The organism is Nocardia sp. NPDC004604, assembly GCF_040609795.1.
Taxonomy (GTDB): Bacteria; Actinomycetota; Actinomycetes; order Mycobacteriales; family Mycobacteriaceae; genus Nocardia.
On sequence record NZ_JBEXLC010000055.1, the window covers coordinates 1 to 53,991 of the forward strand.

Below are 53,991 nucleotides of genomic sequence, written 5' to 3' on the forward strand. Positions count from 1 at the left end.
CCATTCCGCTCTAGATTGTTCAAATCCTTTTTCTTTTGTTAATTCAATCGCTTCTTGTAAGGTATCTTTAAAGCTCGCCATTATTTAGTTCTTTCGCATCCCGCGACGTCAAGAACAACACCGGCACCTGGTTGCCGGACTCCCGCAGCCGCCGTGCCACCACATAGCCGTCCAGATCCGGCAGCATTACATCCAGCACCACGATGTCCGGTGGCCGCTGCGCCGCCACGGCCAATGCCTCGAGCCCACTGGCCGCGGTGTACACGTCGAATCCGCTCATCCGCAGCGCGGCGGAGAGCAGGTCGAGAATATTCGGCTCATCGTCGACGACCAGCACGCTCGCGGCCGGTGACGCGTCACGGTCGGGCACGGCTACACAATATGCCGCACCGCATGCCCCGATGCCGCCCAGAATCGGCAAGGGCCGATGACTCACAGCAAGCCGACAGATTCACCACAGCTGAGCATCGATTCGAATCTCCCGCCCGATCCCCTCGGACCTCAGCTACCGCCCCGCATCGCCACAGCAGACTATCCGGCAACACTTCGGCGGCCACCGACCAACGCTTCGACGCTACCGGGCATGATCGTGCGGACGTGCCCCGGTTACGCACCGTCCTGATCGACGCCCAGGGCCGCCAGGATGCGGTCCAACTTCGAACCGACATCAGAGAACCGGCCATCCAGTACCGAGAGCCGGTCATCGACAGCAGACAGCCGGTCGTCGATCACCGAGAACCGATCGTCGATCACGGAGAGCTTGTCGTCAACGGCAGAGAACCGACGGCAGCCGAAGGTCCGGAAATGCCGATCACGGAACATTCCGTGACACGGAGCCGCCTGAGACGTCCCTGATCCGGGTTACCAAGGCTCGCACGAAGGGTTCTCGGGGAGGGTTCACCCTTGCCAGTCCCAGTGCGCATAGATCTTCCCGGTGAGGTTCGACTCCCGCACGCCGGGGGTCTCGTCGCGAAAGGGGCTGCGGGTGTTGAGGGAATGAGCGAGGGCGTCGAAGAATTCGAGCAGCGTGTTGGCCCACAAAGTGCCTTCGAAAGCGCCCGAGCCGATACCCAATTCGATGACGTGACCGTAGGTCGGTCCGGGGCGGTGCTCGACGAACAAGATACCGGCATCGATGGAGTGAGCAATCGGAACCCATTGGTGGGCATGACCGTAGAGGGTCTCCTCACCCAAGCCCGATGCTCGATTCTCGGCGCTGAAGGTGGTTCGCCATTCGTGACCGGCGAGGATCCGGTCGATCGAGTCGAGCATGTACCCCATCGGCAGGAAGTTGGCGCCTTCGTCGGCACCCCCGTATTCGGCGTACACGGTGCCGTTGTGATGTTCGAGCAGTGCCCGGACGTCGGGGTGCAGCGCGAAACCCTGGACAGCTTCCAGGTGAGCGATCTGCTCGGCGGTGGCTCCGGGTTGCAGGGTCGCGACGGAGGCGGGCGAGTACATGCCGAGCAGATGGAGGAAACGAGTCCATACCTGGTCGAACGGAGCGGGGTGGGTCATGCGGTGACCATAGCGACGGGCAGTGACACCGCCCGGTGGGCAAATGTTCGCAAGGCTCCTGCTCGCCCACGACTGGCAACGTGGTGGTCCCTAACGGTGGCAAACGACATAGGCAGTGAACATGCCGAAGCGGCGGATAGGCGATCTATCCGCAAAGAACGGCCGTGCAATCTACGTGCAACAGACACCGGCCAAAATCGGTCATTCAAGGGAGCCAGGAGCGAACCGCCCCGATTGCCGGAACATCACGGCATGGTCCTGACCTGGGCCGGAACACTCGAACTCTTGTCGGGGTGACAGGATTTGAACCTGCGACCCTCCGCTCCCAAAGCGGATGCGCTACCAAGCTGCGCTACACCCCGTGACCTCGCGGCGAAAGAGAGCGCCGACGAGGATGAATCCTGCGTGGAGCGGGTGACGGGAATCGAACCCGCACCATCAGCTTGGAAGGCTGAGGTTCTACCATTGAACTACACCCGCAGGCATACGACACCGATGGGATCGCCACGATGTCGTGTGCGCACCGACTGTACCGAATGCAGCGCCGGAAACGCTAATCCGCCCCCGCCGAACGACTGTGAACAGTTGCCGGACGCGAGGCCACGACCCGGCCGGCAATAATAGCTTGCAGCTATCACTAATCGCTTCGAGCCACTCGGCCGTTCTCGCCGAGACATGAACGGGCCGGTAGCCACCCGATTTCAGCCCCGTTCGGCGCGCCGTCGGCGTGTCGGTCCGCGACTTTCCGGCGAACAGAATTCATGTGTAACGCCGGAGGCGCGGCAGCGATCACATACCCGATCGCCATTCGCCAGGGATCGAGAACTCGTTGTAAAACAGCGTTTTTCGGTGCCGAGTGGCTTGCTAGGATCCTTTTTGCCGGACGGGGGTATCTGGAAAGGGGGCGGTGAGCGTGCACCGAGCGAGGTGGACACAACCGCGTAGCAGTGGGAACGATCGGGGTGAAACCGGCACCTGCGTGGGAACAGGGCACCCGGGTACCGACATCACCCGCGGTGGGTGAGTGCGATGTCTGCGGATATCGAACCACCCGTAGCGCAGAAGGCTGGCGCGTGGGCGCGTGCGGTCTGCGCGGAACCGGGATCACACGCGTCACCAGAACAGCTGCAACCGGTGCTGGCCGAGATCATCGAGCAGCTACTGAAACTGGCCAGGTCCGAGCCCTTTCCGGTGCCCGAGGCGCGGATGTTGGGGGCACGGCTGGTCGAGGCGCCGTTCGAACGGACCAGAATGCTGGCCCAGGCCACCCGCTGGCTGCTCGGCTTCCCGGCGGGGGCGCCCGGGTCGCTGGTCGCCACGCGCTGGCCGCTGGTCGCCAGCCAGGCCATCGACAGCTATGCCCAGGCGCTGCAGGAACGGGCACTGGCCCAACAGGAACAGAACCTTTCGGCGGCGGTGTCATTGCGGGTACAGGAGATCGCCGCATTGCAGCATCGGCTGCGGCACGAGGCCACCCACGACGCGCTCACCGACCTCGCCAACCGCACGCTGCTACAGGACAAGGTGCGGCTGATGGCGGCCGACCCGAACCGAGGCGTCGGCCTGCTGCTGATCGATCTGGACCGGTTCAAGCAGATCAACGACAACTACGGCCATGCCGTCGGCGACGAGGTGCTCGTCGAACTGGCCCGCAGGCTGCGCGAGATCTGTCCGCCGGAAACCGTCATCTGCCGTTACGGCGGTGACGAATTCGTGCTCGCCACCAACCCGCACCACAACACCCTCGGCGATATCGCGCACCGCATCGTGGCGGCACTGCGTGATCCGGTGTGGTCGACGGCCGGTCCGGTACCGGTCTCGGCGAGTGTCGGCACCGCCTACTCACCGCCGGGCGAATCCTGCGATTTCACCGATCTGCTGCGCCGCGCCGATCGCGCGATGTACTCGGCGAAGACCGCCGGCGGTCGCCGCTTCGCCCTCGCCGAAACCGATAAACCCGACATCAAAGCCGTTGCGGGCTGATCCGCCACCACACGGTTCGGCTACCACCGAGGCCCGTTGATCACCGATGAGGTCATCAGCGGGCCTGGTAATCGTTCAGCTGGCTTGACAGCTGGGGCACCAGAACAGGTTTCGGCCCTCCAGCACGCTGTGCGCGATGGGGGTGCCGCAGATGCGGCATGGGGCGCCGGGGCGGCGGTACACGTAGGTGCGTGGGCGGTCGGCCGCATAAGACGGTTCACCGTGGTCGTGCTCGGGGCGGACGACGACCATCTTGCCGACCCGCACCCCGACCCGCATCAGCGCAACCAGATCGGTCCACATCGCGTCCCACTCCTCGGCGCTCAGCGACGTGCCTGGACGCTGCGGCGAAATGCCGTGCCGGAAGAGCAGTTCCGCGCGGTACACATTGCCGACACCGGCAAGCACCTGCTGGTCCATCAGCAGTGCGCCGATCGGCCTGCGCGAGCGGTGCATGCGCCGCCAGGCCCGTTCGGGATCGGCGCCGCGCCGCAGCGGGTCCGGGCCGAGCCGATCGGTCAGCGCCGTCAGTTCTGCGCGGGTGTACACCTCACAGGCGGTTGGGCCGCGTAGATCGGTACCGTACAGGCGATCATCGGCCGATGCGTCGCCGACGATCCGCATCCGCACCTGCCCGACCGGCTCCCCCATCGGCAACGCCACCTCGGTGAACACCCCGTACAGGCCGAGGTGCACATGCACGATGAGACCCGACTCGTAGTGGTGCAGTAGATGTTTGCCGTACGCCTCGGCCCGCGTGAGCACCTGCCCGTCGACCCGGGCGGCACCGGCGGCGAACTTGCCCTGCGGACTGGATACCCGCACCACTCCCCCGGCGAAGCGCCGTTGATGCAGTCGCGCCAGTCGGTGCAGCGTATGGCCCTCAGGCATCCGAGCCCGGCATCCTCTCTGCTCCACCACAGAGACGACCCGGGACACCGGGTCGCCTTGCGGGACGGCGTATTACGCGCTCAGTAGGCCGGAACAGCCGGGGGCACACCGGTCTTCTCGTACTCGGCCAGGATGTCGATGCGGCGCTGGTGGCGCGGCTCCTCGGACCACTTGGTCGAGATGAATGCGTCCACGATCGCCAGCGCCTCCTCGGTGGAGTGCATGCGGCCGCCGATGCCGATCAGCTGCGCGTTGTTGTGCTCACGGGCCAGCTGGGCGGTCTCCACGCTCCAGGCCAGGGCGCAGCGGGCGCCGGGCACCTTGTTCGCGGCGATCTGCTCACCATTGCCGCTGCCACCGAAGACCAGGCCGAGACTGCCCGGGTCGGCGACGGTGCGGCGGGCCGCCTCGATGCAGAAGGCGGGGTAGTCGTCGAGCGCGTCGTACTCGAGGGCGCCGCAGTCGACGACCTCATGGCCCGCCTGCTCCAGATGGGCCTTGACGTGATTCTTCAGTTCGAAACCGGCATGGTCGGCACCCAGGTATACGCGCATGGCTGCGATTGTGTCAGGCGTGTTCGGGCGTGCCGCGAGGGGGACATGCGTCACCGCGCCAGCGGGATCAACACCGGTAGCGGCCGCGGCGAATCGACCGGTATGCCACCCGTGTTCGCGGCCACTGGTACCGACCGCGCGACAACGGTTTCGAACGTCGTCTCCGGCAAGTGAATAGAGTTCTCTGTATGCAGCCGCCCGAATCCAAGCCGCCCCAGCAGGCGGGCCATCCCGCCGACCCCTATCCCGCATTGAGCGGATGGGCGCAGGCTCAGGACGCGACCGCCACATCGAGCGGGCATGTTTCCGACCAACAGGATTCGCCCCAGTACCCCTCGATGCCTCAATACCCCTCGACACCCCAGCCCTACCCCGGGTTGCCGTACCCGACGCCCCACTACGGTCCGGCGCCGTACACCCCAGGTCCCCACGGTGTGGTCCCGGCACCGCCCGGGACACCGCCGCAGCGCCAGCCGCGCGGTCTGTCGCCGTACGGTATGCCCGCGCGGCATCCGTGGGAGATTCCGCTGCTCGTGGTCGTATGTGTGATCACCACGCTCGCGTTGCTGCTGGCATTGCTGGTGTTCGTCGACCTCATCCTGGGCGGGAAGCTGCCGAGTCTGTACGTGGCGATCCTGGTCTTCGCGCCGATCGTGGTCTGGTTCCTGCGCGGTATGGGCTACGCGGCCCAGCGGGTCAACGCCGTCAAGATGTCACCGACGCAGTTCCCCGAGGGCTATCAGCTGGTGGTCGAGGCGGCGGCACGATTCGGGTTGGCCAAGGTTCCCGACGCCTACGTGGTACTCGGCAATGGGCAGATCAATGCCTTCGCCTCCGGGCACGGGTTCCGGCGCTATGTCGCGGTCTACAGCGATCTGTTCGAAATCGGCGGCGCCGCACGCGAACCCGATGCGCTCGCCTTCATCATCGGGCACGAGGTGGGGCATATCGCGGCCGGGCATACCTCGTACTGGCGCCAGCTCGGCATGTTCGTCGCGCCGTCGCTGCCGATCATCGGCAGCTCACTGATCCGGTCCCAGGAGTACACCGCCGACAACCACGGCTACTGCAACCGACATGTGGGGGCACCGGCCGCCATGGGCACCCTGGCCGCGGGCAAGTACCTGAACAAACTGGTCGGCTTCGACGAGATGGCCGACCGGGCCGCGGTGGAGAAGGGCTTCTTCGTCTGGGTCATCAATGCCATGGCCTCGCATCCGGTGCTGACCTGGCGAATGTGGGCGCTGCGCGACCGCAGCAGGCACGGCCGTCTGTTCTGGCGTCCGAGCCGTCCGGCCAGTGCGCCCCCGGCCGGTCCGTATCCGAGCAGCTACGGCGAGGTTCCGGCGCTGCCGCCGAAACCCGTGCCGTAGCGCACCGCACTCAGTCGAAGACCGGATCCTCGGTCCTGGTCCGCTTCAGCTCGAAGAAATGCGGGTAGTCGGCCAGGGTGACCGCGGCGTCCCACAGCTTCCCGGCCTCCTCGCCGCGCGGGATCCGCGAGAGCACCGGACCGAAGAACGCCTTGCCATTGATGTGGATGGTCGGCGTGCCGACATCGGGTCCGACCTTGTCCATGCCCTCGTGATGGCTCTTGCGCAGCGCCTCGTCGAATTCCGCGCTCTCGGCGGCCGCGGCGAGTTCGGCGGGCAGGCCGACCTCGGCGAGCGAATCCGCGATCACCGCGGCGAGGGTCTCCTTGCGGGAATCGCGCGCGTACTCCTCGCGCCGGTTGTGGATGCGGGTGCCCATGGCCGTGTACAGCGGGGAAAGCACCTTGTCACCGTGCTCCTGCGCGGCGGCAATGGCGACCCGGACCGGCCCCCAGCCGGTGGCGAGCAGCTCCTCGTACTGCGGCGGCAGCCCCTCCTTGCCCTCATTGAGCACCGACAGGCTCATCACGTGGAAGCGGGTCTCGATATCGCGGACCTGCTCGACCTCCAGGATCCAGCGGGAGGTGATCCAGCACCACGGGCACAGCGGGTCGAACCAGAAATCGGCGACATTCTTGGTGGTCGTCTCGCTCATGACCTGTTCCTCTCCATCGCATGCAGTTGGCGCGGTGGGCTCGGCACACCGCTATCCGTGGCCAACCACGAAACCGTGCGATTCGTTCCCGTGCCGGTCGCCGATTTCCCGAAAGGCGGCATCGGGTCCCAGTAGGGTTGACACGCAGGCATCCGGTTCCCTCCCGAAAAGGAGTCCGCAATGACCTCTGATCAGCGTTTCGTCATCGTCGGTGGCGGTCTGGCCGCGGCCAAACTGGCGGAGGCACTGCGCGACAATGATTTCGCCGGAGCCGTGACGCTGATCTGCGCCGAGGACTATCTGCCCTACGAGCGCCCACCGCTGTCGAAGGAACATCTGGCGGGCAAGAAATCGCTCGAGGAATTCACCGTGGATCCGGGCCAGTGGTACCGCGATCACCACATCGACGTGCGACTCGGCACCGAGGTCGGTGCGATCGATCGGACCGCGAAAACCGTGACGCTGCCGGATGGTTCGACGCTGGGCTACGACAAGCTCGCGCTCGCGACCGGTTCGACACCGCGTCGGCTGCCGATTCCAGGTATGGACGCCCGCGGCGTGTACACCCTGCGCACCATTGGCGATTCCGACACCCTGATCGAACTGTTCGGCACCGCCCGCCGCCTCGTCATCATCGGAGCGGGCTGGATCGGGCTCGAGGTCGCTTCGGCCGCGCGCGCCGCCCAGGTCGAGGTCACCATTGTCGAATCCGCCGAATTGCCGCTGCTGGCGGCGCTCGGGCCGGAAATGGCCCGGGTCTTCGCGCAGCTGCATCGCGACCACGGCGTCGACTTCCGATTCGGCGCGCAGGTCAGCGAGATCACCACTCATACCGTGGAGACGGATCTGGCGACCGGCGTCCGGCTCGCCGATGGCACCGTCATCGAGGGCGATGCGGTGCTGGTCGCGATCGGCGCGCGTCCGAATATCGAACTGGCTGCGGACGCCGGGCTCGCGACCAATGGCGGCGTGCTCGTCGATGCCGGCCTGGCCACCAGCGACCCGGATATCGTCGCAGTCGGCGACATCGCCGAGGAGCAGCATCCGGTGCTCGGCCGGCCGATTCGGGTAGAGCACTGGGCCAATGCGCTCAACCAGCCCGCCGTTGCGGCCCGGACCATGCTGGGCAAGTCCGCGTCCTATGAGCGGCTGCCCTACTTCTTCACCGACCAATACGACCTGGGCATGGAGTACACCGGCTATGCCGCGCCCGGCGAGTACGCGCGGGTGGTGGTGCGCGGCGATGAGGCCAAGCGCGAATTCGTCGCGTTCTGGCTCGACGCCGACAACCGGGTACTGGCGGGAATGAACGTGAACATCTGGGATGTCACCGACCGGATCAGGGAGTTGATCGGCCAACAGGTCGATCCGGACCGGCTCGCCGATCCCGCGACGCCCCTGTGATGCGGATCTCGGTCGACTATTCGAGAATGTGTCGAATCGGCGCGACGCGCTCCGACCGCATCGCGAGCGCGCCAGACGGGCGCACCAAAGGCCAGGGAGACCGGATATGAAGTACATGCTGATCAAGACCTACGGACCCGCCGCCAACTGCGACACCCCGATCACCGAGTGGACGCCGGAAGAGATCCAGGCGCATCTGGATTTCCAGCGGGCGCTGGGTGCGGAGCTGGCCGAGAACGGTGAGCTGGTCGACGCCCAGGGACTGGCCGGACCGGAGGATGCGCGGCTGGTGAGTTCGGACGGGCGCTCGGCACCGGTGATCACCGACGGGCCGTTTCCGGAGACCAAGGAATTCCTCGCCGGATATTGGATCGTCGATGTGGAGAGCCCGGAGCGCGCGCTGCAGATCGCCGCGCAGGCGTCGGCGGCACCGGGGCCGGGCGGACAGCCGATCGGTGAGCGCATCGAGGTGCGCGCGGTGATGGGTGTTCCGGCGACCGACCAATAGTCCGCGATGAGCACGACATTGCCCGCGGGCATCGAGGACCTGTTGCGCGAACTCGCGCCACAGGTCCTCGGCACCTTGGTGCGCCGGTTCGGTGATTTCGACACCGCCGAGGATGCGCTGCAGGAGGCCATGCTCGCGGCGGCGACCCAATGGGCCGCCGACGGTCTGCCGGACAATCCGCGCGGGTGGCTGATCCAGGTCGCGCACCGGCGGATGGCCGATGCGGTGCGTGCCGAAGTGGCTCGGCGGCGCAGGGAGACGACGGTCTTCGAACGCGATGTGCTCGATGCCGAGGCCATCGATCGGGATGACACGCTCGCCATGTTCTTCCTGTGCTGCCATCCGGCACTGTCGTCCGCGAGTGCCATCGCGCTGACATTGCGCGCGGTCGGCGGACTCGGCACAGCGGAGATCGCCAACGCCTTCCTGTTACCCGAAGCGACCATGGCGCAACGGATTACGCGTGCCAAGAAGAAGCTGGCCACCCTCGACCGGCCGTTCGCCCGACCCGGTGACGCGCAATGGCACGAGCGGCTCGGTTCGGTACTGCACGTGCTGTATCTGATCTTCAACGAGGGGCACACCAGCACCTCCGGGCCCGACCTGCAGCGGACAGATCTCGCCGCCGAGGCCATCCGCCTGACCAGATCCATGCACCTGCTGCTCCCCGACGACACCGAGGTGGCCGGACTGCTCGCGCTCATGCTGCTCACCGACTCCCGCCGGGCCGCGCGCACCGGGCCCCATGGTGAGTTGATTCCGCTCGCCGAGCAGAACCGCGCTCTGTGGGATCGCGCACTGATCACCGAGGGCACCACGCTGACGACCGGCACCCTCGCATCGGGCCTCACTGGCCCCTACCAAATCCAGGCTGCGATCGCGGTGCTGCACGCGCAGGCCCGACGTGCCGAGGACACCGATTGGACGCGAATCCTGGCGCTGTACAACATGATCGAGCGCATCTCGAAGAACCCGATGGTGACCCTCAACCGCGCCGTCGCCACCGCCATGGTCCACGGCCCCGCCGCTGGCCTCGAACTCGCCGCCACCCTCGACGATCAACTGGCGGGCAACCACCGCCTCGACGCGGTCCGCGGCCACCTACACGAAATGGCGGGCGATTTCGACGCCGCCATCACCCACTACACCGCCGCCGCCCACCACACCACCAGCTCCCCCGAACGCAACTACCTAACCCTGCGCGCCGCCCACCTCCACCACCACCCCTGACCCCACCACACCCGCCCTCCCCGCCGCCTCGATCGGGGTCGAGGGTTGAGAACGGCGACAGGCTGCCGGAGTCGCACGTCGGGCCAGCCCGGCGCGCACGGAGGCCCTGCCAGATCTGATAGCGGCGGCGGGGTCGCTGCGGTGGGGCCGTGTCGCGTGCGCGTCTAGTTGCGGTAGGCGGCAGACTGCTAGGTGTGGCTGGGAAATTCAGTGCTGGGATTCTGTTGTTCCGCCGGAGTTCCGGTGATGTCGAGGTCCTGATCGGGCATATGGGTGGACCGTTCTGGACGCATAAGGATGCGGGCGCCTGGTCGATTCCGAAGGGCGAATACGACCCGGAGGACGAAAGCCCCGAGGACGCCGCGGCCCGCGAGTTCACCGAGGAACTCGGCCTACCGGTGCCCGAGGGCGAGCGGGTGCCGCTCGGCGAGGTTCGTTACGGCAGTGGCAAATCCACCAAGAATCTCACCGTCTGGGCCGTCGAGGCCGACTTGGACCCGGCCGAAGTGGTGCCCGGCACCTTCGATATGGAATGGCCGCCCAAATCCGGCCGCACCGCCACCTTCCCGGAAATCGACCGCGCCGCCTGGTTCGACCTCCGCACCGCCCACGAAAAGCTCGGAAACGGCCAACGCCCCTACCTGGACCGCCTCGCTCAACACCTCAGCTGACCGCTTCCGCACCGCCCGAGACCCCGCCCAGCGGTCAGCGGGTTGCGCCGCCCCAGGCCTGCCCGGTGATGAGTTCGTAGGCTTCCATGTACTTCTGGCGGGTGGCTTCGACGATATCGGCGGGGATCTCCGGGCCGGGATATTCCTTGTTCCAGCCGGTGGAGGTGGACCAGTCGCGGACGAACTGCTTGTCGAAGGAGCGCTGGGGGCGGCCGGGCTCCCATTCGGCGGCGGGCCAGAAGCGCGAGGAGTCCGAGGTCAGCACCTCATCGCCCAGGGTGAGAGTGTCACCGTCCCAACCGAATTCGACCTTGGTGTCGGCGACGATGACACCGTGCTGCGCGGCGTGCGCGGCGCCTCGGGTGTAGATCCGCAATGTCAGATCGCGCAATTGCTCGGCGACCTCGCGGCCCTCCTGGTTCACCACGTCCGCGAAGGTGATGGGCTCGTCGTGGCCCTCGGATGCCTTACTGGACGGGGTGAAAATCGGTTCGGGCAGTTTGTCGCCATCGCGCAGCCCCGGCGGCAGTGCGACACCGGAGACCGTGCCGCTTTGCTCGTACTCCTTGAGCCCCGATCCGGTCAGGTAGCCGCGCGCGATGCACTCGACCTGCAGCATCTTCAGCGGCTTGACCCGAATGCCGCGACCGGCGAATTCCGCGGGCACATCGGTCGCCGAGACCACATGGTTGGGCACGTCGGTGAAGTACTCGAACCACCAGTTCGACAGCTGGGTCAGCAGCGCGCCCTTATCCGGGATCGGCGTCGGCAGCACCACGTCATAGACCGACACCCGATCCGACGCAACGAGCAGCAGCGTTTCGCCGTCCTCGTAGAGGTCGCGCACCTTTCCGGCGTGGATGTGCTTCACGTCGCGCTCCGATCCTGATCGATAGGGTTTATGGGAAAAACTTCCGCGCGGGCAACCTTACCGAGGTGGCATTGTGGTGAGTGCTGTGCCCGCCGGGCGGCCCGCCCGCACATGTTCTTCGACCAACGAAGGAGTCCCATGTCCGCACCGAACCTGACTCGCGACCAGGCAATCGAACGCGCCTCGACAGTGCAGGTCGAGAACTATCGCATCGACCTCGACCTGACCGACGGGGCGGGGAAGCCGGGCGAGCAGACCTTCTTCTCCCGCAGCACGGTCACATTCACCGCGACTGCGGGCGCGAGCACCTTCATCGATATCGTCGCCCGCGGGGTCCGCTCGGCCGTGCTCAACGGCACCGCGATCGATATCGCCGACTACGACGAGTCAACGGGCATCACACTCACCGGTCTGGCCGAGCGCAACGAACTGGTCGTCGAGGCCGACTGCGAATACTCCAATACCGGTGAGGGCCTGCACCGCTTCGTCGATCCCACCGATGATGCGGTCTACCTGTACTCGCAGTTCGAAACCGCCGACGCCAAGCGCATGTTCGCCTGCTTCGACCAGCCGGACCTCAAGGCCACCTTCGATATCAGCGTGACCGCCGCGCCGAACTGGAAGGTCATCTCCAACGGGGCCGCGGTCGATACGCTGCTCGCCGATCCCGGTAAGCACCTGTTTCGCACCACCCCGAAGATGAGCACCTACCTGGTCGCGCTCATCGCGGGCCCGTACGCGGAATGGACCGACGCCTACACCGACGACCATGGCACCATCCCGCTCGGCATCTACTGCCGCGCCTCGCTCGCCGAGCACATGGATGCCGACCGGCTGTTCACCGAGACCAAACAGGGCTTCGGCTTCTACCACAAGAACTTCGGTGTGCCCTACGCGTTCGGCAAGTACGACCAGCTGTTCGTCCCGGAATTCAACGCGGGCGCGATGGAGAACGCCGGTGCCGTCACCTTCCTGGAGGACTACGTCTTCCGGTCCAAGGTGACCCGCGCATCCTATGAGCGGCGCGCCGAGACGGTGCTGCACGAGATGGCGCATATGTGGTTCGGCGATCTGGTCACCATGAAGTGGTGGGACGACCTGTGGTTGAACGAATCGTTCGCGACCTTCGCCTCGGTGCTGTGCCAGTCCGAGGCGACCGAGTACACCAGTGCCTGGACCACTTTCGCGAATGTGGAGAAGTCCTGGGCATACCGGCAGGATCAGCTGCCGTCCACACATCCGATCGCCGCCGATATTCCGGATCTGCACGCGGTCGAGGTCAACTTCGACGGAATCACCTACGCCAAGGGCGCTTCCGTGCTCAAGCAGCTGGTGGCCTATGTCGGGCTGGCACCGTTCCTCGCCGGACTGCGCGCCTACTTCACCGAACACGCCTACAGCAACGCCACTTTCGACGATCTGCTCTCGGCACTGGAGAAGTCCTCCGGCCGCGATCTGTCCGACTGGGGCACGCAGTGGCTCAAGACCACCGGACTGAATATCCTGCGTCCGGATTTCGAGGTCGATCCCGGCGGCCGTTTCACCAGGTTCGCGGTCGTCCAGGAGGGTGCGGAGCCGGGCGCGGGTGAGCGGCGCGTGCATCGCCTTGCGATCGGTGTGTACGGCGAACGGGACGGAAAGCTGGTCCGCACCAACCGCATCGAACTCGACCTCGACGCGGCCGAGCGCACCGAAGTGCCCGAACTCGTCGGCGTGGAACGCGGCCAGCTGGTGCTGATCAACGATGACGATCTCACCTACTGCTCGGTTCGCCTCGATCCCGATTCGCTCGATGTGGTGCTGCACCGCATCCACGAAATCGTCGAACCACTGCCGCGCACGCTGTGCTGGTCGGCCGCGTGGGAGATGACCAGGCAGGCCGAGATGCGCGCACGCGACTTCGTCGCCCTGGTGCAGCGCGGAATCGGCACCGAGAGCGAAATCGGTGTGGTGCAGCGACTTCTGATGCAGGCCAATACCGCGATCGGCAGCTACGCCGATCCGGAGTGGGCGAATGCCACCGGCTGGACCGAATACGCCAACCGGCTGCTGGAACTGGCCCGTGAGGCCGCGGCGGGCTCGGATCATCAGCTCGCCTTTGTCAATGCGCTCACCGGCGCGCGGCTGCAGGCCTGGCACACCGAGGTGCTGCGCGAACTGCTCGACGGCGATCCGGCCACCGTCGGTCTGCCCGGTCTGGTGGTCGACACCGATCTGCGCTGGCGGCTGGTCACCGCGCTGGCGGCGGCGGGCGAGATCGATGCCGAGGGCCTCGACACTCCGGTCATCGACCAGGAATTGGCCAACGACCCCACCGCCGCCGGTAAGCGCCAAGCTGCGGCGGCGGCGACGGCGCGGCCGATCGCCGAAGTGAAGGAGCAGGCCTGGAACACGGTGATGACCGACGATTCGGTGCCGAATATCACCGCCCGCTCGATCGTCGGCGGGTTCGCACCGGCGGGCCAGGGCGAGCTGCTCGCACCCTATGTCGACCGCTATTTCGCCGAGGTGCCCGGGGTCTGGGAGCGCCGCTCCAGCGAGGTTGCGCAAACCGTCGTCGTCGGCCTCTACCCTGTCTGGGCGATCAGCGAGGACGCCGTGGCAACGGCGGACAAGTTCCTCGCCGGTGATCACCCGCCCGCCCTGCGCCGCCTGGTGACCGAGGGCAAGGCGGGCATCGAACGCTCACTTCGCGCCCGCGCCTTCGACGCCCGGGGCTGAACGAGCCGACGGCACCTCAGCCGGATCGAAACGGGGCGTGCAGATCATTGCGATGAGCACGCCCCGTTCGCATCTCTCCCGAGACACTGCAGGCCGCCGCTCGATGTTCCGTGCGGCACAACGCAAACGGCGCGTCCACCTTCGCAGGTGAACGCGCCGCGGTGAAACCGGTGGATCAGCGCCCGATGGCGGCGGCCATCACGCGGACCGCGGAAATCAGACCGTCGATGAGCTGGCCCTGGCGGAAGGAGCTCAGGGCGGCGGTGACGCCGAGCTGGCAGACGCGGTCATTGGCCCGGTCGGCGATCTCGCTGCCCGACCGGACCTCTACGGCCTTGTCGTTGGGCGAGACGGCGATGAGCACCGAACGTGCCGCCTCGGGGGTCGCCGGGAAGACCGCGTCCGCACCGGCGGCCGGATCCGCACCCAGATCGCCGATGAAGATGTTGAAGCGCACCTTGGTCGCGCGGGTCGCCTCGGTGAGCACGTTGTCCATGGCCAGCCGCTCGTCATCGCTGAACGGGGCTTCCTTGAACACCGCGCCGGCCTCGTGCACACCGGAGACGCGGCCGCTGCTGGTGATCACCGAACCGTGCGGCAGTTCGGATTCGAGTACCGCGGGCCAATTAGAATTTGCCACTTGCCCGGCCTCCGATCAGCTCCACCGCGGTGGACTCGATTGCCGCATGTCCATGCGACGACTCAGCAGTGTGGTGACCCGATCCGGTCACTTCGTCGGTAGCACTCCACAGCACGGGAGGCTGGGTCCACTTCTGACCGAGGTCGTAGTGGACCGGCTTCTCGCCGGGCAGTGGCTTGCCGAGAAACGACAATCCGGCGATCGCGCCGTAGATCACCAGCGGGATGCCGAGGAAGATCAGCACTGTCTCGAGAATGCTCACGACTGCACCTCGCTGGCGCTCGCCTTCGTCGTCCGCATGGCGCGCTGGCACATGGTTCGCTCGCTTCGCTCACTCACAGGCCTAACGGTAGACGATGCCGTGTAGTAGTTCGCGTTCTGGTCGAGCTCGTGTTGTCCGGTCACACCAGCCAGGCGGCGGCATTGGCGGCCAGCTGACCGTTCTCCGACGGGGCGCTGGCGAGCAGTACGTCACCGGGCGGCAAGGCGATCGGCACGGGCGAGGCGTTCAGCACACAGACCAGTCCACCGGGCCGACGGAAGGCGAGGCAACCGGCCGGGCTGCCGTACCACTCGACCCGCGGGCCCGCGAATTCCGGTCGGACACCACGCAATTCGATCGCCATGCGATACAGCGACAGGGTGGAGCCCAACGCCTCCAGCTGCGCCTCGACCGTCGACGCCGCCCACTCCGGCGGCATCGGCAACCAGGACTCGCCCGTGCTGAATCCGAACGGCGGCGCTGCCCCCTCCCATGGAATCGGCACCCGGCAGCCGTCGCGTCCGCGCTCGGTATGTCCGGAACGTTCCCAGACCGGATCCCGCAGCGCCGCCTCGGGCAGATCGTCGACATTGGGGAGCCCGAGTTCGGCGCCGTTGTAGATGAACACCGCGCCGGGCAATGCCAGCTCCACCATCATCATGGCGCGGGCCCGCGCCACGCCGACGGGACCGCCGCCGTACCGGGTGACCTCACGCGCGATGTCGTGATTGGACAGCGTCCAGGTGGGGACCGCGCCCACCGGCGCGACGGCCGCGAGCGAATTGTCGATGGCCGCGCGCACCGCGTCGGCATCGAACGGGGTCTCGGCGAGGCGGAAGTTGAAGGCCAGGTGCAGTTCGTCCGGCCGGACGTACTCGCCGAAGCGGGTGTTGTCGTCCACCCAGACCTCGCCGATCGAGACCGCGTCCGGATATTCGTCGAGCACCTTGCGGATGCGGCGGTGGATCTCGTGTACGGCGGGATTGTTGAAACGCGGATCGTCGTCGTCGTGCACCAGCATCTTGGTTTCGACGCGTTCCATATCGGGCAGGCCGTCCGGTTTGGCCATACCGTGCGCGACATCGAGGCGGAACCCGTCGACGCCCCGATCCAGCCAGAAGCGCAGCGTCTGCTCGAAATCGGCGGCGATCTCGGGATTTGCCCAGTTCAGATCCGGTTGTTCCGGCGCGAATATGTGCAGGTACCACTGGCCGGGCCTGCCATCGGGCTCGATAACGCGGGTCCAGGCGGGCCCGCCGAAGATGCTCGGCCAGTTGTTCGGCGGCGTCGCGCCGTCGGGTCCGCGGCCGTCGCGGAAGATGTAGCGCTCGCGTTCCCGACTGCCCGGTGCAGCGGCCAGCGCCGCCGCGAACCACGGATGCTGATCGCTGGTGTGGTTCGGCACCAGATCCATGGTCACCTTGAGACCGCGGTCGTGCGCCTCGGCGATCAGCTCGACCATTGCCGCCATACCGCCGAAGAGCGGGTCGATATCGCGCGGGTCGGCGACGTCGTAGCCGCCGTCGGCCATGGGAGAGCGCATCACCGGACAGATCCAGAGTGCGTCGACCCCGAGTAGTTCCAGGTAGCCGAGCTTGTCGCGAATCCCGCGGAGATCGCCGATCCCGTCACCGTCGGAGTCCGCGAAGGATCTCGGATAGATCTGGTAGAACATGGCCGACCGCCACCAAGGTTGGGCGGTGCGATCCACCGGCGCCGGGATGGCAGGTGTATCAGTCACATCCGTAATAGTGCCAAAGATTTTCGGCAAATTCGCTCAGGCTCAGCCATGTTCGATGATATCTGGCAAATATTCAGCATTCGATATGCGAGTCGAAAACCTTGGGACTATGCGGGAGCTCGACCAAAACGATCTCACCAGGCAGCATTCACCAGCGAATTTGCCGCCATCTCGAGGTAATCGAGCAATGCCTTGCGATGCTCATCATCCAGAATTTCCGGTTCGATCTCTGCCACGCCGATCCGCATACAGCGCAGCCACGCGTCGCGCTCCATCGGACCGATCTTGAACGGCATATGCCGCATTCGCAGCCGCGGATGTCCGCGCTCATCGGAGTAGGTGCGCGGTCCACCCCAGTACTGCTCCAGGAACATGCGCAGCCGCCGCTCCGCCGGTCCGAGGTCCTGCTCCGGGTACAGCGGGCGCAATACCTCGTCGGCCGCCACCTCTCGATAGAACGCCGCGATGATCCGGTGGAACGTCGCCGCCCCGCCGATCGCGTCGTAGAACGACGTCGCTGTCTGCTCGCCGGAAGTCATCAGGTCCTCTCGATCGGTCCGCACTGATCGTTTCGAGCGACCCGCAAGCGATCGCTACGGGCCGCACTCCATTGTGCCCGCGTCACGAACGGGCAGCCCTTCAACCACAGTTCATCCGACATTGTGCGAAATCACCGTGCAATAGTGCGCATTCCATGGTCAACTGGGTGGCAGTCTCTGCCGAGATACCACATGATCTTGATAACTATGAAACCGGGGTCCCCATGAAGCAGCGGCACGGCCGATCACACGAGGCCAGGACGCACCGACAACTCCAGCCCGCCGACGTCCACAATCGTGGGTCGGGGGCTACTCCGCTGCACATCTTGTCCGATCACTATCCGGGTGCACATCGCACCGGTGAGCCTGCTCACCACAATCCGCACCTCACGCCGGTCCAGAACGAGACCGCCAATTGGCTGAAGCGCCGGGTGTTGCTTCTCAATGCCACCTTCGAGCCGCTCACCGCGCTGTCCGCACGCCGCGCCGTGGTGCTCCTGATCTGCGATAAAGCCGATACCGTCCACCATGATCCGGAGGGATCGGTGGTGCATTCCGCCGAATCCGCCGTCACGATTCCGTCGGTCATCCGGCTGCGCAGCTACGTTCATGTGCCCTATCGGGCGCGCGTCCCGATGACCCGCGCCGCCCTCATGCATCGCGACCGCTACCGCTGTGGGTATTGCGGTGGTAAGGCAGAGACCATCGATCACGTCATCCCGCGCAGTCGCGGCGGCGAGCATTCCTGGGAGAACTGCGTCGCGAGTTGCGCCCCGTGTAACCACCGCAAGGCGGACAAACTGCTCAGCGAGTTGGGCTGGTCGTTGCCTTCGCCACTGGTCTCGCCGAAGGGACCGCACTGGCGGCTGTTGTCGACCACCGCGGAGTTGGATCCGGTGTGGTTGCAGTATCTCGGCGAGGGTGCCGCCTAGCCCTGGCTCCCGACCAGACCGGTTCCGCCGGGCCTGGACTCGCATTCATCCGCACGTGTTCTTGGTCACCGCGCACGAACCCCGGGGTCGCTCGGTGCACGGGACACCAGCGGATGGGCCGCAGCCGTGACCGGTGTTTCCGGCTAGGTGTATTCGACGATGAATGCGGCCCAGGTGTTGGGGGCCAGCGCTTCGAAAACGTGCGGGGCATCGCCAGGGTAGGAGATGTAGTCGCCCGGTCCGAGTTCGACGGGTGCGTCGATCGGGCCGATGAGAGCGCGACCGCTGGCCAGCAGCACATGCTCGATCACACCTGGAATGTGTGGGTCGGATCTGCGCGCGTGGCCAGGTTCGGCGGTGATCCGAAAGAAGTCACGGCGGGTGCTGGCCGGTCCGGCCGCGAGCAGGGTGGCACGGTAATCGGATTCCGCGGCGGCCAATACCGGGCCCTCCCCCGCGCGAATCACTTGAACGGTCGGGCGCAGCGGCTCGAGCAGCCGCGAGAAGGGCATATCCAGGGCGACGCACAGCGCCCACAAGGTCTCCAGGCTCGGATTGCCAGTACCCGATTCCAGTTGGGACAGTGTGGATTTCGCGACGCCCGCACGGTTGGCGACCTCGGTGAGCGACAGCCCGGCGCGCGTGCGCTCCCGGCGCAGCGCAGCGGCGATCACTGCCTGCGGCGTCGTCGGATCCTGGTCCATGCGCGCTCCCGTCGAGTAGGGGGATGGCAGGCCGGCGAAGCCGGCCGGGGTGGGTCAATACAGTTGACCGCCCAACAGAGAATCATATTGACGAATCGCCCCGCCATGTTCACTATAAACTACATGCGTTCGATATGGCGAACACTTGATAGGGACACACTCGCCGGCATCGCGGCGGTCCTGCTGGCGGTCGGTCTGATCGCTATTTCCTATGGCGCTACCGCCGTCACCTCCGGTTTTCCGGTGTGGGTTCCGATCGTGCTCGGGGTCGTCGTGCTCGCGGGCGGTGCGGAGTTCCTCTTCATCGGGATCATGGCGGCGGGTGGCAGCCCGATCGCGGCCGTATTGGCCGGGCTGTTGGTCAATGCCCGACATCTGCCGTACGGGCTTTCGGTGCCCGATGTGGTCGGTACCGGATGGCGGCGGCGGATCGGCGTCCATGTGATGAACGACGAATCCGTCGCGCTGGCCCTGGCCCAGCCGGATATTGCGCGTCGGCGGGCCGCGTACTGGGTGAGCGGGTTGGGTGTGCTCATCGCCTGGCCCGGCGGTGCGGCGATCGGCGCGCTGATCGGCACGATAGTGCCCGACACCGGTGCGATCGGGTTGGACGCGGTGTTCCCCGCGGTGCTGTTATCGCTGATCGTGCCCGCGCTGCGGGCGCGGGATACCTTGCGGGCGGCGCTGATCGGAGCGATCGCGGCCGTGGCGAGCGCGCCATTCCTGCCCGCCGGAATGCCTGTGCTGGTTGCGCTTTCGGGGTTGTTCTTCGCGATCTCGCGGAACGGCGACGGCAAGGCCGAGTCCGGAGAGGCGCAGGCGGCATGAGCCAGCGATTCATCGGCGGAGCTCCGGCCGAGCCGAGGACCATGGAGGCACAGGCGTGAGTACTCCGATCTTGCTGGTGGCCATGTCCGCACTCTCCGCCGGAACCTATGCCTTCCGCTCGTCGGGCCCCGCGTTGCGCAACCGCATCCGCTTCCCGGAGCGAGCAACGAAACTGCTGGAGATCGGCGCGGTCGTCCTGCTCGCGGCGATGGTCGCCATCACCACAGTGCCCACCGGCTCCGGCCACCTCGGATTCGCGTTACCCGCAGGGGTTTTGGTCGCCGGCCTGCTGGCCTGGCGTAACCAGCCGATGCTGGTGGTCATCCTCGCCGCGGCGGGCACGACCGCCCTGCTGCGTTTGGTCGGCGTCACCTAACCCCTTGTCGCGGTTGGCATTCGTGCGACAGATGTTGGGGTGGCCGCGCGGAAATCAGCCGGGGGTAAGCGGGATGGCGCCGCCTCGACGGCGGGCGACGGAGCCGTAGCGGGCATCGAGGCGGAGCCAGGTTCTGGTGGCACGGACCCGGACGATTTCGGCGGCCGGGATGCGGCGGGGGTCGGCCCTGTCACCGGAGTGGGGGATGAAATCCATTGCAGTGAGCGCGAATACGACGCGCATCGGGACCTGGACCTGGTCGAGCGCCCCGGAGACGGTGAGCACCGTCTGGTCGAGCAGGGAGGCGGGCGGGCCATGGCTGCTGCCGTGTTCCTTGGCCAGTGCCGCACCCTGTTCGGCGAGTTCGACGAGGGTGCGCGCGGGCACATCGTCGACATGTTCGAAGCCGACATCCGGCGGGAGCGCACCACGCCAGGCCGAATCCATCGAATAGCCGAGATCGATCGGAATTCCGGACGGCAAACCGGCCAGCACCAGATCGGCACCGACGGTGACATCGTCGGTACCGAGCTCGGCGACCACGGTGCGCACCGCGAGCGCTTCGAAACCCGTTGCCACCCACGCGGATACGTATCGTTCGCCACGACGGCGCATACGCACCACCACCGCGGGATCCAGCCGAACGGCCCGGCTCAGAAATGTCGCCAGATTCTCCCGCTCGGCCGGATCGGAAACCTCCAGGAGGCGCTGTACCGACATCAGTGCTCCCACATCACCACATCGCGGCCGCCACCGTACGACGACCGCAGTCCGCCACCACCGCTATGTCAGCGGATTCGGCCGCCACCGCACGGCCGTCGATACCGACGACCACTGCCCGACGGCCGAAACCAGCCATTACTGCCCAACGATTCCGCCGCCCGAACGCCCCGGGCAATCGCTCATTCTTTCCACTCGGCGAGGTAGTCACGTTCGGTATCGGTGAGCCGACGCAGGCGCTGCGTCCGCATATCGAAGGCCGCGATCTGGGTGGAGGCGAGCACCGCGGGCGGCGAGTCCGGGGCCGCGCCGTTGGCGCGGACCTCGTAACCGATGGTGAAATCAACCGCCCGCAGCTGCTCGATCCACATCGCGATATCCAGCGGGGTGTCCTCGTGCCGCAGCTGACCGCGGTAGCGGACCCGAAGGTCCGCCAGCACACAGCCGGTACGCAGCGAGGCGGTCGGACGCCCGTCCTCGAACAGCCACGGAATCCGCGCCTCCTCCAGCAACGTCACCATGCGGGCATGGTTGACGTGCTGGAACACGTCCATATCCGACCACCTGACGTCTACCTTGGCGTGGAAGCGCTTGGGCAGTAGTAGGCTGCCGCCCTGCGACTTTCCGCTGCTGCTCAACGGACTCGTCAACGTGGTACCTCCGATTGGGCGCCCACCCCGCTCACCATGCTTCGCACTTGCCGCGCCGCAACCGACAGCGTAGCGAGATCGTGGGTTCCGGACTCGAACAACTCCGACAGCGCTGCCCGAGCGCGTCCGAGCCGGGACTGGTTTTTCGACTCCCAGTATGCAATCTTCTCGTCCGCTGTCTCCTCCGGGTCACCGCCGGAGAGCACGTCGAGGGTCAGCGAGCGCAGCGAACCGTACATATCGTCGCGCAGTGCGAGCCGGGCCAGCGCGTGCCAGCGATCGCCGCGTTCCAGGTGGCTGACCGCCTGCAACAGCCAATCGATCTTGAGGTGATCGTTGAGCGCGTAGTACAGCGAGCCGACCTCATCGCCGTCGCGATCGGTGATATCTGCGATATCCAACACATCGAGCAGCGGGAACAGATTCAGCAGCCCGAAGACCTCGGTGGCGAGGTCGGTCGGCGCGCCGCGCGCGATCAATTCGGCGGACTGATCGGTCAGTATCGAGACGTGATGTCCGCGCAGCCAGCCGGGCACCTGCGGCGCCAGCTCCCGCACGCCCCGGCTGTACCGGTTGATCTCCGCGCCGACCGCGATCGGCTGCGGACGGTTGCTCAGCAACCAGCGCGAGGCGCGGTCCAGCGCCCGCTTGGTCTCCAGCTCCAGTTCGTCGCGCACCGACACCGAGGCGTCGGTGGCCCGGATCCGCGCCCACATATCGTGCAGGTCGAAGATCTCGCTGGCCGCCGCAAACGCGCGCACCGCATCCGTCGTGCTGGCTCCGACTTCCTCGTTCAGCCGATGGGCGTAGGTGATGCCGCCGTAGTCGACCATTTCGTTGACCACCATCGTGGTGGTGATCTCCCGACGCAGCCGGTGCCGCTTGATGGCGGTGCCGAACCGAGCCCGCAAAGGTGTCGGGAAGTACTGCGGCAGCCTGCTGGCGAAGTACGCGATATCCGGCAGATCGGTCTCGAGCAGATCGGCCTTGAGCGAAAGCTTCACGTGCGCCATGAGATTGGACAGCTCGGGCGAGGCCAGACCGGTGCCCTCCTCGAGTCTGCGCTTGATCTCCACCTGCGACGGCAGCGCCTCCAGCTCGCGATCCACCCCGCGACGCGCCTCCAGATCCTCGATGAGCCGCTGGTGAACATTCAGCATCCGGGGCGCTTCGGCCCGCGAGATGCCCATCAGGAAATTCTGGGAGACGTTGTCCTGCAACACCAGCTGGCTGACCTCATCGGTCATCGAGGCGAGCAGCGGATTGCGTTCGGCCTCGGGCAGTCCGCCCGCGCTGACCACACCGTCGAGCAGCACCTTGATATTGACCTCGTGGTCGGAGCAGTCCACACCGGCCGAGTTGTCCAGCGCATCGGTATTCATCTTGCCGCCGTTGCGACAGAACTCGATGCGGCCGAGCGCGGTCGCGCCCAGATTGCCGCCCTCGCCGACCACCTTGACCCGCAACTGTTTTCCATTGACCCGCACCGCGTCATTGGACTTGTCGCCGACCTCGGCATTGGTCTCGGTGCTGGCCTTGATGTAGGTGCCGATACCACCGTTCCACAGCAGTTGCACCGGCGAAAGCAGGATCGCCCGCACCAGTTCCGGCGGCGAGAGCGCGACCACATCATCGGCAAGCCCCAACGCCTTTCGCGCCTGCGGGCTGATCGGCACGGACTTCACGGTGCGATCCCAGACGCCACCGCCGGTACTGATCAGCGAGGTGTCGTAGTCCGCCCAGGACGAGCGCGGCAGCGCGAACATCCGCTGCCGCTCCCGGAACGAGGTGGCCGCATCGGGATCGGGATCCAGGAAGATATGCCGATGGTCGAATGCCGCGACCAACCGGATGTGCTCGGAGAGCAGCATGCCGTTGCCGAAGACGTCACCGCTCATATCGCCGACCCCGACCACAGTGAAATCCTCGGTCTGGGTATCGATGTCCATCTCCTGGAAGTGGCGCTTCACGCTCTCCCAGGCACCCTTGGCGGTAATGCCCATCGCCTTGTGGTCGTAACCCGCCGAACCACCCGAGGCGAATGCGTCACCGAGCCAGAATCCATAGCGCTGCGCCACATCGTTGGCGATATCGGAGAATGTCGCGGTGCCCTTATCGGCGGCAACAACCAGGTAGGTGTCATCGCCGTCGCGGCGGATCACCCGCGCGGGTGGCAGCACGGCACCGGTTGCCCGGTCCACATTGTCGGTGACATCGAGCAGACCGGAGATGAAGGTCCGGTAGCACTCGACGCCCTCCGCGCCGAGCGCCTGCCGATCCGCGGTCGGATCACCGGTGGCCGCTGGCGGCTGTTTGACCACGAACCCACCCTTGGCGCCGACCGGGACGATGACCGCGTTCTTCACCGCCTGCGCCTTCACCAGACCCAGGATCTCGGTCCGGAAATCCTCCAGCCGATCCGACCAGCGCAATCCGCCGCGCGCCACCGGACCGAAGCGCAGATGTACGCCCTCGACCCGCGGCGAGTACACGAAGATCTCGAATTGCGGCCTCGGCTTGGGCAATTCGGCGATCTCACGCGGCTCGACCTTCACCGAGACGTACCCGCGCGAATTGCCCTCGGCGTCGGTCACATAGTAGTTGGTCCGCAATGTCGCCTTGATCAGCGACAGGATCGCGCGCAGGATGCGGTCGGCGTCCAGGCTGACGACGTCGTCGATGCGCCCGCGCACCCGGGTCTCCAACTCGGCGGCGTGCTCGGCGGATTCGGTATCCGGATCGAACCGCGCCGTGAACAGATCGACGAACAGTTTCGCGATATCCGGATACGCGAGCAGGACCCTGGCGATATTGGCCTGGCTGTACGGAAAATCGGCCTGCTGCAGGTACTTCGCGTACATCCGCAGGATCGACACCGCACGCCACGGCAGCCGGGCGCGCAGCACGAGTTCATTGAGCGCATCCGCCTCGGCTCGGTCGTACCACATCGCCTCGAAGGCCGCGGTGAACCGATCGTGCAACCCTTGCTCCGCCGAGGCCAGCGCATCGGCTCGGGCCGAGGACTCCAGCAGTTCGGCGTCCAGATCCTTATCCAGCGAACTGCGCAGCAATTCCGGCCGGGCCAGCAGACCGAAGTCGTAGATCCAGCGTTCCCCGCCCTCATCCCCGGGCACCGGATCCAGCAGGATCTGGTATGGCCGTTCGTCGACCACTTCGACACCGAGACTCTGCAGCACCGGGAGCACCTGGCTCAGTGAGATGCCGGTGCCGCCGATGTAGAGGGTGAACCGCCACGAGCCCGGAACCGAATCTGCATGGCGGTACAGGTATTGGTCGATCGAACCCTCGGTCAGCCGCTCCAGCCGGACGACGTCGGCCAGTGCACGGTCGGAGGCGAAATCCTGTTTGTACGCCTCCGGAAACGCCTCGGCGTAGCGCTGCACAACTCCGGGATTCAGCACGGTAGAGGTGCTCACCGCATCGTTGAGGCGGTCATCCCAGGTGTGCGTCGCCTCGGCGAGCAGATTCTGGATGCGCAGCCGGTTGGCCTCGGAGGTATCGGCACCGGCAACTGCCTCGCGCGGCGCCCCCAACCCCGTCTCCGGCATGCGCACCGTGAAATACACACTGGCCAGTTCGCTTTCGCTGACCCGCGCCGAATAGTCGATGGAGACGCCACCCAGTTCGCGGACCAGGATTTCCTGCATCTCCAGCCGCACCCGGGTGGTGTAGCGATCGCGAGGCAGATAGACCAGGCATGCGACGAATCGGCCGAAACCGTCCGAACGCAGGAACAGCCGAACCTGCCTGCGCAGACCGACATTCAGGACCGCGGTGGCCGTGCGGCGCATGGTCTCGGCATCAGAGGAGAACAGTTCGGTGCGCGGGAACGACTGGATGACCTCGAGCATGGCCTGACCGGAGAACGAATCCAGGTCGAAGCCGCTCTGCTCGATCACCGAGCGCACCCGGCGCTCGATGACCGGAATGTCGAGGACGTTCTCGTGCACCGCCGTCACGGTGAATACACCGATGAACAGGTGCTCACCGACGATCGTGCCGGATTCGTCGAAGTCCGCGACACCGATGAAATAGGGGTACACCGAGCGGTGCACGGTTGCGGGCACCAGGCCTTGGGTGAGCATCAGCAGCGGGCGGTCGCCCGCGTTGACCGGCACTCGGAAATCGGTGCCGACATCCGGGCGCAGGACGCCGAGGCAGGTGCCGGGCAACGGATTCGAGATCGTCTGCCTCTCCTCGCCGCCGAACCGGTAGCGGGCGTAGCCGAGCACGGTGAAATTGCCACTGTCCAACCAGCGCAACAGATTCGCGGTATCGACCAGATCGGTATCGGAGAACGGCGCGTGGCCGGATTTGGCGGCCAGCTCGAGCTCATCGGCCAGATTGCTCTGCACCTGTTTGATGGTCTCGGTATCGCCGATGACCTGACGCACGTCGGCGACCACATCCGGCATCGACTGTTCGATCCGGTCCAGTAGGGCGCGACTGGTCGAGGGGTGCAATTGCAGGTGCATCCAGGATTCGCGCAGACCGGTGCTGCCGTTGGTATCGACCTCGTGCGGCGCGGCGCTGGTCAGCCGTCCGTCCGCATCGCGCGTCACCTCGAAGATCGGGTGGATCACCTCGCTCACGCTGACGCCCATCCGGCTCAGCGACGAGGTGATCGACTCCACTAGCAGCGCCATATCGTCGGTGACCAGCTGCACCGCGGCGCCGAGCCCGGAGGCGTCGTCCGGGTGGTACACCCGGACTAGCGCCCGCCCGGCCGTGCGGGTCATCGCCAGCTCCATATGCCGCCGGAAGATCTGGGTGATCCCGGTGATCGCGCAGTCCACATCGCCCGCGTCGACGTGGCGGAAATACGCCTCCTCGAGCGTCGCGAGTTCGCCGCGCAGCGACTGCAGCAATCCCGCGGCCCACGCCGCGCTGGACAATTCGGACGAGACAGTCATTTTTTTCGCCAACTCCTCGGATTCGGTTCCGCAACAAAGTGACGCCGGTCCGAGAGTAGCTGTGCCTTGCAGACGCGGAGGTGAATTCCCTTCTAAATGCAGGGTGTTCACCGATACCACAGTGTTCGCCGCTTGGTTGCCGAGGTCGATGATCCCGGCACAGCACCCGATCGGACCGGCAACGTCAGGTAGACGCGATCGCGGTGGTAGCGACCCAATGCCCGGACTGCGCCTGCGCATGCACGTTTCCAACCATAGTCAGATCTGTGGCCGGATGTGCATCGACCGTATTTCCTTCGATGCAGACGCCGCCGGGTGCGTGTTCTCCGCAATTCCTTCGGCAGAACGACCGTTCGATGGCGTCATGCGCGGATGCTACCGCTCGGCGGCCTGCGACCAGCCGCCTAGCCGGATCGATTCCGAATGTCGTTCGGCGGTGCCCACCGTGGATTGCTCGGACTGCGCCCACTGGTGCAGGCCGTCACCCCTGTCGAGCTCGGGTTCCGCTGTGATTCATGCGCACGTCACATCCTGACGCGGGACCTCAACTTTGTTCATGACGGGATCCACCGGCATATCGAGAGGCAGTGAACGCGATGCCACATATCAGCGAACAAGAGGCGCCGGTCCAGATCACCGGTGCCGCCTATTTCGCGCCGCCCGGATGCACACCGATCGTCACCTCCAGCACCGAGATCGTGGAGTTCAGCCCCGACGGGCACAGTTGCGGCAAGTGTCGGCCGTGCGGGAGCAATATGCACGCGAGTCGGGCACATCACGTGGTGTCGACTTCTTGTTGACGACCACGTCGCTACTGCACGTCGCGCTGGCGAGCGACCGGCGCGACGGTGCTGCGCGACGGAATCGAGCTGCTGGCACGGTCTTCCGACCGCGGCATCGTCAATGCAAGGCGCCGAGACCTTCCACAGTGTGGTCACCGATGTGCTGAACCGGGCCGCGGAGCGGCTCGGGGACGATCGCCCCCCCGGACTGGTTGTGCACCGCCCGCGATACCTATATCCGACCGGTTGCGGCCGAGCAGACCGGTCGCGGCGGCGAGTTGTTCCAGGAGTGCGTCGCGTTCGAGTTGTCGGCGCGTCGCGCGGGCTTCATCGGACCACGAAGTGGCCTCGGCGATTTCGTCCTCCAGATCGCGTAGCGACCAGCCGCCGCAGCGGCGAAAGGCCACCCGGCGAGGCGGTACATCGACCGCCCCGCCGAGTGCGGAACTCAGTCGCGGGTGAGCTTGCGGTGCGTCACCCGGTGCGGCCGGGCAGCTTCGATGCCGAGACGCTCGATCTTATTGGCCTCATATGCCTCGAAGTTGCCCTCGAACCAGAACCACTTGGCGTCGTTATCGCTATCGCCCTCCCACGCCAGGATGTGGGTGCAGGTCCGGTCGAGGAACCAGCGGTCGTGGGAGATGACGACGGCGCAGCCCGGGAACTGTTCGAGCGCGTTCTCCAGCGAACTCAGCGTCTCCACGTCGAGGTCGTTGGTCGGCTCGTCGAGCAGGATCAGGTTGCCACCCTGCTTGAGGGTGAGCGCGAGGTTCAACCGGTTGCGCTCACCACCGGAGAGCACCCCGGCGGGCTTCTGCTGGTCCGGGCCCTTGAAGCCGAAGGCGCTGACATAAGCGCGCGAGGGCATCTCCTGGTTGCCGACCTCGATGAAGTCCAGACCGTCGGAGACGACCTGCCAGACGTTCTTCTTCGGGTCGATACCCGCGCGGTTCTGGTCGACGTAGCTCAGCTTGACCGTCTCGCCGACCTTCACCTCACCGCTATCGGGCGACTCGAGCCCGACGATCGTCTTGAACAGTGTGGTCTTACCGACACCATTCGGGCCGATGACGCCGACAATGCCGTTGCGCGGCAGGGTGAACGACAGATCCTTGATGAGCTGACGGTCGCCGAAACCCTTGTCCAGATGTTCGACCTCGACGACCACACTGCCCAGGCGCGGACCCGCCGGGATCTGGATCTCCTCGAAGTCCAACTTCCGGTGCCGCTCGGCCTCGGCCGCCATCTCCTCGTACCGTCCCAGGCGGGCCTTGTTCTTGGCCTGGCGGGCCTTGGCGCCGGACCGCACCCAGGCCAACTCCTCCTTGAGGCGCTTCTGCAGTTTCTGGTCCTTCTTGCCCTGGACCTCGAGACGCTGGGCCTTCTTCTCCAGGTAGGTGGAGTAGTTGCCCTCGTAGGGGTAGGCGCGGCCGCGGTCGAGTTCGAGAATCCACTCGGCGACATTGTCGAGGAAGTACCGGTCGTGGGTGACGGCCAGCACGGCACCGGCGTACGAGGCCAGGTGCTGCTCGAGCCAGAGCACGCTCTCGGCATCGAGGTGGTTGGTCGGTTCGTCGAGCAGCAGCAGATCGGGCTTGCTCAGCAGCAGCTTGCACAGTGCGACGCGACGGCGCTCACCACCGGAGAGGTTGGTGACCGACTCGTCCGGCGGCGGGCAGCGCAACGCGTCCATGGCCTGCTCGAGCTGGGAATCGATATCCCAGGCATCGGCGTGGTCCAGGTACTCCTGCAGTTTGCCCATTTCGTCCATGAGCTCGTCGGAGTAGTCGGTGGCCATGAGTTCGGCGATCTCGTTGAAGCGATCCAGCTTCACCTTGACCTCGCCGAGGCCCTCCTCGACATTGCCGCGAACCGTCTTCTCCTCGTTCAGCGGCGGCTCCTGCTGCAGGATGCCGACGGTGGCACCCGGGGCGAGGAAGGCCTCGCCGTTATTCGGCTGGTCCAGTGCGGCCATGATCTTCAGCACGCTGGATTTACCCGCGCCGTTGGGGCCGACGACGCCGATTTTCGCGCCGGGAAGGAAGTTCAAGGTGACATCGTCGAGCACGACCTTATCGCCGTGCGCCTTGCGAACCTTCTTCATTTGGTAGATGAACTCAGCCATACGGGAAAGCCTATCGGTGTGGGTATCGATGGAATGCAACAGAGCCACCACTGTCGCCGGGAGTATCCGGCCGTGCGTCAAGCGTCGACGGGCTCGGGATCAGCGAGCTGGGGCGGTGCGGAAGACGGGGACGTCGCGTCCTCCCCCGGCTCCTGGCCGTCGACGCGTGCACGATCATCAGCGCTGGATCGGTCACAACTATTCCGTGCCAGGGTACTGGGTCCGGACGCCACGCCCGAAACCGCGCGCCGGACCACCTGCGCGGTGCAGCGGGACAGGTCAGGGCCGATCGCGGTGGCGCGCATTTCGACATCGCGGCGTTCCGCGCCGTCCCTGCCCCGGTATTCGTGTGAGCGCAGTTGGCCGTGCGCGATGATCGGATCGCCGCGGCGCAGGGAGGCATCGACACCGAGCACCAGTCTGCGCCAGCAGCTGACCGTGAGATAGAGCGTTCCGTTGTCCACCCACTCCCCGGTCTCGGGATTGAACCGCCGGGAATTGCTCGCCATCCGAAAGGTCACCACCTGCTCCCCATTGGTCAGATCGCGCTTGATCGGATGGGTCACGACCGTGCCGATCACAGTCGCCATCGCTTCGTACATCGTTGCGCCCCTTTACGTTTCGATCCGTCACGGATCGCTTCAGGTGTTCCGTCCTCGACATCGAAGACCCCTTCAGCCTGACGGCTCGTTACCCCATCCGGCCGCCCCGATTCCCGAATGTGGACAACTTCGAAACATGTGGACAGTCGCCACTTCATACATCTCGATCGACGGAAGAACGGCGACTCGACCGGGCCCTGACCACCCGATGGCGATATCGACGAGCGATGGCGCCGAAACCCGCGCGAGTTAGAAGACCGCCAAGTCGGTATTGGCACCACACAGCACGATCACGGGCCGCTCCCCTTCGGCGGGCACATATGCGCCGCTCTGCACGGCGGCCAGCGCCGTCGCCCCCGTCAATTCCACGACGATCCGAAACTCCCGCCACAGATATTCGCGGGCCGTCGCAATCGCGTCATCGGTCACCAATAGTGACCGCACGTCATAGCGACGCGCGATATCCAACGCGATATCCCCGATCCGATTGGCGCCCAATGACTCCGTTGCGATGCGGGCGACATTCACCTCCACGGGCCGCTGTGCGCGCAATGCGGCGTTGAGCGTGGCAATGCCCTCCGGTTCGACCCCGACCACCTGCTGCCGCCGCCCGAGCGCCGCCGCGATCCCGGCGACCAGCCCGCCGCCACCGACCGCGACCAGCACCGGTGGTCGCCCGCGCACCTGCTCCTCCAGCTCCAGCCCGACCACACCCGCACCGGCAACCACTGAGGGCAGGTCGTAGGCGTGCAATTGCATGGCGCCCCGCTCGTTCGCGAGCTCGGTCGCGTAACGGTAGGCCTCGGCGTAAGTCGTTCCGTGCCACAGCACTTCGGCACCGTAGGACCACATCGCGGCCACCTTGGTATGCGGCGCCGATTCCGGGACCACCACGGTGCACAGCTTGCCGAGGCGAGCAGAGGCCAACGCGGCCGCGATCCCGGCGTTGCCACCCGAGGCGATGACCACCTGATCGACCTGTCCGGCCGACTCCAGCAGCGCGTTGAAGCTGCCGCGTACCTTGAATGTCCCACCGTGCTGCAGGTATTCGAGCTTCAGCGTGACCGGGACGGGCCCGTTCGGTCCCATGATCGAGGTATGGAATACCGGCGTCTTGCGCACCTGTCCGGCCAGTCGTCTGCGCGCGGCACGGACATCGGATCGATACACCCGTCGGGCATGCCTGTTCTCCACCATCGTGGCACCCCGCTCACTCACTGCTTGTACCTCGATGGAACTCAATGACGCATTCCTCGGTCCCGCTTGGCCAATTCGGCGAACATGGCATTGTGGGCGGCCAACTCCGCGTCATGGTCCCGGTCGGCTGCCCGATCGGTCCGCTTCGCGAGTTTGGCATCGCTGCGCGACCACTGGATGAGCAGTGCCAGCATCACCACCACCAACGGCACCTCCCCGCTCGCCCACGCGAGGCTACCGCCGGTGCGCTGGTCACCGAGCAGGTCGTTGTTCCAGCCCAGGGCGAGGCTGCGGAAGAACCACCCACCCATCACCGTGGTCATGCTCATCAGCGCGATACCGAAGAAAGCATGGAAGGGCAGCGAGCCGAATACCATGCCGAGCTTGGTCAGCGGCTGCACCTGACGCGGCTTCGGGTCGATGCCGATCACCACCCAATAGAACAGATAGCCGCTGAGCAGGAAGTGCAGGTTCATCATCAGATGCGCCGCATGGGAATCGACGAACGAATCGTAGATACCGCCCATGTACAGCGCGTAGAACCCGCCGACGAAGATCACCGACGCGACGATCGGATGGGTCAGAAAGCGCGAGACCGGGTTGTGCACCGCGGCCAGAATCCATTCCCGAGGACCGGGCACGCCGTTGCGCCCGGCCGGTGGCAAGGCCCGCAGCGCCAAGGTGACCGCACCACCGAGCGCGAACAGGATCGGCGCCAGCATCGACAGCGCCATGTGCTGTCCCATGTGCACGCTGAACGCCGCAGGGGCATACCGCCCGACCCCCGACGAGGTGGCGAAAAGCAGGATCGCACAGGCCGATAGCCAGGCAATGGTTCGCCCGACCGGCCAGGCGTCCCCGCGCGCACGCAACCGCCGCACCCCCATCAGGTACAGGACCGCAAGCACGACGGACAGCGTGCCGAAGATCAAGTCGAAGCGCCAGTCGAACAGCAGTCGCGATACCGACGGCGGGCCGTCCAGGTTGTAGCCGAGTTCGACCTCGGTAGGGGTCGGCACGCTGGTCGGCGGTGGCGGCGGCGTTCGACCCAACCCGACGGCCAGACCCATGGTGGCCGCGAAGATCAGCGCTTCCACACCACCGAATCGGATGAGCGCGGCGCGGTCGCGCGGGTTCGCGGCGAGTGCGGGGAGACTGGCGCGACGCTGCAGATATCCGACCCCGCCGAGCACCGCGAGCGCGCACGCCTTGGCGATCACCAGTCGGCCGTAGGTGGTGGTGAACAGATCGCTCCATGGCACCCGCACCCAGGAGTTGATCACACCGCTGACGCCGATCACGATGAAGGCGATGGTGGCGGTCAGCGAGAATCGCCGGGCCGCGATATCGGTGTGCCCGCCGCCGCGCATCGCGTACGCGAGCACCGCGAACAATCCACCGACCCACACCGCGGCGGAAACCAGGTGCAGGATCAGGCTGTTGGTCGCCAGGTCGTGCGCACCGCCCGCGGACGAATGCCCGGTCAGTGCCAGCGGCATCATCGTGACGACCGCACCGCCGAACAGCACCGGGGTCCACCCCCAGCGCAGCGCGAGTCGGCAACCCACCGCGACGATCAGCGCGAAGACCACCGTCGTGCGCCACGCCTGGGCCAGATCCACCTGACCGATCGCGCGCCACAATTGCTCCGGCCGCCAGATCTGACTCACCGGCTGCCCGGTGGTATCCGACACCGTCAGCGGTATCAGCAGCGCCGCACAGCAGGCCCAGCTCAGGGCGAAGTTCGAGGCGCGCCGGACCGCGCGATACCCGCCGACATCGAGCAGGCCGTTCGCCTGCGGGGGTATCAGGAACGCGGCGAACAGCAGTGAGCCGACAGTCAATGCGGCGGACAGATCGGCGAGCGCCCGCAGCGCGGGCAGGCCATAGGTGGTCAGCGGTCCGGGATCCGGAATGCCGAGCAAGGTCAACGCCTGCGCCGCCGACAGTCCGACGATCATCGCAGCGACCACCGCCGCGATCGCACCGGCCAGCACCGTGATGGTCGCGAAGGTCGCCGCGGAGCCCGATTTACCCGTTTCGAGATCGGGTGCGACGGACGGGTCCTGCGGTGACGACATGGGACTGAGCGTAGTCGGCCGTTAATGCGTGGCCCGGTGGGGATTGGGCCGATATGGTGGCTAACGGATCGGAGGTGCGATGTCGATCATCCCGCGACTCGCTCGGCCCATGCGCCGCAGGTGGCTGAAATGTTGCTAATACTAAGAACCTAGCCATCTGGACGGTCGCTATACTTGCCCTGCTGGACAGCACGGCCAATGTCGGCCATCGTGGAACCCACTGCCTCCGTAGCTCAGTTGGATAGAGCAAGGGCCTTCTAATCCCTAGGTCGCAGGTTCGATTCCTGCCGGGGGCACCACCCAGTACTGCGACCCGCTGACCAGCGGGAGCGCAGTTCCGTGGTGTGAGTATCCACACGATTGGCTCCGTAAACGCCAGATTCGAGATCTGGTTCGCCTCTCGGGCCCAAGGGTCCAACCTGTGAAGTTGCCCAGAATGTTGCCGTGCCGCCCAGAGTTCTGTCTTGGCCGTCGCGATCGTCGATTCACACCGCCGCGCCAGCCGGCGACAGTGCGCTCGGCTCCCGACAGTTTCACGCTCGCAGACCACCACCCCCGCACCGGGCTACCGAGGCGTCGCCTCGACTGTGACCGCCGCGCTGCGGGGCGAATACCGGACTCCGAATCCACACGCTGACAGCGCAGTCAATGCAGCCCGTTGGACTGCCATGGCGACGGCTCGGTGTGGCCGAGTCTTGCTGCGAGTCGGGTGAGCCGTATTCGTGCGACCGAGCGGTAGGCCGGGGCAAGCACTGCGGCGAGCGGACCTTCCTGACCGAATGCGTGCTCGACTTCTGTTGCGGCACCGGAGGGTTGGATGCGCCAATTGCCCAGTTCGGTGAATCCCGGCACGCTCCAGCGGGTATCGATTCGGCCGGGTTCGATGCTCACGTAGTCGAAGGTTCCGGACAGTCCGGGGCGAACGATCAACCGATAGGGTTCGCCGATCACTGCCTCCGGTCGGCCGTGTATTCGAAGAAAGGCCGGGTTCCATTCGGGCAGTGACAGCGGGTCGAGGAGCACGGCTCGCACCTCGTCCGGTGTCGCTGCGACACGTATCCGTGCGGATTGTTCGCTGATCATGATGTCGCCTGCGTCCGGATGGGGGCCGGCGGGATCGACAAAGCGCGCGCCAGTCGTGCGCTCGCACCCGGATCATGGGCGGGCAGGATGACGAGTCCGGGCAGCGCCGTACGGAGTTCGTTGACCAGGTGTGCCGAAGTTCGCATCTGTCGTTTGTCCCCGACACCCGGCAGATGTCCCTCGGCGAGCAGGCGGTCGTCGTAGGTGAGGTCACCGACCATCAGCAGCGGGTGCTGTCCGGGGCGGCGCACCAGCATCGACAGCGATCCCGGGGTGTGGCCGGGAGTGCGCAGCAGCACCAGGCTGCCGTCACCGAACAGATCGTGCCCGCGCTCGAAGGGGCGGATGGCGGGATCGGCAAGACCTTCCGGTTCCACCTGCTTCCAGCGCAGGCCGGGCAGGTCGATGTGGGTCGGCATCAGTCCGCGGGCCTCGGGCAGAGGTTTGTGCAGCGAGTCCCATTCGATCCGGTCGATCACGATGTCCGAGCGATCGAGTTCGGGAAGCCCGCCGATGTGGTCCTGGTGCAGATGGGACAGCACAGCGGTATGGACGTCCCCGAGCGCGTGCCCGAGCCGGCGGATTCCGGCCGAAAGCGTCTGCGCCGGTTCGATGTCGAACTTGGCCAGCCGGGAGTAGACCAGCCCGTTCAGCCCACCGGGGAAGTAATCGGGGTCGGTGACCGAAGCTCGGTCCTGGCCGGTGTCGAACAGGACCAGGCCGTCTCGATGCTCGATGACGAAGACATTGATCGGCCTCGGGTCGGTCCATCGGCGCGAGGTGAACAGCCAAACATAGGTGTTCTTCCGCGTCGGCCCGACATGTTCGGGGCGGATGGCGACCGTGCCGGTGCTGATGACCGACACGCTCGAGATGGGGTCCAAGGCAGTGCTCATGGCGTTACTCCTTCAGTAGATGTCGTGTAACTAGATTACACGACATCTGCTGTTGAGCAATAGGTGTCGTGTAATGTTTATGTGGCGGTCCTACGTGAGAGCAGGAGCAATGGTGCGGATGAGGCGAGTGCGGTGAGAACCGCGGAAGAGTTGCGGTACCTGATTCTGGCGATCCAGCGAGAAGGCAACCGACAGCTGGCAGCGCAGTTGCGGCCACTGGGGGTGACTCCGTCTCAGGCGGAAGTGCTGCGCGTACTCGACGACTTCGGACCGCTGACCCTGGTCGGCGTCGGGGAGCTACTCGTATGTGAAACCACGACGAGCCCGAGCAGGCTCGTCGATCGGCTGACGGGCCAGGGACTGGTGGAGCGCGAGGTGAGCCCCGGCGACCGGAGATTCGTCTCGCTGACCCTGACCCCGGATGGACGCCGGGTCGCACGCCAGATCGCCGCCGTCGAGAGTGCGCTGTACGAGCAGCTGGATCAGCTGACCGCCGGGAAGCCGATTGAACCGGCCCTGCGCGTATTGCGCGGGCTTGCCGACGGGTCGTCCGCAGGCGAAGCGCTCGCCCGACGCCGCGAGGCAGCCATATCGAAATGAGCCTCCGAGGCTCCGATCCCGAGGAACACATGGCCGCGGCCAAGATCGCCGGGCCGAATCGGAAGCGTTGCCCTCGCCGCCCGCGACGCGCGGGCCCGAGAACGCCTGCGCGAGTTGTGGACTCAATGGTGGCTGCCCGATCGGCAACACCAGCTCAGCGCCGAGCACTCGGCGGCATCGCCGGATCGCGTCGCCCAGGCGTGGCGTGCCTGATCGAAGCGCACTGGGCCTTCCACCTATAGGACATCAATGAGCCCGAACGCGAACAGCAGGTCCGCTCAGCAGCCGAAGCGCTCCTCGCCACCATCGGGTCCCGAAAACGGCCAGTATGTTCAGCGGGCCATCAATTCCGACCCGATCCCGGATGCACTTTGCGTGATCCCGATATGCGATGGTTCGGAGTGGCGATCACGGCACTTCCGCACCGGTCTGGGGGCAATTCCCGCGTGGGCAGACGTGCACCGGAAACCTTTGCGCCAATACCGCATCGATTCCCCGAGCCCGCTCGGCGGCAACACACACAGCCGAGCATATAGCCGGGCCGATACGCGAGTCGAAAGAATCTCTCGACCATTGCGACGTGTTCAGCCATAGCAAACTGGCTTTAATGGGATTCGGCGGCATAGACTATCCGAATTGGCATTCGAAGGAAATATCCGCATCTACCCTAAGGATGGCTCATGGCCAAGAAAGTAACCGTCACGGTGGTCGACGATTACGACGGCACATCGAAGGCGGACGAGACCATTCGCTTTTCCCTCGACAACGTGATCTACGAGATCGACCTGTCGACCAAGAACGCGGGCAAGTTGCGCGCGACCCTCGAACCGTGGACGGAAAACGCTCGTCGCACCGGTCGACTGACCAAGCCGCGTGGCGTCGGCAAAGGCTTCGGTTCGACGGTCGAGCGGGACCAATCGCTGGTGATCCGTGAATGGGCCCGCAAGAACGGCCACAAGGTATCGGCCCGCGGCCGAATCTCCGCCGACGTGGTCGCCGCCTACCACAGCGCACAGAAGTAGAAAATTCAACATCATTGGTCGATACCGAGGACGCTGAGCCCGGGTCGACAAAGGTGTTGACGCCCGCCCTCATATATCGATGGCTTCTCAGAGCGACGAATGAACGCCGCTCCAAGAAGCCGATCTGATGCACATCACTCACACCGGCACGGGTATCGCTGGCAGCTCCATGTTCGGTCCGCCCGTCGATCTTGGTCGACTGATATTCGCATTCACGATGTGTAGTGGATTGCGCCGAATCTATCGCGTTCGATGGTTCCGATTTGTGTGCGGCAATCCCTATTCCGGTGGCAACGAATGGACCCGGCCGACCTGCTGCGCTTCATCGACGATGGCATTGGTGATGTCGGTTTCACGCAGCAGGTCCAGCCGGTCTGTTGCCCGAGGTGGAATCGGGCGGTGTCCGGTGGGCCGATCAGGCGGACGTGGTCGGCACTGCCGATTTCCGGGGTGTGCCGAACCAGCAGGACAGTGCCTCGCGGAGCGCGAGCGCGGCGGCATCAGCAGGTTCATCGATCGTTGCGGCCCAGGCGATTTGGGCATCCGGGCGGATCAGCAGGGCATCGGCTGGCCGGTCTTCGGTTTTTGCGGTGTGAATATCTATCCGATGCTGCCAGTCTCGGGCGATCTCGCGGAGGTCCGGGCGGTCGGCGAGGTCGAGGAGGACGGGCCGTGCGGTGTGCACGAGTTCCGCGACGCTGGTTGTGCCCTGGTCGGTGTGCAGGGTGAGGTCGGGTGCGAAAGTGCCGGTCAGAGCGTGTTGGTCGGAGTTCGGTAGTGGGTAGCGGATGTCGGTGCCCGCGATAAGGGCTCCCATGCGGCGCAATGGCTGCTCGTCGACGAGCAGTTCCTGGATAACCGCCCGAAGTGCTTCGGCGGCCGGGTCGTGTCCGCGCCGCAGTGCCACCTGGGCTCGGGTCTGTAGCAGTGCGCGGGCACCGGCGAAGTGGCGTTCATCGTGATATGTGTCCAGCAGGCCGGTCGGCGCCCAGCCGTTGATATCGGCGGCCAACTTCCAGGCAAGGTTGACCGCGTCGAGCATGCCGACATTGATCGCCGAGCCGGTGGCGGGCAGCAGGTGGGCCGCATCGCCAGCGAGCAGGATCCGCCCGTCACGGTACCGTTCGGCCTGACGAGCTTGAAATTGGTAGCGCGACAGCCGAATCGGGTCTCCCAAGGGGAGATTGCCGCCGAGTAAACGCCGGATGCTCGCCTGGAGCTCGGTCATGGTCATCGGCACGTCATCGTCGACTTCGGTGAGCTCGTCCTCCGTGGTTTGCAGGAACAGAACCCCGGGGGTGAGTGACCCGACCGCGAACACACCGCGGTCTGTTCGGGTGAAACCCGCACGGATCCGGCCCAGTTCGGGAACGTCGAGATCGCCGTTGTCGAGCATGGTCACCGAATCGGGCATGGTGACCTGCGCGAGCCGGTTGACTTCTGGATAAGTGGTGCCGGGGAACGGGATGCCCGCCAGGCCGCGGACCCGGCTGCGCGCCCCGTCGCAGCCCACCAGATATCGGGCGGTCACCCGATACGGTCCGTCCGGCCCGCGCACATCCGCGGTCACCGTGGCGTCGTCCTGGCTCACCCCGACTACCTCGTGTCCGCGGCGGATGTCGGCGCCCAGTTCACGAGCGTGTTCGTCGAGCAGGCGCTCGAGTCGCCGCTGCGGGAGCGGCAAACCTTCCAGTGGGGGATCTGCCAGGTGCGTAAAGTCCAGATGCACTCCCCCGAACGGGAATATGGGAGCCGGCGTGGGGTCGGTGACGGCCGCGCGGATCCGTTCCAGCAGGCCCCGGTAGCGCAGCAGTTGCAGGATCTGCCCGCCGAGACCGTGGGCCTTCGGGGTGTCCCGGAGCTGTGGCTGGCGCTCCAGTATCAGCGGTCGCACTCCGGCCAGGCGCAGCTCAGCGGCCAGCATCAGGCCGGTCGGGCCGGCGCCCACGATGATCACGTCGGTGTCGGTCACGCGCCGTTCCTCTCGAAGTATTTCGTCGCGTCCCGGCTCGTCGACAACACGCATTCGGTACTCCCATTTCCGCAGGTTCTGAACTCGGTCTGCGATTCTGCAGCATGCCCCGGGTCTTGCCGCAAGCCCCCGGGTGCGCTATAAGTTGAGAGCGGGAAGGGAGTGTTTCCCTTTGACCAGATGAGGATCTCGCAGTAATCGACATCGTGAGCTGCACCGATCCGTCGGGGATATGGGATTCGATCGGACCCATCCACTGCGTGAATTGCAGTCGGCTCGGTATGGCGCCGGTCCACCGAAACCCATTGGCTGCAGCAGTATTTGCCGCACGAACATGCCATCGCCGGTCTCGCCGTGCGCTTCCTCCCAGGTGCCGACCCGAGTCATCAGCCGAACCAGCAGAATTGGGCGTCGATCGGGCAGCCGGGCCCCACCAGAAGAGCAGCTCGAGCGGCGCCACGATGCCGAGCGAAGTCCACCGCTGCGGAGCCGGTCCCATATCATCCCAGCCGAGTTCGACCGCTTCGACCATTGTCCGAGAGCCGTGGCTCGCCTCGGCCATGGCCGCGAGTGCGGTGTGGCCGGTTGGTTAGGCCTCCATCGATGAGTTCCGGAACCGTGATCTCCGGCGTGCTCACCGTGCGCAGGGCCTGGCGGAACTGAGCGAACTTGTCCAGCACCGTCTCGCCGACCGTTGAGTGACCCCAGATACTGATGCCCCGATAGGTCGTCGGCTCCCAGGTGGATTCGAGTTCCGGACCGATCACGATCGGGTTCCAGCCGACCTCGAGCTCGAATCCGGACGGCGTCACGCAGTAGTACGACAGTTCGCGGTCGTTGGTGTGCTGCCCGACCGACCACGCCATGCGGAAACCCAGATCCTTGACGCGCTGGAAGGATGCGAGCATGTCATCCAACGTCGCGGACTGGATATTGATGTGCTGCACCCGAGTTCGAATCGGATCGATCTTCACCCCGCGCAGGTTGGCGATCGCGATCGAGTGGTGGCGCTCGTTGACCCGCAGGAATCGGATCTTCATCTTCAGCCCGGAGACGTTCTCGTCGATGTAGTCGCTCAGTCGGGAGTCGAAAACGGTGTGGTAATAGCCGCGCATCGACTCCGGTTCGCGGGAAATGATCGCGACGTGTCCCATTCCGGCGTCCCCCGTCACCCAGCCCGAGCTGAGCATCCGCAGCGGATCCGGTGTGGTCACCGCAACCGTGAAGATCTCCTGCGCCAAACCTTTCGGGCCAGCGAAGCGCCACAGTCGCTCCACCCCGCGCAGGGCCGCCTCCGCCGATGTGCCCTCGGTGATCGGGACACCACGATCGGCCACCCGGGCGACGATGCGGTCGAAGGACTCGTGATCATCGACCTGCCAGCCCAAGGCCATGACATCCTCGGCGGGGCCGCGCTGGACCAGGAATCGGCAGGCGCGATCGTCCAGACGGAAGCGCAGCGCGTCCGCGCCGGTCTCGTCCACGTGCATCCCGATCGCGTCGGCAGCGAACCGCCGCCAGTCGGGCAGCCGATTCGATTGCACGACTACATAACCCAGATGGACGGCACCGAAAACCGAACCGTCGATATTCGGGCGCAGAAAGCCGCTCATGACCGCGTCTCCCGACTCAGCACCGACGGACCGGATCCGGCCGCACCGTAGATTTCGTGTCCGCCGAACCGCACCGTCCATCCGATGCCGACACCTTTGTCGATGCTCGTCACAGCTACCTCCACAGCCTCTAATGATCAAATCATCAGTTGCGAGGCAGCACTCCGTCAAGTGAATCTGATGATTTTGTCAGAAAGTGCGGAAACATGTTGCCTGCGCGAGATCAGGCCGTGCGACGATGTCGAGGTTTCAGCAGGTCGGCTACTGACCCTCTCCGCGCTTCTGATGATCCATTGACGTTCTGATGAAATCATCATACTGTGGTGGCCGCTACGGGAACAATCCCCGGATGTGGTCCTTCGGGTCGAAAGCCCCCCAATGACGAGAGGTCTCGACGTGACCGTCCAGCGCTCCTACGATGTCGCGATCGTCGGCTACGGCCCGTCCGGTGTGACTGCCGCGAACTTCCTCGGCCGACTCGGCCTCGAGGTCGTCGTCATCGAACGAGACGAGTCCATCTACAGCCGGGCCAGGGCGATCGCGACCGACGAGGAGGTCATCCGCATCTGGCAGCGGCTCGACCTGGCCGAACGCCTCGTGCAGGACATGCTGGCGGATAAGCCGCTCGAGTTCGTCGACGACGCGGGACGCTCGTTTCTGAACTTCGTCCCGGCACCGCGCGGCAATGGCCATCCCACGCAGGTGTTCATTTACCAGCCTGCGCTCGAGCAGGTGCTCCGCGACGGTGTGGACCGGTATCCGAATGTGAAAGTCCTTCTGCAGCACGAATGTATGCGCACCCGTCAAGACGACGACGGCGTCGAATTGCTGGTCGCCGATCTGCGCGCGGACACCTTCGAGCGCATACGCGCGTCCTATGTGATCGCCGCCGACGGCGGCTCCAGCCCGACCCGCGGGCTGCTCGGGGTGGGTTTCGAGGGGCGCACCTACGAGGACCGCTGGGTCGTCATCGATACCGAGGTCATCAATGAATGGCCGACCCACGATCGGCTGCGGTTCCATTGCAATCCGGCCCGACCGGCCGTGGACTGCCCCACCCCACTCGGTCATCACCGCTGGGAGTTCCCCGTACTGCCCGGTGAAGACGAAAAGGAACTCGTCACCGATGCCGCCGTGTGGCGTCTGCTCAATGCCCAGGGCATTACCGACAGTGAAGTCAAAATTCTTCGTGCGGTCGTCTACAGCCATCATGTCCGGTTCGCCGATCGGTGGCGGGTCGGCCGCATCTTTCTGGCCGGTGATGCCGCACATGTCATGCCGCCGTGGATCGGACAGGGCATGGCCGCCGGGGTCCGCGATGTGGCGAATCTGTGCTGGAAGCTCGCCGCGGTGGTCACCGGATCGCTGCCCGAGAGCGTGCTCGACAGCTACGAGGCGGAACGCCAACCACATGTCCGCGAAGTGACCAAGGCCGCAGTCTTTTTCGGTCGCGTCATCACCGAGCGGCGGCCACCGGTGACCGCCGCGCGAAATATCGCCTTCCGCGCAGCCATGCGACTTCCGTTCGTCGGCGATTACCTACGCAGCGCCAAATGGTTTCCGGCGGCCCACTATCCGAAGGGTTTGCTTTCCCCGTCGAAGCACGCGGCGGTGGGACACCTACCACCACAGCCCTGGGTGCTCGACGAGGTCGGCGACCGCGAGCGACTCGACGATGTGATCGGAGCGGGGTGGCGGCTGATCCATCTCGGACCGGCACGCGCCTGGCCCGAGTGGACGGCCGCCGGGGTGCCCCTGATGCGGCTCCAACCAGCGGGGACGGCGATATCGCAAGGGGCTGCCGTCGATATCGACAACGCCCTGGTCGACTGGATGCGTCAGCACGACGCGACGGTGCTGGCGCTGCGGCCCGACGGGTTCGTCTACGCCGCCGCCGATGCGAACGAGACGTTGCCGTCACCGCCGAAGGGACTCACGGTGGCAGCCGAAATATCGAGCCCAACAGAATGATTCACCGATAAGGGACAGCGAAAATGAGCACACCGACGATGATCGAGCAGACCGTCGACGTAGGCGGCAAAACGATCTTCTACGCCGAGACCGGCGCAGGCCCGGCCGTATTGCTGCTGCACGGGGGCGGCCCCGGCGCCTCCGGGGTCGCCAACTTCTCCCGCAATATCGCCGAATTGGCGAAGAGCTTCCGGGTGATCGTGCCGGATCTGCCCGGCTATGGACGGTCCAGCAAGGGTGTCGACCAGAACGACCCGTTCGGCTATCTGGCCAACTCCATTCGCGGCCTGCTCGACCGACTCGACATTCGCAAGGCGCATTTGGTCGGCAACTCCTACGGCGGCGCGTGCGCACTGCGACTGGCACTGGACACGCCCGATCGTGTCGACCGCATGGTCCTGATGGGCCCCGGCGGAATCGGCACCACCCGCGCGCTACCGACCACCGGGCTGCAACATCTCCTCGCGTACTACGGCGGCTCCGGCCCCTCCCGTGACAAGCTGGAAACCTTCATCCGCGAAGACCTCGTCTTCGACGGCAGTGCGGTGCCCGCCGAGGTCATCGACACCCGCTACCAGTCGAGCATCGACCCCGAGGTCATCGCGAATCCGCCACTGCGCCGCCCGTCCGGCCTGCGCACCCTGTGGCGGATGGATTTCACCCGCGACAGCCGGCTGGCCGAGTTGGGCACTCCGACGCTGGTGATCTGGGGCAGCGCCGACAAGGTCAACCGCCCCAGCGGGGGAAAGATGTTGGCGGACATCATGCCCAACTGCGATCTGCTACTCGCCGCGAACGCCGGGCATTGGGTGCAGTGGGAACGCGCCGACTATTTCAACCAGGTCACCCATGCCTTCCTGACGGTCTGAGTCCGGACAGCTCATTGGCTGCCCTGGCCGGTCGGGTGGGTGATCTGGCGCCACTCGCGATCCCAGTGGATATGGCGCTGGCGGTCGAGGGCCCAGGTGGTGGCGCAGAGGAAGGCTGCCGCGCCGAGCCAGATTTCGAGCAGCACGGCCGCGCCGACACTGATGCCGTGCACGGCGGCGAGGCTGGATCGCAGCGGGGCGCTGGTCGGGAGTCCGTCCGGGCCGAGCCAGACCGGGGTCGGCTGACCCGCTTTTGCGTTATCGGGGACGCCGACTATCGCGGTCGCGGACTTTCCGTCGCGGGTCCAGGACACCTGCGCCTGGTAGTGCTCGACCATCGAGCCGTTTCGGTCCGCGACCGGTGCCGTGGCCCGCACGGGATTGCCGGTGATGGTGGCAGTCACAGCGACTTTCGACGCATTCTCGGTGCGGATCCGCGCCGAGGCCGTGCCGTAGGCGGCGGTCCCTGCTGCCGCCGCGATCGGCACCGCGATCAGCACGATCAGGACGACCAGAATCCGCATGATCCCCTGCATGCGATCCGATATCCGCATCAGTGGGCTGAGATTCCAGGGCTGCACACGCCAGAGGCGAACCGGCAGCGTTGGCGACTCCGACACGTTCATCACCTCCTACGGCGGAGTCACGGCCCGCGCGGAACCGCGACCCTTACTACGAGCATTCCCCTACGTCACCAGTTGATGCACCCCTGAAAGCCGATAAACCGAGTACGAAATTGGATGAACTCCCCTCGATGCGGGGTTCATCAGGTATCTCGCACCTATCGAGACGGATTCGGCGCCCGGTAGCCCTGAAGGCCGAAAATCCGAACAACGCCCCGAGCGCGACCATGCCGGCACCGAGACCGAAGTGCAGCCAGTTGTCGGCGGTGTCCACCGGGCTGAAGTTCGCTCGCTGCCCTGGTCGGTGACCAGGCCCGTTCACGAGCGGTCCCAACCCGCGCTCGGCGAACGAGCCGGCGGAGCGGGAAAAACCGCAGGTCCAACCTGGTCTGCCGGGAGTATCGACCGCCGAAACGCCACGCCATGGCCAGCGCTGGGCAACGGTTGAACGCGCAGTAGGGTCGACACCCCCGGGGCTGCTATTTCGGGAGGTATCAGTTGTCGATACGGATAGCGCTGATCATCGTGCTGCTGGCCGGAGTCGCCGCGTGCGCCCCGCGACTGGATCCGAGCGCCCATCCGGTGATCGATATCGGACCGGCGCGCCGGTGACTATCCGCAGATGACCTCGACCGCACCGGCGAGCAGTGCCAGCCCACAGTTGAGCTCGTCCTCGGTAATGGTCAACGGCGGCAACAGCTTTACCACTTCGTCGGCGGAGCCCGAGGTTTCGACCAGCAGCCCGCGTTCGAAGGCGAGTTGACATACTTTGCCCGCACGTGAGGCGTCCTCGAAGACGAGTCCGTGCACCAGCCCACGCCCACGGGTCGACACACCCGGGAACGCCGCCGCGATATCGGCGAGGGCGGCCGCCACGAGCTCGCCCTTGGCCAGCGTCGCGAACTCCAGTGCGGTATCGGACCAGTAGTGCTCGAGCGCCACCCGCGCGGTGACGAATGCCGCATTGTTGCCGCGGAAGGTGCCATTGTGCTCGCCGGGCGCCCACTGATCGAGTTCGGGCTTGAAGAGCACCAGCGCCATGGGCAATCCGTAGCCGCCGATCGATTTGGACAGCGTCACGATATCGGGCGTGATACCGGCCAGCTCGAACGAGAAGAACCCGCCGGTCCGTCCGCAACCCATCTGCACATCGTCGACGATCAGCAAAATGCCACGCGCCGAGCACAACTCGGCCAACTGCCGCAGCCATTGCGCGCGTGCGACATTCACCCCGCCCTCCCCCTGCACCGTCTCCACTATCACCGCGGCGGGCTTGTCCAGGCCAGAGGACGAATCATCCAGCGCGCGCCGCAGCCACCGCAGATCGTCGTGCTCGTCGAGAAATCCGTCGTAGGGCATGGGCGTCACATGCGGCAGCGGCACGCCGGCTCCGGCGCGTTTGGCGGCATTGCCCGTCACCGCCAACGCGCCCAGCGACATGCCGTGGAAGGCGTTGGTGAAGCTGACAACGGTCTGGCGGCCGGTGACTTTTCGGGCCAGCTTCAGCGCGGCCTCAACGGCATTCGCACCGGTCGGGCCGGGAAACTGCACCTTGAAGTCCAGACCGCGCGGCGCGAAGATCCGGTCACGCAGGGCCTCGAGCAGTCCCCGCTTGGCGACGGTCGACATGTCGAGGCTGTGGGTGATCCCGTCACCGACGATGTAGTCGATCAGCGCCCGCTTGAGGATGGGGTTGTTGTGGCCGTAGTTGAGTGCACCTGCGCCCGCGAAGAAGTCCAGGTAGTCCTTGCCGTTCTCATCGCGCAGCCAGGCGCCGCTGCCGGTATCGAAGACGGCGGGCCAGGCTCGGCAGTACCCGCGCACGTTGGACTCGAGTGACTCGAAAACGGTCATCGGGACGACAGTCATCGACGATCCTTCCTGTCGTGCGCGAGCGACTCCGCCCACTCGATGCGACGGCGCAAATCTGAAGTGACTGTGTTTCTAACATCGGCGCACCGGCTTTGTAGCACTTTTCCAAAAATCGCGCGCACACCTACCGCGCGTCCGCCTGGTCGCCGTAGAGTTAACCGTTTGTGCGCGGCAGTGTGGAGAGCGACAGATCGCTGCCCGTGGCAGCGCCCTGGTTCCGAACCGCACGGTTGTATCTCTATCTCGCCCGGGCCGGATTCCGGCGCCAATCCCAGTACAAACTCGCGATGTTCGCCGGACTCTTCACCAACTGCATCTTCGGGTTCGTCCGCGCCGCGGTCATGATGGCCGCGGTGCGCGCCTCGGGCGGGTTCGGTGGTTACGACGCGGGATCGATCGGCGCCTACGTCTGGCTGTCACAGGCCCTGCTCGGCGCGACCCAATTCATGGGTCCACCACTGGAATTAGTGGACCGGGTCAAGAACGGCGATATCGCGATCGACTTCCTGCGTCCGGTCGATGTCCAATTCAGCTATCTCACCATCGATCTCGGCCGCGCCGCCTGCACGATCCTGCCGCGCGGCGCGCCGAGTGTGCTGGTCGGCGTGTTCACCTTCGGGCTCGCCATGCCCGGCACACCGGGCCCCTACCTACTCGGACTGGTCAGTGTGGTTCTGGCCGTTGCGTTGTCGTTTCTATGCCTTTTCGCCGTCGGATTGATCGGATTCTGGGTGGTGGAGACACGCGGCATTCGGGTGCTATACCAGATTTGCGGCACGTTCCTGGCCGGGCTATTTGTTCCGGTGCACATGTTCCCGGCATGGCTGCGCACCGTCGCGCAGGCCACCCCGTTCCCGTCGATCCTGCAGTCGCCGATCGACATCCTGTCGGGTCGGGTCACCGGACTGACCGCCGTGACGGTCGTTGCCACACAGGTCTTCTGGGTGCTCGCGGTCGGTGCGATCGGCCGCGTGCTGTTGGCGGCCGGACGTCGCAGGCTGGAGGTGCAAGGTGGCTGAGCCTCCGTATACGCCCCTACCGGCCGGAACCCGGTTCACCCCCTACGCGGCCGTGTTGCGATCCCGGATACGGGCCCAACGCACCTACCGATTGTCCTTCGCCAGTGAGGTATTCAGCGCCTTCCTGATCGGCGTTGTCGAGTTCGCCGAGGTGTGGGTCATCTACCACAACGTCCGGGTGCTCGGCGGGCTCGACCTGAACGGCGCACTATTGCTGTTCGGCCTCAGCAATACCGGATTCGCGCTGGCCCAAGTCCTGTTCGGCCACCTCGATTCGCTACCGACGCTCATCCGGCTCGGTACGCTCGACGCCTACCACCTACGCCCCCAACCACTACTGCTGCAGCTGATCACCAGCGATATTTCACTGCGCCGGTTGGCGCGCGCCTCGGTGGCGATCATCGTGCTCGGATCGGGACTTATTCGCAACGATATCGATTGGGGGCCCCGGACTTTCGTACTCTTGACGACCACCCTGATAAGTGGTGTCGCCGTCTTCGGCGGCCTGTTCGTCTGCGCCGCGGGCGCACAGTTCTACCTGATCGACGGTTCGGAACTGACCAACAGCTTCACCTACGGGGGTTCGTTCGCCGCCATGCAACCCGCTTCGGTGTTCCCGACATCGCTGAAGCTGGTGTTCGGCTTCGCCATTCCGGTCGCGTTCACGGCGTACCTACCGACCATCGCACTCCTGCACCTACCCGGCCCGCCGCTGCTGCCATCCTGGCTGGCCTGGTTGACACCGTTGGCGGCGCTGTGGGTGTGGCTGCTCGCGTTGGGCTTGTGGCGACTAGGTACTCGGCACTATCAAGGAGGGGGCGGATAAGCGTGGTAGAGAGCGCGCTACCGGACTCGATCATCGACATCGAGAATCTGACAAGAGAATTCACGCTGCATCGCAAGAACGGGCACCGCTGGCGACGCAGCCGCGAGACGCTCACCGCGGTCGACCGGATGACGTTCCGAATCGAACGCGGCTCGGCGGTGGGCTATATCGGGGCGAACGGGGCGGGCAAATCCACCACGATCAAAATGCTGACCGGCATCCTGGTCCCGACCTCGGGCACGGTGCGCACCTGTGGTCTGGACCCGGTGCGCCAGCGGCGCGAACTCGCCGCCCGCATCGGGGTGGTCTTCGGCCAGCGCTCCCAGCTGTGGTGGGATCTGCCACTGCGCGAATCGTTTTCGATCCTGGCCGCGATCCATCGGCTGGAATCCGATGTCGCGCAAAAACGCACCTACGAGCTGGTCGAACAGTTGGAGATGGCCGAGACGCTGGATACCCCGGTGCGCCAGCTCTCGCTGGGTCAGCGCATGCGGGCCGAGGTCGCCGCGGCGCTGCTGCACTCGCCCGAACTGGTCATTCTCGACGAGCCGACCATAGGCCTGGATGTGCTGTCGAAACAGCGACTACGCGAATTCCTCCGCGCCGAACGCACCGAGCGCGGCACCACGCTGCTGCTCACCACCCACGATATGGGCGATATCGAACGGCTCTGCGATCGCGTGCTCGTCGTCGACCGCGGCAGCCTGGTGTACGACGGTTCACTGACCGGACTCGCGGTGCGGGTGGGCGCCCGACGGGTGCTGGTCGTCGATCTGGTCGAACCCACCCGCAATCTCGACGATCTGCCGAGTACCGAACTGCTGACCAGCGAGGGCAACGGGATGCGGCAGCGTTTGGCCTTCGATGCCGAAGCAACCACGGCCGCACAGGTTCTCGCCGCCGTGTCCGATCGCGCGGAGGTGCGCGATCTGTCCATAGAAGAGCCGGACATCGAGGATGTGGTCCGGCGGATCTATGAATCCGCGTGGTGACCGCGACTCGCTGTCCGGCTCCCGATTCTATTGCTATTCAGTCACTTTCGGGTTCACGCGCGCCCTGGTCGAGCCGGAACGGCGGGTATTCGTCACGCATCAGCGAGGCATAGGCACCGACCCGGATGGACCAGCGATGCACGCCGAGCAGGAAGTCGAACAGACCCTTGGGATACACCGCGGTGAAAAGCAGTGCCACCACAGCGACCAGCAGCAGCACATTGGCCAGCGTGAATCCGCCCCAGCCGTTGTCGCCGCCGCCCACACCGGCACTGAAGACCGCGCCGAGGATCAGATAGTGCGGAATGGCCAGCAGCCACCACTTCACCAGCACCAGACCACGACTCAGCTGCTCCGGGTAGTCGATCTCCAGATCCGCCGGATAGTCGGGATCCGATTGCAGACTGAACGGCGGGTACTTATCGGTGCCGAGCACCGAGTAGGCGTAGAAGCCGACCCGCCACCCCCAACGCATGACTCCGACATTGAAGTCGAATAGCGCGCGCGGATACTGCCCGGTGATCAGGATCGCGAAGAATGCAATGACCGAAACGATCACGTACGCGATGTACAGGAAAATCAGAATGATGGCGTGTGGGATGGCCAGGATCCACTTGACCAGCCACATCCACCGCGATAGCGCGGGATCGAGATCTCCTCGGACACGTACCGGATTGACCGGGCTCGCGGCTTTGGCGGTGTTCTCGGGCTCCATGATCGATGCTCCTTCCAGGTGCTTCGATGCCTCGATAACGAGTGAGGAATGTCCTGATTGTCCCGTACTGGACATTCGCTCACGCCACGTTCAGATACCGACACGCCAACGAAAAGGTGCGCGGTGGGCGCGATGAATCGCGTTCCCCGCAGCGCGGAGCAGAACGTCCTGTGGACGCAAAGCGGTCCCCTCGCCCCTCTGGGCTTGCCGAGCTCAACGCCCTCCGCTGCAGGATCGCATGACACCGCTGTCGCGAAATCCCCAACGCCGCAGCAGCTTCCCCGCACTGCCTCCCCTGCACCGACCAACTCGATCAGCTGATCACCGAACCGGGCCACATCCTCCGAAATCGACACGGTCGCCGCAACCTCTCACATCGAGAGTGTTGCGACGACCACGTGAACCCAAATGTTGTCCTCGGAAGCAAGGCGCATTCGGCGTTTCAGGACCTCGGCGACCTACTCGTGGTGCTCGGTGACCGTGCCGTCCGGGTGCTCGGTGACGATCCGCCCGTCCGGGAAATGCTCGACCACGCGGCCGTCGAGGAACCGGGCGCGGTTGCGTACCGCCTTGAAACTGTCGCTGTCCATCGTCGCGGTCAGGGCGGATGCGATCCGGTCTGGTTCGATGCCCATGGACTGGAGTTCCTGGGTTGGGACCGAGTCCTCATTGGCGAGGATGGCAAGCATCAGATGCTCGACCCCGACGTAGCCGTCGCCACGTTCGCGGGCGATGGACTCCGCTGACCTGATCACGTCCGCGTATCGCGGGGTGAAAACAAGTCCTTCGCTGGTCGTCATGTGACTTATTTTCCCATCACATCCCGAGGATTTCGTCCCAATCCCAGTAGTCCGGGCCCATCAGATCGGTGTGTTTGCGGCACAGGAAGTAGCCCCAGCTGCCATCAGGTTGACGTACCTTCACGTGCTGACCGTCGTTGAGCCTCGAGCAGCTGAGTTTCGGGGTTCCGGCCGGAGTCCCTTCGGATTCGGGCCACTTCGCGGAGTCGCTGCCGCGGCACGCGCTGTTGTCGTTGTGGGGGTCGACGTGCCCGAACAGGCACGGCCCGTTGACCAGTGTCGGTGCCGCGTCGGCTGGCGGGGTGATCGCACCGAACATCGATGCGGTGATTGCGCACGCCGCGAGAGCGGCTCTGATGATCTTCAATTGTTTCCTCCATCAGGGATTCCAAGAAGACGGCCCGGCCCTCACGCACGAGGGTCGGGCCGCCTTGGTTGTGGAGAGCTACTACTTGCGACTCGGTGCAGCTATCGCCCCCACGGCCGAATTACGTCGTCGCCTCGGTCTTCGCGAGGGTCTTGATTCCAGTTGTCGTGGCTGTTGCCATCGGGCCCGGGGTCCTCCACTCGCGCCATCATCTGTTGGTCACCTCCCTTCGAACGTCGTTGCTTGCATCGGGGGTTCTGCACCGCCTGCCTCGACAAACCGAATCGGAGCGTGCGGCGCGTAGGTCGCTGCGGGGTTCACGGTGTTCAGCTCGCACTGCTGCACAAGCCGTTGCGGTACTTGGCCGCCGAAGTGTTCGAGGGTGGGCGCGATGACCGCGTCGACATCGAGGGCTTGGACCACGTTGACCAGCCGTCCCTCGGGGTCGACGGTCTCGGCACCGAACGTCACGGTTTTGGCGAGGTCGTAGCCGAGACGTTTTGCGCGGCTGCGGATCTGGATCTCGTCCCAGTCTTGGGAGACACCCGAGATGTCTTTGCGTAGGTAACCGATCGCGGTAGGTGTTGGCCTCACTGGCCTGCCCCGTTCGCGCTCACAGTGGCAGCGTCGTTGCGCGGCAAGAATTCTCGGTATGGCCGTGCGTTGATCAGTGACCGTCCGTGGTCGGTGATCCGCCAGCCGACCGGGACTGTGCGGGAACCATGGGCGAGACCGGAATCGGCGAGCCCCTGCACCGCTGCGCGCGTGGCGGCCTCGGCGCGACGAGCGTGGCCGCAGAGTTCGCGCACTGTCAGTGCTTGCGTGGGTTTCAGAATCGCCAGTGCGGCCAACACTTTGGCCTGTGGCTCAGTGAGCGCCATCTCTCACCCTCCGTCGTCGATGGTGAGGCAACTCGAGGCCAGTGACGACTGACACGGCCCCGAGCGCCCACCTCGGACGGTACGAATCCAGCCACCACCCGAGCCATGAGTTTGCAAAAACTTGGAAGAATTCGCGGTTTGCCAACCGAGTTCTTGCACGGGGCGGATGATCGGAAGGTGCGGAAACACCGCGCGTTTCACAACTAAGGGGGCCGACATGCGGCTGACATTCCTTGGCAAGGGCGGGTCCGGAGATCGTGACTGCCCGACTCTGTACGCCACCGACCAGGACAGTTTTCTTGTCCAGGGGTGGCGAACCGACCAGGCTGACACCATTGAAATCCCCCACCTGCTACCAGGATTCGCCGATCCGGATACGTTCATCGGTGCGACGATGACCGATACCGGCCGCGGCACCTTCCGCCTGTCAGGCCGCCCCGTCACAGACGACGAAACACTCGGTCGGCTCACACTGGCCGTCGACGAGACCGCGATCGAGGTGCCGAAGCTAGAGAGGACGTTCTACGGTGCTGCTAGTCCACGGACCCGCCGCTGATGACCTGTTCCGCAAGTGTCGGCACGAGGCATTCCACCTCGAGGTGCGCGATACCTATGCGGTGGCGTCGGAATCGGAAGGCCTGAGACGGTTCCTCGCGGGCGAGCCCGACCCGACCGATTACGGCCAACGGCCGTGGGCGCAATTCATGCGGGAGACGGTCGGGCGCGGTGTCACAGTGCGTAGGGTGCGTGTCGTGACCGTCCCGCACTCCGACTATCAACGGTGGTTGCTGTCGATCACGGTGAGCAACGTCGCCGCCGGCGAAGACATCCGGTATGTCCCGCGGCACCATGCCGGGAACGTTCCGCCGGATGACTGGTGGCTGTTCGACGATGAGCTCGTCGCGTTCAATCTGGTCGACCGGGACGGGCGGCCCGCAGGAATGGCGGTTACTTCCGACCTGGAGATCGTCGACCGGTGCCGCGGTGTACGAGATCGGTTATGGGCGCTGGCAACGCCGTACGCCGACTACCTCAACTCGGTCGATACCCGGTGACGAACGCCGCTCGAGATGCTCGGGAGGCCCTCGGCCAACGCTTGCGCGAGATTCGGCGTAGGGCAGGGCTTTCCGGGCGTCAGCTCGCCGCGCTGGCAGACTGGCACGAATCGAAGATATCCAAACTCGAATACGGCAAGCTGCGTGCCTCTGACGCCGACGTCCGCGCCTACTGCGCCCATGCTGGTGCCGAGGATGAACTCGCGGACCTGCTCGCCACCCTGCACAACATCGACGCCGCCTACATGGAAATGCGGCGTCTGCTCAGCACCGGGACCGGGCGCGGCCAAGATGAACTGGTCAAGCTGGCCGAGCGGACCCAGCTGACGCGTATCTATCAGAACGTCCTGATCCCAGGAATTTTGCAGACTCCCGAGTACGCGCGAGCGATCCTCGAGCGATCTATCATGCGGCACCGACTCCCGAACGATATCGACACAGGCATCGCCAAGCGCATGGAGCGTCAGCGATTCCTCTACCACGGCGACCGCCGGTTTCACGTCCTGTTAGCCGAGCAGGCGCTACTGACCACCGTCGGCAACGATTCGGTGATGCTCGGCCAGCTGGACCGCCTGCTCGTCGCCGCCGGGCTCCCGCGTGTCACCCTCGGCATCGTCCCGGCCACCGCTGAGATTCCGCAGCAGACAACCAATTTCGTGATGTTCGACGACCGCGTGACCACCGTGGAAACCATCACGGCCGAGCTGACCGTCACCCAGCCACGCGAAGTCGCGACGTATGGGCGAACGTTCGACATGCTCGCCGAATTGTCCGTCACCGGTGACATTGCCCGCGCGTTGATCCTGGCCGCAGTCGATCGCAGACGAACGGCGTCTCAGTAGCGCGGCACTCATCACGGCCGCGCTGGAGCGCAACGTCTGACTCGAGCGTGCATCGGCCTGGGAGGTCCGCGGACACAAAGCGGCCCCCAGCTTTGATGCTGGGGGCCGCGTGGGTCTTCGGGGCGAAACCCTTACGGACGCTTGGACTCTCCGTCGGCTATGCCAGCAGTGAAGGCATCCCATTCAACGGGTGTGAAGACGAGCGCGGGGCCCGTGGGGTTCTTCGAGTCGCGCACGCCGATCTGGCCGTCATCGAGGAAGGCAACTTCCACACAGTCCTTGCTGGCCCCGCTGCGAGTGCTCTTGAACCAATCCGCATTCAACAAATCAGCAATCACTCGACATGCCCCTTCGCACCGGCAATGAACGCATCCCACTCGCTCGGCGTGAACACGAGAGCCGGGCCGGTCGGGTTTTTGGAGTCCCGCACGCCAACCTGACCGTCACCGAGGAAGGCAACTTCCACACAGTCCTTGCTGCC

General features: G+C 65.4%; 52 protein-coding genes, 3 tRNA genes and 1 pseudogene. 21 read left to right on the forward strand and 35 right to left on the reverse strand.

The genetic code is table 11. The features are described 5' to 3' along the window. Positions 1–67: 67 nt before the first annotated feature. From ABZW16_RS20695 to ABZW16_RS20715, 5 genes are all read right to left on the reverse strand, one after another. The gene (locus ABZW16_RS20695) at positions 68–370 is read right to left on the reverse strand and encodes a response regulator (protein WP_354957560.1); all 303 of its coding nucleotides are present in this window, start codon (positions 368–370) and stop codon (positions 68–70) included. A gap of 236 nt (positions 371–606) precedes the next feature. Then, a complete protein-coding gene (locus tag ABZW16_RS20700; protein ID WP_354957561.1) occupies positions 607–753 on the reverse strand; it encodes a hypothetical protein in 147 nt (48 codons plus the stop codon). A 144-nt stretch (positions 754–897) separates the two neighbouring features. Further along, positions 898–1,518: an SMI1/KNR4 family protein gene (locus ABZW16_RS20705; RefSeq protein ID WP_354957562.1), complete on the reverse strand. Its 621-nt coding sequence runs from the start codon at positions 1,516–1,518 to the stop codon at positions 898–900. 288 nt (positions 1,519–1,806) lie between these two features. Then, positions 1,807–1,880: transfer RNA gene (locus ABZW16_RS20710), tRNA-Pro, on the reverse strand. Positions 1,881–1,924: 44 nt separating this feature from the next. Next, positions 1,925–1,998: transfer RNA gene (locus tag ABZW16_RS20715), tRNA-Gly, on the reverse strand. A 549-nt stretch (positions 1,999–2,547) separates the two neighbouring features. Between ABZW16_RS20715 and ABZW16_RS20720 the strand changes: the two genes are divergently transcribed. Continuing rightward, entirely contained in the window at positions 2,548–3,501 is a 954-nt protein-coding gene (locus tag ABZW16_RS20720) for a GGDEF domain-containing protein (protein WP_354957563.1), read from the forward strand. Between the two features lie 75 nt (positions 3,502–3,576). Here the strand turns inward: ABZW16_RS20720 and ABZW16_RS20725 are convergent, their stop codons facing one another. Both ABZW16_RS20725 and ABZW16_RS20730 read right to left on the reverse strand, forming a co-directional pair. Then, complete coding sequence (locus ABZW16_RS20725; protein ID WP_354957564.1) at positions 3,577–4,392, reverse strand: DNA-formamidopyrimidine glycosylase family protein; 816 nt, start codon at positions 4,390–4,392, stop codon at positions 3,577–3,579. Between the two features lie 80 nt (positions 4,393–4,472). Continuing rightward, positions 4,473–4,946 (reverse strand): ribose-5-phosphate isomerase, encoded by a 474-nt coding sequence (locus tag ABZW16_RS20730; protein ID WP_354957565.1) that lies wholly within the window; start codon positions 4,944–4,946, stop codon positions 4,473–4,475. A gap of 188 nt (positions 4,947–5,134) precedes the next feature. Between ABZW16_RS20730 and ABZW16_RS20735 the strand changes: the two genes are divergently transcribed. Further along, a complete protein-coding gene (locus ABZW16_RS20735) occupies positions 5,135–6,319 on the forward strand; it encodes a M48 family metalloprotease (protein ID WP_354957566.1) in 1,185 nt (394 codons plus the stop codon). Between the two features lie 10 nt (positions 6,320–6,329). On the opposite strand, the gene ABZW16_RS20740 is transcribed toward ABZW16_RS20735, so the two are convergent. After that, positions 6,330–6,974, reverse strand: coding sequence for a DsbA family protein (locus ABZW16_RS20740; RefSeq protein WP_354957567.1), 645 nt, complete (start codon positions 6,972–6,974; stop codon positions 6,330–6,332). A gap of 180 nt (positions 6,975–7,154) precedes the next feature. On the opposite strand from ABZW16_RS20740, the gene ABZW16_RS20745 reads away from it, so the two are divergent. From ABZW16_RS20745 to ABZW16_RS20760, 4 genes are all read left to right on the forward strand, one after another. Further along, positions 7,155–8,378, forward strand: a complete 1,224-nt coding sequence (locus ABZW16_RS20745) for an FAD-dependent oxidoreductase (protein WP_354957568.1) — start codon at positions 7,155–7,157, stop codon at positions 8,376–8,378. A gap of 106 nt (positions 8,379–8,484) precedes the next feature. Then, entirely contained in the window at positions 8,485–8,886 is a 402-nt protein-coding gene (locus ABZW16_RS20750) for a YciI family protein (RefSeq protein WP_354957569.1), read from the forward strand. Between the two features lie 6 nt (positions 8,887–8,892). Continuing rightward, positions 8,893–10,116: a DUF6596 domain-containing protein gene (locus ABZW16_RS20755; protein WP_354957570.1), complete on the forward strand. Its 1,224-nt coding sequence runs from the start codon at positions 8,893–8,895 to the stop codon at positions 10,114–10,116. A gap of 194 nt (positions 10,117–10,310) precedes the next feature. Then, the gene (locus ABZW16_RS20760; RefSeq protein ID WP_354957571.1) at positions 10,311–10,787 is read left to right on the forward strand and encodes an NUDIX domain-containing protein; all 477 of its coding nucleotides are present in this window, start codon (positions 10,311–10,313) and stop codon (positions 10,785–10,787) included. Positions 10,788–10,821: 34 nt separating this feature from the next. On the opposite strand, the gene ABZW16_RS20765 is transcribed toward ABZW16_RS20760, so the two are convergent. Then, positions 10,822–11,658 carry a phosphoribosylaminoimidazolesuccinocarboxamide synthase gene (locus ABZW16_RS20765; RefSeq protein ID WP_354957572.1) on the reverse strand — a complete coding sequence of 279 codons (837 nt, stop codon included), beginning with the start codon at positions 11,656–11,658 and terminating at the stop codon, positions 10,822–10,824. A 138-nt stretch (positions 11,659–11,796) separates the two neighbouring features. Here ABZW16_RS20765 and pepN point away from each other — a divergent pair, with 138 nt between their 5' ends. Then, on the forward strand, positions 11,797–14,379 hold the full coding sequence (gene pepN, locus ABZW16_RS20770; RefSeq protein WP_354957573.1) for an aminopeptidase N: 2,583 nt from the start codon (positions 11,797–11,799) through the stop codon (positions 14,377–14,379). Between the two features lie 175 nt (positions 14,380–14,554). Here the strand turns inward: pepN and ABZW16_RS20775 are convergent, their stop codons facing one another. From ABZW16_RS20775 to ABZW16_RS20790, 4 genes are all read right to left on the reverse strand, one after another. Beyond that, positions 14,555–15,019, reverse strand: coding sequence for a DUF5130 domain-containing protein (locus ABZW16_RS20775; RefSeq protein ID WP_354957574.1), 465 nt, complete (start codon positions 15,017–15,019; stop codon positions 14,555–14,557). Then, a complete protein-coding gene (locus ABZW16_RS20780; RefSeq protein WP_354957575.1) occupies positions 15,006–15,281 on the reverse strand; it encodes a hypothetical protein in 276 nt (91 codons plus the stop codon). Before ABZW16_RS20780 ends, ABZW16_RS20775 begins: the two co-directional genes overlap by 14 nt. A 139-nt stretch (positions 15,282–15,420) precedes the next feature. Next, entirely contained in the window at positions 15,421–16,956 is a 1,536-nt protein-coding gene (locus tag ABZW16_RS20785; RefSeq protein ID WP_354957609.1) for an alpha-amylase family glycosyl hydrolase, read from the reverse strand. 200 nt (positions 16,957–17,156) lie between these two features. Then, positions 17,157–17,561, reverse strand: coding sequence for a globin (locus tag ABZW16_RS20790; RefSeq protein WP_354957576.1), 405 nt, complete (start codon positions 17,559–17,561; stop codon positions 17,157–17,159). Positions 17,562–17,785: 224 nt separating this feature from the next. Between ABZW16_RS20790 and ABZW16_RS20795 the strand changes: the two genes are divergently transcribed. After that, positions 17,786–18,493, forward strand: coding sequence for an HNH endonuclease (locus ABZW16_RS20795; RefSeq protein WP_354957577.1), 708 nt, complete (start codon positions 17,786–17,788; stop codon positions 18,491–18,493). Positions 18,494–18,636: 143 nt separating this feature from the next. Here ABZW16_RS20795 and ABZW16_RS20800 read toward each other — a convergent pair whose 3' ends face one another. Then, positions 18,637–19,197, reverse strand: a complete 561-nt coding sequence (locus ABZW16_RS20800) for an XRE family transcriptional regulator (RefSeq protein WP_354957578.1) — start codon at positions 19,195–19,197, stop codon at positions 18,637–18,639. Between the two features lie 123 nt (positions 19,198–19,320). Between ABZW16_RS20800 and ABZW16_RS20805 the strand changes: the two genes are divergently transcribed. After that, a complete protein-coding gene (locus ABZW16_RS20805; protein ID WP_354957579.1) occupies positions 19,321–20,025 on the forward strand; it encodes an AzlC family ABC transporter permease in 705 nt (234 codons plus the stop codon). A 55-nt stretch (positions 20,026–20,080) separates the two neighbouring features. After that, positions 20,081–20,401, forward strand: a complete 321-nt coding sequence (locus tag ABZW16_RS20810; protein ID WP_354957580.1) for an AzlD domain-containing protein — start codon at positions 20,081–20,083, stop codon at positions 20,399–20,401. 54 nt (positions 20,402–20,455) lie between these two features. Here the strand turns inward: ABZW16_RS20810 and ABZW16_RS20815 are convergent, their stop codons facing one another. The 7 genes from ABZW16_RS20815 to ABZW16_RS20845 form a co-directional block, all read right to left on the reverse strand. Further along, positions 20,456–21,121, reverse strand: coding sequence for a hypothetical protein (locus tag ABZW16_RS20815; RefSeq protein ID WP_354957581.1), 666 nt, complete (start codon positions 21,119–21,121; stop codon positions 20,456–20,458). A gap of 182 nt (positions 21,122–21,303) precedes the next feature. Beyond that, positions 21,304–21,720 (reverse strand): thioesterase family protein, encoded by a 417-nt coding sequence (locus ABZW16_RS20820; protein ID WP_354957611.1) that lies wholly within the window; start codon positions 21,718–21,720, stop codon positions 21,304–21,306. 47 nt (positions 21,721–21,767) lie between these two features. Continuing rightward, positions 21,768–26,705 carry an NAD-glutamate dehydrogenase gene (locus ABZW16_RS20825; protein WP_354957582.1) on the reverse strand — a complete coding sequence of 1,646 codons (4,938 nt, stop codon included), beginning with the start codon at positions 26,703–26,705 and terminating at the stop codon, positions 21,768–21,770. A gap of 1,230 nt (positions 26,706–27,935) precedes the next feature. Beyond that, entirely contained in the window at positions 27,936–29,612 is a 1,677-nt protein-coding gene (gene ettA, locus ABZW16_RS20830) for an energy-dependent translational throttle protein EttA (RefSeq protein WP_354957583.1), read from the reverse strand. Positions 29,613–29,689: 77 nt separating this feature from the next. Continuing rightward, positions 29,690–30,214, reverse strand: coding sequence for a single-stranded DNA-binding protein (locus ABZW16_RS20835; RefSeq protein ID WP_354957584.1), 525 nt, complete (start codon positions 30,212–30,214; stop codon positions 29,690–29,692). 249 nt (positions 30,215–30,463) lie between these two features. Further along, positions 30,464–31,411 carry a threonine/serine dehydratase gene (locus ABZW16_RS20840; protein ID WP_354957612.1) on the reverse strand — a complete coding sequence of 316 codons (948 nt, stop codon included), beginning with the start codon at positions 31,409–31,411 and terminating at the stop codon, positions 30,464–30,466. A 41-nt stretch (positions 31,412–31,452) separates the two neighbouring features. Continuing rightward, the gene (locus ABZW16_RS20845; protein ID WP_354957585.1) at positions 31,453–33,492 is read right to left on the reverse strand and encodes a cytochrome c oxidase assembly protein; all 2,040 of its coding nucleotides are present in this window, start codon (positions 33,490–33,492) and stop codon (positions 31,453–31,455) included. Positions 33,493–33,714: 222 nt separating this feature from the next. Here ABZW16_RS20845 and ABZW16_RS20850 point away from each other — a divergent pair. Further along, positions 33,715–33,791 (forward strand) — tRNA-Arg (locus ABZW16_RS20850). A 346-nt stretch (positions 33,792–34,137) separates the two neighbouring features. Here the strand turns inward: ABZW16_RS20850 and ABZW16_RS20855 are convergent. Beyond that, a complete protein-coding gene (locus ABZW16_RS20855) occupies positions 34,138–34,575 on the reverse strand; it encodes an SRPBCC family protein (RefSeq protein ID WP_354957586.1) in 438 nt (145 codons plus the stop codon). Further along, on the reverse strand, positions 34,572–35,471 hold the full coding sequence (locus ABZW16_RS20860) for an N-acyl homoserine lactonase family protein (RefSeq protein WP_354957587.1): 900 nt from the start codon (positions 35,469–35,471) through the stop codon (positions 34,572–34,574). Before ABZW16_RS20860 ends, ABZW16_RS20855 begins: the two co-directional genes overlap by 4 nt. A 132-nt stretch (positions 35,472–35,603) precedes the next feature. On the opposite strand from ABZW16_RS20860, the gene ABZW16_RS20865 reads away from it, so the two are divergent. Beyond that, entirely contained in the window at positions 35,604–36,071 is a 468-nt protein-coding gene (locus ABZW16_RS20865; protein ID WP_354957588.1) for a MarR family transcriptional regulator, read from the forward strand. 680 nt (positions 36,072–36,751) lie between these two features. Next, positions 36,752–37,093, forward strand: coding sequence for an Lsr2 family protein (locus ABZW16_RS20870; RefSeq protein WP_354957589.1), 342 nt, complete (start codon positions 36,752–36,754; stop codon positions 37,091–37,093). A gap of 415 nt (positions 37,094–37,508) precedes the next feature. On the opposite strand, the gene ABZW16_RS20875 is transcribed toward ABZW16_RS20870, so the two are convergent. Beyond that, entirely contained in the window at positions 37,509–39,065 is a 1,557-nt protein-coding gene (locus ABZW16_RS20875) for an FAD-dependent monooxygenase (protein WP_354957591.1), read from the reverse strand. A 500-nt stretch (positions 39,066–39,565) separates the two neighbouring features. Beyond that, positions 39,566–40,678: a VOC family protein gene (locus ABZW16_RS20880; protein WP_354957592.1), complete on the reverse strand. Its 1,113-nt coding sequence runs from the start codon at positions 40,676–40,678 to the stop codon at positions 39,566–39,568. 378 nt (positions 40,679–41,056) lie between these two features. Between ABZW16_RS20880 and ABZW16_RS20885 the strand changes: the two genes are divergently transcribed. Beyond that, on the forward strand, positions 41,057–42,649 hold the full coding sequence (locus ABZW16_RS20885) for a bifunctional 3-(3-hydroxy-phenyl)propionate/3-hydroxycinnamic acid hydroxylase (protein WP_354957593.1): 1,593 nt from the start codon (positions 41,057–41,059) through the stop codon (positions 42,647–42,649). Between the two features lie 23 nt (positions 42,650–42,672). Beyond that, a complete protein-coding gene (locus ABZW16_RS20890) occupies positions 42,673–43,518 on the forward strand; it encodes an alpha/beta hydrolase (protein ID WP_354957594.1) in 846 nt (281 codons plus the stop codon). Positions 43,519–43,529: 11 nt separating this feature from the next. On the opposite strand, the gene ABZW16_RS20895 is transcribed toward ABZW16_RS20890, so the two are convergent. From ABZW16_RS20895 to ectB, 3 genes and pseudogenes are all read right to left on the reverse strand, one after another. Continuing rightward, the gene (locus ABZW16_RS20895; RefSeq protein ID WP_354957595.1) at positions 43,530–44,138 is read right to left on the reverse strand and encodes a hypothetical protein; all 609 of its coding nucleotides are present in this window, start codon (positions 44,136–44,138) and stop codon (positions 43,530–43,532) included. A gap of 211 nt (positions 44,139–44,349) precedes the next feature. Then, a pseudogene (locus ABZW16_RS20900) lies at positions 44,350–44,456 on the reverse strand (DUF4383 domain-containing protein); the annotation flags it as partial. 297 nt (positions 44,457–44,753) lie between these two features. Next, positions 44,754–46,010: a diaminobutyrate--2-oxoglutarate transaminase gene (ectB, locus tag ABZW16_RS20905; RefSeq protein ID WP_354957596.1), complete on the reverse strand. Its 1,257-nt coding sequence runs from the start codon at positions 46,008–46,010 to the stop codon at positions 44,754–44,756. Between the two features lie 203 nt (positions 46,011–46,213). On the opposite strand from ectB, the gene ABZW16_RS20910 reads away from it, so the two are divergent. From ABZW16_RS20910 to ABZW16_RS20920, 3 genes are read left to right on the forward strand one after another with little or no spacing between them, the layout of a single operon-like run. After that, positions 46,214–47,032: an ABC-2 family transporter protein gene (locus ABZW16_RS20910; protein ID WP_354957597.1), complete on the forward strand. Its 819-nt coding sequence runs from the start codon at positions 46,214–46,216 to the stop codon at positions 47,030–47,032. Continuing rightward, positions 47,025–47,858: an ABC-2 family transporter protein gene (locus ABZW16_RS20915; RefSeq protein ID WP_354957598.1), complete on the forward strand. Its 834-nt coding sequence runs from the start codon at positions 47,025–47,027 to the stop codon at positions 47,856–47,858. Before ABZW16_RS20910 ends, ABZW16_RS20915 begins: the two co-directional genes overlap by 8 nt. Before the next feature lie 2 nt (positions 47,859–47,860). Beyond that, positions 47,861–48,850 (forward strand): ATP-binding cassette domain-containing protein, encoded by a 990-nt coding sequence (locus ABZW16_RS20920; protein ID WP_354957599.1) that lies wholly within the window; start codon positions 47,861–47,863, stop codon positions 48,848–48,850. Positions 48,851–48,887: 37 nt separating this feature from the next. Here the strand turns inward: ABZW16_RS20920 and ABZW16_RS20925 are convergent, their stop codons facing one another. From ABZW16_RS20925 to ABZW16_RS20945, 5 genes are all read right to left on the reverse strand, one after another. Next, positions 48,888–49,565, reverse strand: a complete 678-nt coding sequence (locus ABZW16_RS20925; protein WP_354957600.1) for a DUF4389 domain-containing protein — start codon at positions 49,563–49,565, stop codon at positions 48,888–48,890. Between the two features lie 458 nt (positions 49,566–50,023). Then, positions 50,024–50,365, reverse strand: a complete 342-nt coding sequence (locus ABZW16_RS20930) for a Clp protease N-terminal domain-containing protein (RefSeq protein WP_354957601.1) — start codon at positions 50,363–50,365, stop codon at positions 50,024–50,026. Between the two features lie 16 nt (positions 50,366–50,381). Further along, positions 50,382–50,732 (reverse strand): hypothetical protein, encoded by a 351-nt coding sequence (locus ABZW16_RS20935; protein WP_354957602.1) that lies wholly within the window; start codon positions 50,730–50,732, stop codon positions 50,382–50,384. A 219-nt stretch (positions 50,733–50,951) separates the two neighbouring features. Next, the gene (locus ABZW16_RS20940) at positions 50,952–51,326 is read right to left on the reverse strand and encodes a hypothetical protein (RefSeq protein WP_354957603.1); all 375 of its coding nucleotides are present in this window, start codon (positions 51,324–51,326) and stop codon (positions 50,952–50,954) included. After that, entirely contained in the window at positions 51,323–51,613 is a 291-nt protein-coding gene (locus ABZW16_RS20945) for a hypothetical protein (protein WP_354957604.1), read from the reverse strand. The genes ABZW16_RS20940 and ABZW16_RS20945 overlap by 4 nt, the downstream gene beginning before the upstream one ends. A 217-nt stretch (positions 51,614–51,830) precedes the next feature. Between ABZW16_RS20945 and ABZW16_RS20950 the strand changes: the two genes are divergently transcribed. The 3 genes from ABZW16_RS20950 to ABZW16_RS20960 are packed head-to-tail and all read left to right on the forward strand — an operon-like array spanning position 51,831 to position 53,510. After that, positions 51,831–52,169, forward strand: coding sequence for a hypothetical protein (locus ABZW16_RS20950; protein ID WP_354957605.1), 339 nt, complete (start codon positions 51,831–51,833; stop codon positions 52,167–52,169). After that, positions 52,141–52,668, forward strand: coding sequence for a DUF6879 family protein (locus tag ABZW16_RS20955; protein ID WP_354957606.1), 528 nt, complete (start codon positions 52,141–52,143; stop codon positions 52,666–52,668). Before ABZW16_RS20950 ends, ABZW16_RS20955 begins: the two co-directional genes overlap by 29 nt. After that, complete coding sequence (locus ABZW16_RS20960) at positions 52,665–53,510, forward strand: helix-turn-helix transcriptional regulator (protein WP_354957607.1); 846 nt, start codon at positions 52,665–52,667, stop codon at positions 53,508–53,510. Before ABZW16_RS20955 ends, ABZW16_RS20960 begins: the two co-directional genes overlap by 4 nt. Positions 53,511–53,641: 131 nt before the next feature. Here ABZW16_RS20960 and ABZW16_RS20965 read toward each other — a convergent pair whose 3' ends face one another. Further along, positions 53,642–53,848, reverse strand: a complete 207-nt coding sequence (locus ABZW16_RS20965; RefSeq protein ID WP_354957608.1) for a DUF397 domain-containing protein — start codon at positions 53,846–53,848, stop codon at positions 53,642–53,644. After that, positions 53,845–53,976, reverse strand: a complete 132-nt coding sequence (locus ABZW16_RS20970; RefSeq protein ID WP_354957613.1) for a DUF397 domain-containing protein — start codon at positions 53,974–53,976, stop codon at positions 53,845–53,847. Before ABZW16_RS20970 ends, ABZW16_RS20965 begins: the two co-directional genes overlap by 4 nt. Between the last annotated feature and the right edge of the window lie 15 nt (positions 53,977–53,991).

Coding starts and splice junctions, on each gene's coding strand:
- ABZW16_RS20705 (WP_354957562.1), bottom strand. CDS start 1,518: ATGACCCACCCCGCTCCGTTCGACCAGGTATGGACTCGTTTCCTCCAT.
- ABZW16_RS20720 (WP_354957563.1), top strand. CDS start 2,548: ATGTCTGCGGATATCGAACCACCCGTAGCGCAGAAGGCTGGCGCGTGG.
- ABZW16_RS20725 (WP_354957564.1), bottom strand. CDS start 4,392: ATGCCTGAGGGCCATACGCTGCACCGACTGGCGCGACTGCATCAACGG.
- ABZW16_RS20730 (WP_354957565.1), bottom strand. CDS start 4,946: ATGCGCGTATACCTGGGTGCCGACCATGCCGGTTTCGAACTGAAGAAT.
- ABZW16_RS20735 (WP_354957566.1), top strand. CDS start 5,135: ATGCAGCCGCCCGAATCCAAGCCGCCCCAGCAGGCGGGCCATCCCGCC.
- ABZW16_RS20740 (WP_354957567.1), bottom strand. CDS start 6,974: ATGAGCGAGACGACCACCAAGAATGTCGCCGATTTCTGGTTCGACCCG.
- ABZW16_RS20745 (WP_354957568.1), top strand. CDS start 7,155: ATGACCTCTGATCAGCGTTTCGTCATCGTCGGTGGCGGTCTGGCCGCG.
- ABZW16_RS20750 (WP_354957569.1), top strand. CDS start 8,485: ATGAAGTACATGCTGATCAAGACCTACGGACCCGCCGCCAACTGCGAC.
- ABZW16_RS20755 (WP_354957570.1), top strand. CDS start 8,893: ATGAGCACGACATTGCCCGCGGGCATCGAGGACCTGTTGCGCGAACTC.
- pepN (WP_354957573.1), top strand. CDS start 11,797: ATGTCCGCACCGAACCTGACTCGCGACCAGGCAATCGAACGCGCCTCG.
- ABZW16_RS20785 (WP_354957609.1), bottom strand. CDS start 16,956: ATGTTCTACCAGATCTATCCGAGATCCTTCGCGGACTCCGACGGTGAC.
- ABZW16_RS20790 (WP_354957576.1), bottom strand. CDS start 17,561: ATGACTTCCGGCGAGCAGACAGCGACGTCGTTCTACGACGCGATCGGC.
- ABZW16_RS20795 (WP_354957577.1), top strand. CDS start 17,786: ATGAAGCAGCGGCACGGCCGATCACACGAGGCCAGGACGCACCGACAA.
- ABZW16_RS20800 (WP_354957578.1), bottom strand. CDS start 19,197: ATGGACCAGGATCCGACGACGCCGCAGGCAGTGATCGCCGCTGCGCTG.
- ABZW16_RS20805 (WP_354957579.1), top strand. CDS start 19,321: ATGCGTTCGATATGGCGAACACTTGATAGGGACACACTCGCCGGCATC.
- ABZW16_RS20815 (WP_354957581.1), bottom strand. CDS start 21,121: ATGTCGGTACAGCGCCTCCTGGAGGTTTCCGATCCGGCCGAGCGGGAG.
- ABZW16_RS20825 (WP_354957582.1), bottom strand. CDS start 26,705: ATGACTGTCTCGTCCGAATTGTCCAGCGCGGCGTGGGCCGCGGGATTG.
- ettA (WP_354957583.1), bottom strand. CDS start 29,612: ATGGCTGAGTTCATCTACCAAATGAAGAAGGTTCGCAAGGCGCACGGC.
- ABZW16_RS20835 (WP_354957584.1), bottom strand. CDS start 30,214: ATGTACGAAGCGATGGCGACTGTGATCGGCACGGTCGTGACCCATCCG.
- ABZW16_RS20840 (WP_354957612.1), bottom strand. CDS start 31,411: ATGGTGGAGAACAGGCATGCCCGACGGGTGTATCGATCCGATGTCCGT.
- ABZW16_RS20845 (WP_354957585.1), bottom strand. CDS start 33,492: ATGTCGTCACCGCAGGACCCGTCCGTCGCACCCGATCTCGAAACGGGT.
- ABZW16_RS20855 (WP_354957586.1), bottom strand. CDS start 34,575: ATGATCAGCGAACAATCCGCACGGATACGTGTCGCAGCGACACCGGAC.
- ABZW16_RS20860 (WP_354957587.1), bottom strand. CDS start 35,471: ATGAGCACTGCCTTGGACCCCATCTCGAGCGTGTCGGTCATCAGCACC.
- ABZW16_RS20870 (WP_354957589.1), top strand. CDS start 36,752: ATGGCCAAGAAAGTAACCGTCACGGTGGTCGACGATTACGACGGCACA.
- ABZW16_RS20880 (WP_354957592.1), bottom strand. CDS start 40,678: ATGAGCGGCTTTCTGCGCCCGAATATCGACGGTTCGGTTTTCGGTGCC.
- ABZW16_RS20885 (WP_354957593.1), top strand. CDS start 41,057: ATGACGAGAGGTCTCGACGTGACCGTCCAGCGCTCCTACGATGTCGCG.
- ABZW16_RS20890 (WP_354957594.1), top strand. CDS start 42,673: ATGAGCACACCGACGATGATCGAGCAGACCGTCGACGTAGGCGGCAAA.
- ectB (WP_354957596.1), bottom strand. CDS start 46,010: ATGACTGTCGTCCCGATGACCGTTTTCGAGTCACTCGAGTCCAACGTG.
- ABZW16_RS20925 (WP_354957600.1), bottom strand. CDS start 49,565: ATGGAGCCCGAGAACACCGCCAAAGCCGCGAGCCCGGTCAATCCGGTA.
- ABZW16_RS20930 (WP_354957601.1), bottom strand. CDS start 50,365: ATGACGACCAGCGAAGGACTTGTTTTCACCCCGCGATACGCGGACGTG.
- ABZW16_RS20945 (WP_354957604.1), bottom strand. CDS start 51,613: ATGGCGCTCACTGAGCCACAGGCCAAAGTGTTGGCCGCACTGGCGATT.
- ABZW16_RS20950 (WP_354957605.1), top strand. CDS start 51,831: ATGCGGCTGACATTCCTTGGCAAGGGCGGGTCCGGAGATCGTGACTGC.